The organism is Patiriisocius sp. 208BN25-11 (assembly GCF_058147145.1).
The window spans coordinates 1-57,671 of sequence record NZ_JBYVJY010000014.1 but is presented as its reverse complement, the minus strand read 5'-3'; the positions used below and the strand labels follow the sequence as shown (position 1 = coordinate 57,671).

The following is a 57,671-nucleotide window of genomic DNA, read 5'->3' as shown; positions in this document are numbered from 1 at the left end:
TGGAAACCTAGGCGTATCAACATTTATTACATGACTTACTTTGTCCAAATCTAATCCACGCGCCATAATATCTGTAGTCACTAAAATACGTGTTAGGTTGGCATTAAAGTTTTCAATAGAACGTATCCTGTAGTTTTGAGTTTTGTTAGAGTGTATTACAGCGACCGCATCTTTGAATTGCTCTTGTAGTAATTCGTATAATAAGTCGGCTCTTTTTTTATTAGGCACAAAAACAAGGGTTTTTGTAAATGTGTCTTTGTCTTTTAATAGGTGACCCACCAAATTGGCTTTGGTATAAAAATTAGGAACATCAAAGGCAATTTGTTTGATGTTGTCTAATGGTGTCCCGCTAACTGCAACAGAAATAGTAGTTGGGTTTTTAAAAAAGTCTTTGATAAATACTTCCACATCATCGGTCATGGTTGCCGAGTACATGATGTTTTGACGCTGCTCTTGTAATAGTTCAAAGATATTGGTGAGCTGAAATCGGAACCCTAAGTCTAGCATTACATCCACTTCATCGATCACCAGTTTTTTGATACTTTTTGTTTTTAGTGCTCTGCTTAGCACCAAGTCGTACAATCTTCCTGGAGTTGCCACTACAATATCTGCACCTTGCATTACGGCTTCTTTGTGGGTATTGATATTAATACCTCCATATACACCTACTACTCGAATAGAAGAGTATTTTCCAAACTTTTCTATTTCATCCACAACTTGCAAGACTAATTCACGTGTAGGGACCAATACCAAAATACGGGGGTCTGTTTGTTTGGAGAATTTGAGTCCGCTAATAAGCGGTAACATATATGCAAAAGTTTTTCCCGTACCCGTTTGTGCAATACCTACTACATCTTTTCCAGAACCAATAGGTGCAAACGACTTTTGTTGAATTTCGGTAGGTTTTGTAAACCCCAAATCCTCAATTGCATAATGCAGTTGTTTGTTAATTTTAAAATCGTGAAAAGAATCCATGTTGGGTATTTTTGGCAAAGCTACTATATTTTGCTTGAAGGGCGATCTAAAGGGGGAGAGATTAATGAAATCGATCCCGAAAGCTTTCGGGAGAAACTGAAATCGAAACTGAAATCGAAATCGAAGTCGAAACACTTTTTCCTCCCGAAGCTTCGGGACTAAAGGGTGGTGTTTCTAACGAAACCCTGCAAGGTGTTGCCGCAGGCCTCCTTATAGGTTTATGAGTTACAATGAAAAGATGTAGTCTGCCAACTGCCACTGAGCACTGCTTACTTATCTACCCCAGAGGTCCAAGTATAATGAAGTACTTCAATATCTTTTTCCCAGTCTAACCTTTCATACAAATGTTGCGCAGGGTTTGTGACTTCTGTTTCTAGGGTAATGCCTTTGGCATTTTTTGAGATTGCAATCTCTTTTGCTTTGCTCATTAATGCTTCTCCAACTCCTTTTTTTCTGAAATGTTCTGAAACGAATAAATCGTTTAATATAAAAGTACGTTGCATAGAAACGGAAGAGAAACTAGGATAAAGTTGCGTAAAACCCATGGGAGTATCATTTTCATCTAGCGCCAATAAAATGATGGAGTCTTTTTTATAGAACCGTGCCGATAAAAAATCTTCGGCAGCTGCTAGGTCACTTTTTTGTTTGTAGAAAACACGATAGCCATCAAATAAAGGAACCAATTGTTTAATGTTGTCTATGGTTGCTTGTATGATATGTACTTCGTTTTTGGTCATGTGATAAAGTTATAAGAATTATTCATATAGTTGAAATTCCCTCACCCCCTCCCGAAGCTTCGGGACCTCTCCCTCTCAGAGGGGAGGTTTTTCAATGCAAAAAGCCGCAAACGCAAGGTTTACGGCTTCTAATATTTCCGACCGCGTGTCGCAAAAGCTTTAGCGGTGGCGCAAGAAAAAATACTACTAATAGTACGTGAATCTTCTTACTTTGGCAATGTGCTTTGCCAATCTAATTACTTGGTGGCTGTATCCATATTCGTTATCGTACCAAACATAAATAACAGCGTTTTTTCCATCTTTAGTAACAATAGTAGCATTACTATCAAATATAGAAGGAGCCGAAGATCCAACAATATCACTAGATACTAACTCGTTGTTTAAAGAATATTTAATTTGCTCTACTAAGTTTCCTTCTAGCGCGTATTTTTTCATGGTTGCGTTTAAACCATCTACTGATGTTGGATTTTCAAGCTCTAAATTTAAAATAGCCAATGATCCGTTTGGTACAGGAACTCTAATAGCATTTGATGTTAGTTTTCCTTCAAATGATGGTAGGGCTTTAGAAACTGCTTTTCCAGCACCCGTTTCTGTAATCACCATATTCAAGGCAGCAGCACGACCACGACGGTGTTTTTTGTGCATGTTGTCTACCAAGTTTTGGTCATTAGTGTAGGCGTGAATGGTTTCTAAATGCCCTTGAACTACTCCAAAACTATCTTCAATAGCTTTTAATACAGGCGTAATTGCATTGGTAGTACACGATGCAGCAGAGAAAATATCCATTTCATCTGGATTGTTTTCAAAGTGATTTACACCATGTACAATGTTAGGAATACCAGCTCCAGGAGCTGTTAATAATACTTTACTTGCTCCATTAGGAACTAAGTGACGGCTCAATGCTTCTTTGTCTCTAAAAGCACCCGTATTATCAATTACCAAGGCATCGTTAATTCCATAGGCTGTGTAGTCTATTTCTTCTGGTCCGTTAGCCGAGATAATATGAACTGTAGTTCCGTTTATAATTAAGGCTTTGTTCTCTAGATCTACACGAACTGTACCTGGGAAATCTCCATGTACAGAATCGTATTGTAATAACGAAGCTCTTTTTTCTAATACTTTTTGGTCAATAGCACCACGTGTTACAATAGCACGAAGACGCATCTGACTTCCTTGACCGGTGCGTGTCATTAATTCGCGTGCTAACAAACGACCAATTCTACCAAAACCATACAACACAACATCTTTAGGAGTAATGTCGTCTTTGTCTTGAGCATCTTTTAATTTTTCAGAAACAAAAGCAAGCGCGTTTGTATCGTTCTCTTCTAAATGGTACTCATAGGTAAGTTTACCAATATCCAGTTTAGCTGGAGGAAGATCTAATGTTTTAATAGCTTGTGCGATTTCAACAGAGTCAAAGATCGAAATAGGCTTTTGTACAAATTCTCCTGCATACTCGTGAAGGTTTAAAATTTCACTGGCATTACGGTCAATTAATTGATTGCGAAATAATACCAATTCTATCGATTTGTCATACCACAAATCACTAATGATATTAATAAATGCTACTGTGGCCTTACGGCGGTCAGTTTGAAAAGACAGTTCTTTTTCATAAACGTCATCAAAACTCATAGGTTGTGCTTTTTAAGTGTTTTTGAATTGTCAAAAACGGTTGTTAAAATGTTGCGCAAAAGTAATTATTTTCTTGGGTTTTATGGTGTTAAACATTTAAAAAAAAGTTGGGTTTTTATCCCTTCGGAAATGTTAGAGGAAAAGACTATTTTCTTAGGTTCAATTTGCATAAACCTAAAAGTTTGTCGTGCCTCCTCATGCCTTGCAGGTTCAATTTATTCTTCGTTTTTGTCTTCAGCTTCAGTTTCGTCCCGAAAGCTTTCGGGATCGATTTCAAAAAAAAAACACCCCAGCAACGTCAATTGTGGGGTGTCATTTTTAGATAAAAATTTGTTACACTTCCTTCCTATCTAAAAATATAATTATGTGTTTCTCCTTTTTTGTTTACAAAAGTCAATTTTACTGGGTCTGCGTAATTTCTTTTGGTCATGATTTCTCTTACATCATTCACATTGGTAACAGGGATGTCATCAATTTTTGTGATGATATTTCCTTCTAAACCATATCGAGCTACATCTTTTCTTAGGGCTTTGGTTATAGAAACTCCTCCTTCAAGATTAAACCTGTCTAAAATGCCTGGGTTGGCTTTTCCTACTTCAATACCTAGATCTTTAATTTCAAAGAGCTCTAATTTGATTAAGGTAACTGGAATTCTTTTTTGAGTGCCATTACGTAACACGGTTACTTCAACTACATCGTTTGGTCTCTTAGCTCCTAAATAACCCGTTAAGTCAGAAAACTTAGAAACTTGTAAACCATCTAATTCTTTAATGATATCTCCTTTTTTAATACCTCCCTTATCAGCTCCTCCACCTTTTTCAACACCTCCAACATAAACTCCTTCTGTTTCATCAATGCCTAATTCGTCTGCTACCTTTGAGTTTAAATTTCCACCACTAATACCCAATATGGCTTGCTGTACATTTCCAAACTCCATGATGTCTTCAATCACTTTTCTAGCAATGTTACTTGGTACTGCAAAAGAGTAGCCTACATAAGACCCTGTTTCACTTGTAATGGCAGTATTAATACCAATAAGTTCTCCTCGAGTGTTTACAAGAGCACCGCCACTGTTTCCACGATTTACAGCTGCGTCTGTTTGAATAAAAGATTGATTTTGTCCATCACGTTCATCCAAGTCTCTTGCTTTTGCACTTACAATCCCTGCAGTTACAGTTGAAGTAAGTCTAAAAGGGTTTCCAACTGCCAATACCCATTCACCTACTTTTACAGTATTAGAATCACTAAAAGGTACAAATGGTAATGGTTCTTCGGTGTCTATTTTAATTAATGCAATATCTGTTTTAGGATCGGTACCAATTAACTCGGCTGGATAGGTTGCGTTGTTGTTTAAGGTTACCTCAAGTTCGGTTGCATTATCAATTACGTGATTGTTGGTAATAATATAACCATCTGGAGAAATAATAACACCGCTACCGCTACCTTCAAGTTTTCTAGGTTCTCCACCTCCACGAATATAATCCATCATGTTGGTAGGTACTCTGCTATAGGTGGTATTAATAACGTGTACTACAGCATTCACTGTTTTATCTGCTGCCACTGTAAAATCTATGGTGGTTGTAGGGGTATTTGCTGAAAAGTTTGTAGGTGTATAGTTAATCGGGGTTGTTGCTGTTTTAGTTGCAACTGGTGTTTTGTCAGTTTTTGTTTCAAGTAATTTGTAACCTCCAAGTGTAAGCGCTCCTGCTACAAGGGCTACAGCAAATAATTTCATAGTCTGTTTCATCTGTTTCATTTTTTTTGTTTTAAAGGTCAGATGCAATTCGCCATTAAATTTTTAGATAAACATCCAAGTTCATTCACATGGCTCATTTCATAGGTTTATACTTTAGTTATGTATTAGTAACAATTATTAGACGCTAAATATTTTGTTGTATTTCAAAATTTAACAATCCTTAACAATTATCTTTCGTTTTAGAAGCTGTTTCTATTTCATACCTTTGCGCAGATGCAATTACCCTTTTATAAATATCAAGGTACCGGAAATGACTTTGTCTTAATCGATAATCGTCAGCAAATATTCCCCAAAAATGATACCAAAATAATCGCTCAATTCTGTAATCGAAAATTTGGTGTGGGGGCAGACGGACTCATCCTTTTGGAGGATCATAAGAGTGCAGATTTTACCATGGTGTACTTCAATGCCGATGGAAATGAAAGTACCATGTGTGGTAATGGAGGTAGATGCATTGTACATTTTGCTGCTTATTTGGGTGTGATTACAAATCAAACTACATTCATGGCAATCGATGGGGCACATCAGGCTACTATTTCAAAGAATAGTGTTGCATTGCATATGACACCTGTTTCTGAAATTTTAACTACCGACACGCATTGCTTTTTAAACACAGGGTCTCCACATCATGTTGAATTGGTGGAAGCTATTGAAACCCTAGACGTTTTTGAAAAAGGACGCAACATACGAAATGATGTCTATGGGTTGGAGGGTGCTAATGTAAATTTTGTGTCTAAAATTTCCGAAGATACCTTTAGTGTGCGCACCTATGAACGTGGTGTTGAAGATGAAACTTTGTCATGTGGTACGGGAGTAACAGCTGTAGCTATTGCTATGTTTGAGACAGGTAAAACCAATGCGAATCAAGTACATTTACAAACTCCTGGCGGACGCTTGAATGTGTCTTTTGCAAAAGAAGGTAATACCTATATCGATGTTGTTTTGGAAGGACCCGCAACACAAGTCTTTAAAGGATTTTGGGAGCTATGATGTTACAAGGAGAGACTATACAATTACGTGCCTTAGAGCCTACAGATCTTGATTTTTTGTATGCTTTAGAAAATGATAAAGAACTTTGGAAGGTAAGTCATACCCTGACCCCGTTTTCGAAATATATATTGACACAATACCTAGAAAATAGCCATCGTGATATTTTTGATGTGAAGCAATTACGTTTAATTATTGAACACAAAGAAACAAAAGCACGATTAGGGTGTATCGATTTATTCGATTTTAACCCGCAGCATCATCGAGTAGGAGTAGGGCTTGTTATTTTTGAACCCTCAGCCCGTGGTAAAGGCTACGCAAAAGATAGTTTAAAAGTACTGTGTGATTATGCTGTACAACACTTGCAAGTGCATCAAGTATACGCGAACATTTCCGAAGAAAACAAAGCAAGTATTGCCTTATTTGAAGCTTCAGGTTTTGAAAAAGCAGGAGTGAAAAAAGATTGGAATTTTACTGGAGGAAGGTATCGAGACGAGTGGTTATACCAACTTCTTTCAAAATAAAAAATAGAATAATTTAGAGTATGTATTTAAAGAAAATTGTAACTGCTATTGCATTGTTAGGCCTTGTGGCTATGGCTGGTTTTGCCTATTATGTGTATACTAATATATTTACACCCAACACTGCGTTTAACAATGAAGAAGCGCATGTGTATATTCCCACTGGAGCCTCTTTTGCAGATGTTCAGGAAGAGTTGAGTCCGTTACTTAGTGACATGAAAACCTTTGTAACCGTTGCCAATAGAAAAGGCTATAGTTCTAACATAAAGCCAGGTCATTTTGTGATTAAAAAAGGGAGCAATAACAATGAGATTATCAATAGCATTCGTACGGGGAATATTCCTATTAAAATAAAATTCAATAATCAAGAGCGATTAGAGAATCTGGCAGGGCATATGGCAACACAGATGGAAGCAGATAGTATTGCTTTTTTAACAGCTATGAAAGATGCAGATTTTATCAAGAAATCTGGATTTACAGATGCTACAGCTTTAGGAATGTATATCCCAAATACTTATGAAGTTTATTGGAATAGTAGTCCGAGCGCTTTTTGTGAAAAGATGCTCAAAGAGTACAATGCTTTTTGGAATGCTTCTAGAAATGCCAAAGCCAAAGCTTTAGACATGACCAGAGATGAGGTGATGGCGCTAGCATCTATTGTTCAAAAAGAGACAGCCATGGTTGAGGAGCGACCTATAGTTGCGGGCTTGTACATTAATAGATTGAAAAAAGGAATGTTATTACAAGCAGATCCAACTGTTATCTACGCCAAGAAGAAAAGCGAAAATGATTTTAATCAGGTAATCAAAAGAGTCTTGTTTAAAGATTTAGAAAACATGTCGCCTTATAATACATATAAACACGCAGGAGTTCCACCAGGACCTATTACCATGCCAGATGTTTCTGCTATTGATGGGGTGTTGAATTATCAAAAGCATGACTACTATTATATGGTAGCAAATGTAGAGAAGTTTGGATACCATAAGTTCGCCAAAACCTTATCTGGACATAACCGAAATAGGCTTGCGTATGTAAATTGGATTAATAAGCAGGGGGTGAATAGGTAATTAAACCGTCTTCTGCACCACTTCAAACAATTGTCCTTCGTCACACTTTAAGGTCTTTGAAGGGTATTTTAATAACAAGGCATAATCATGTGTTGCCATTAAAATAGTGTTACCGTTGTTATTTATTTCTTGAAGTACTTGCATCACTTCTACACTAGTTTGTGGGTCCAAATTTCCAGTAGGCTCATCTGCTAAAATAAGTTCTGGATCATTTAACAAGGCTCTTGCAATAGCGATACGTTGCTGTTCTCCACCAGATAATTGATAGGGATATTTAAAGTTCTTGGTTTTCATACCCACTTTATCAAGCACCTCGTCAATTTTGAGGTTCATTGCTTTTTTGTCTTTCCAGCCTGTGGCAGTGAGTACAAATAGCAAGTTGTCTTTTACGGTGCGATCGTTTAATAGTTTAAAGTCTTGAAACACAACCCCTAATTTTCTGCGTAGAAACGGAATGTCTTTTTCTTTTAGTTTGGTTAAATCATGGCCTACAATATGTCCTTCCCCTTTGGTTAAAGGCAAGTCACCGTACAAGGTTTTCATGAAGCTACTTTTTCCTGCACCGGTTTTTCCAATAAGGTACACAAAGGCTCCTTTTTCTATACGAATAGACACATCGTCAAGAATGAGATTGTCTTTTTGAAAAATACTAGCATTGGTAAGTTCTAAAACTGCTTGGGACATCTAATCAATTTTTTTGCTAAGATAAATATACTATGGGTTACTTATCTTCTTTATACGAAAGATATTTTTTTGGAGGTGTTGGCTCGCACTCTTTAGGCATAATCGTAGGATCTATGGCTAATTTTACAAATCCGTTTTGGTTGGGTTTTAGTTGCGTACCAGGTTTTAAAACAATTTGATTTTTTGCTTTAAAATCTACAGTGGCATCTTCTCTAAAGGTTTGGTTTTTAATTTCTATATTTTTTTGAGCACTTGAAAGCGTAAAGTCAAATCTATAAAAATCTCTATTAGCGATATGTACCGTGGCATTTGGATCTTTCATTTCTTGGGACATTTTAACTGCCCTGTATGCATTTACCCTTCCAGCACCCATGAGGCCTTTGTAGGGTTCATTGCCGGTGAGGTTCTCAACACTTTCTGATGATAGTTTTAAGATGCTTTCAACTTCATAGGATGATAAGCAATAATTTACAGACCACATGAGGCCAATAATTCCAGTAACAACAGGTGCTGCATTAGAAGAAGCGCCTCCATAAACGGTTTCTTTACCGCAGAGCTCATGTCCTAATAAATAGCCTTCTCTAGGAGCAACTAGATCTACAGCTTTATTCATTTGGACACCTTTTTCAACCTCGTAAGGAATAAGGGTGCCATCATCTTCTAAATAAAAATAGCCTGCACGTCTGTCACGAACTTGTTTTGTGATTTTTCTTCCATCTTGCACAAAGTGATAATCTGTAGGTTCTCTATGTAATGTATAAACCCCAGAAACAGAGATCACTCTTTCAAAAGAAGCAGGATATAGAGAGTCACCAAGTTTTTTTCCATCTCTATTGCAGTCGGTGCCATTTCCAGCTCCGGCGACAATAATAATTCCGTCATCGTACATTTCTTTGATACGCTCTTGAATGTTTTCTTTGTATTTGCCACCCATTTTGCACATAGCCCAGCTAGCATTGATGACTTTGGCACCAGATGCAGCAAGCTCTTCAATTTTACTAAAATTTCCGTAGGTATTCACAACGACATCACATTCTCCGCAAATTCCAGCTCTTCCATGCCCGTTATCCATTGTGCCAATTGCCAATGCTGCAACGTTAGATCCATGGGCACAAGCCATGCCTTTAGTGGCTTTGTTGTAATGGATATATTCTCTCACTCTTCCTTTAAAATCGGGGTCTAAAGAATCTACTCTAGAGTCTGAGATACCTACCACCACTTTTTTGTTACCACGTGTAATGCCCCATGCTTCTGGAGCCATGATCATATCTAGGTCATGAGATGGGTGGGGAGCCCCTAAATTTTCTACCGGACTTGTAGTTCCGTAATCGTTTGGGTAGTACGCATTTTCTGTAGTAAAAAATTGACCCACACGTGTATATTTTTCGGGGAAATGATACTGCAATGATCCTAATAACTCTGGATTGTCTGTACTTATGGTGTATACTGTTTTTAAGAGATCACTTTTGGTATTAGGATATGCTTTTTCAAAGCGAAAGATCCTGTGCAATTTGTAGATTTCTGTTTCCTTATCACTCGTCTTACTAATAACACGAACAACAGTATTACTTTTGTTGATTTTCAGGGATGTTGCATCTGCAATATTTACATGAAAATAAAGGCGTTCATCAGTTTCTTGCTGTTGTGCCAGTATCAAGAAACAATGTAGTAGCAGAAGTATGTAAGTTGCCTTTTTCATTACTCCTTGGTTAGACTATTTACTTTCTCATTGAGTGCATCAATTTGTTGCTGTTGTTCTAAGGTATATAGCGTAAGCTCCTCAATTTTTTGAAGCAATAATAAGTTCATCTTTTTAAGTTCAAGTCCTTCCTCTTCTAAAGTAGCAGCACTTGGCACTTCTGGCAAATGATGATGTTCTTTTAGGTAGGTTTCAAGACTTTTTAAATCCAACATTTTGTAATTGTTATTCAATGAAGAGTAGCCTTTGTAGTAGCTTTCAAAAACATAATCTGGAGCCACAGCCCCGTTGAGGTCAACTAATACTTCTTGCGTATGAATTTTACCTTTCACCGTAAGTTTTTCATCCGGTACGTTGGTGCCAATACCAATGTTCCCATTTTTTTCTGAAATGTTAGTAAAACTTTGTTGCGCTGCGCATGAACTTGTAAAAATGAGGAGCATGATGCTTACTACTGAAATTTTCATATCGAGAATAAATTTGTTTGTTTAAAAGTACAAGTTTTTTCTTTACTTATTAAATGACTCAATTAACGTAATAAATAATATATTTGGCAATACCGATTTTAACCCTTTCCTGTGCTATTCAATACTGTTGACTTTGCCGTTTTTCTTCCCATAGTGCTTTTGTTGTACTGGACAGTTTTTAGGAAATCGTTGCGACTTCAAAATATCTTTATTGTTGTTGTTAGTTATTTCTTTTACGCTTGCTGGGATTGGCGCTTTTTAGGACTTATATTTCTAAGTTCTTTAGTTGATTTTACTGTTGGCTATCAATTTTTAAAACCGATATCAAATCGTTTAAAAAAGATGGTTCTCTTTGCTTCTGTTTTTTTTAATATCGGACTCCTATTTACATTCAAATACTTTAACTTTTTTATAGATACCTTCACTGAGGTCTTTTCTCTATTTGGAACACAATGGCAGCCCAGTAGTATCTCCTTGATACTCCCGGTAGGAATTAGTTTTTATACATTTCAGACCTTAAGTTATACAATCGATGTATACAGAGGTAAGATGAAGCCTACTAAAAATGTGGTGCAGTTTTTTGCTTTTGTGTCTTTTTTCCCTCAATTAGTAGCAGGTCCAATAGAGCGAGCTTCTCATTTATTACGTCAATTTGCAAAAAAGAGAACTTTTCAATACGCATTACAAGTAGATGGATTACGGCTTATTCTGGGTGGTTTGTTCAAGAAAATGGTCATTGCAGATAATTGCGCTTTGGTGGTAAATCAGATTTTCGAAAACTATGCTTCTCAATCTGGAAGCACTTTGTTTGTTGGAGCTGTTTTTTTTGCATTTCAAATTTATGGTGATTTTTCTGGCTATAGCGATATCGCTATTGGTAGTTCGAGGCTACTTGGGTTTGATTTAATGAAGAATTTTAATTTTCCATATCTATCTCAAAACATGTCAGAATTCTGGAAACGATGGCATATTTCCTTGTCTACTTGGTTTAGAGATTATGTGTATATTCCTTTAGGTGGAAGTAGAGTTTCAAAGAGCCGATTGGTATTAAATATTTTTATCGTGTTTTTAGTAAGTGGCTTGTGGCATGGAGCAAACTTGACCTTTGTTTTTTGGGGAGCCGTACATGCATTATTTGTGATTCCTGTAATTTTACTTCAAAAAAGAAGTACTGACAATCCTACACCTGAAAAGCAAACCCCACTTTGGCGACAATTTGCAAATATCCTTGCTACTTTTTCTATTGTGGTGTTGGCCTGGGTCTTTTTTCGGGCTCCAACTGTAGCAGATGCTTTTCAATATCTAGGCATTATATTTTCAAAAAGTTTCTTTACCATGCCTTGGGTCTCTAGAAGTATGTTGGTGTTTTTAGCATTGTATATGGGTGTAGAATGGTTCCAAAGAAAAAGAGATCATGTGCTAGATATTACACATCTTCCCAAAGGAATTCGCTATGTAATTTATTATGTAGTTATAATAGCTACGTTCTATTTTGCAGGAGATTTACAACCCTTTATATATTTTCAATTTTAATGCGTCGATTATATTTTAAAATAGCACTTTTCTTGCTTCCAGTATTTTTGGGTTGGCTTGCCTTAGAATTTTTTTATAGACAAGTTCCTAATAATTACTCTTATAAGAATAAACAAATCCAAAGTAACTATTCAGAAATCGAGACGCTAATTTTTGGAGATTCCCATTCTTTTTTTGGAATAGACCCTAACTATTTTGAAAGTAATACGTTTAATATTTCTAATATTAGTCAGAGTTTAGCAACAGATCAATTATTGTTAGAAAAGCATATTGACTCCCTGCCTGCATTAAAGACAGTGATTTTAAATATTAGTTATTTTACACTTTCTGCCAAAGAAGATGGTGTAGAGAACAATTGGCGAAAGTTCTTTTACCATCATCATATGGATGTTACTTCATCAAGTATCTCGTATTGGAATCCACAGCGCTATAGCATGGCCTTAATCCAGCGTTTTGATAAATCAATGGCTTTGGTGCACACCTATTTTGAAGAAAATACAATTGTTTCAACGACAGCATTAGGATATGGATTACAAGACGCCACTAACATTGTTAAAGATAAAGAAGCCATTTCTAAAGTGATTGCAAAGAAGCATGAGGATAACTCCTTAGATTTTGAAATAAATGAGAAGAGGCTTGTACAAATGATTGCCCTTTGTGCTGCCCATAATGTGAAGGTAGTGTTACTTGAAATGCCAGTATATCCTAAATATTATGAGCTTTTAAATGCTGAAAAGAAAAAGAAAATAAAAAAGGTTTTAAGCGATTTTTCAGTTACAAATGAAAACGTTGAATATTTAGATTTGAGCACCCATCCTATATTTGAAAAAGAAGATCTTAGAGATGCAGACCATCTTACAAACCAAGGCGCAAAAAAGTGTAGTGAATTATTAAATACCTACATTAAGAATATACAAACAAAGAAATAGCTTTAGAATAGTTTCTTTTTTACACAAACTTTAGTGTTTGTTTTCTGAAATTTTAAAACTTAAAATACGCATCTTAGATTTCATGCGTTATTGATGTAACAACCTCACGTAATTCCAGTCTGTTATATCGTTAACAACCTGTGAATACTTCGGGTTGCGATTTTAAAAAAGCGTATTCGTAAACGTATATCTTTGACAGTAGCCCAAAAAATCTATTTCATGTTAAGAAACCTCATTCTTGCAAGCTTTTGTTTTGTTTTTAGTACAACAGCTTTTTCACAACAAACCGCTGCCTATACCAACGATCTTGTTGCTTTTAACCAAGCAATCGAATTGTACAACAACAATCAGTATCTAGCAGCGCAACAACAGTTTTCAACCGTAAAAAAAACAACAGATCGCGAAAGTATCGAAAGCGACTGTGCATACTACATTGCTAATTGTGCGGTTCGGTTAAACCAACAAGATGCAGACCAACTTATGGAGTCGTTTGTGGCAAACTATCCTACCAGTGTAAAACGAAATTCGGCCTACATCGATGTAGCCAATTATTATTTTGAGAATGGTAAATATGCCTATGCTCAAAAATGGTATGGAAAAGTAGATGCGAGTAGTTTAAGTAGGGCAGAGACAGAACGATTTAACTTCAACAACGGTTATGCTTTTTTTAAAGCGAAGCAATTTACACAGGCAAAGAAGTACTTGAATAAAGTTGTTGATTCTAAAGAATACGGTGCGCAAGCCAAATACTATTTAGGGTTTATAGCCTATGAAGGCGACGATTATGAAGAAGCAAATGAATTGTTTGAGGAGGTAAAAGACAATGAGCGCTACAATAAAGACCTATCGTATTATCAAGCCGATATGAACTTTAAATTAGGGAAGTTTCAAAAAGCAATTGATATGGGGAAGGAACAATTTGATAGTTCCAGCCCAAAAGAAAAGAGTGAACTCTCAAAAATTATTGGAGAGAGTTATTTTAACCTAGAAAAGTATGCGGAAGCAATTCCTTACTTAACGCAATACAAAGGTAAAAGAGGTCGCTGGAACAATACAGATTACTATCAATTAGGCTACGCGTATTACAAGCAAGGAGATTATGCCAATGCCATTGGTGAGTTTAATAAAATTATCGATGGGCGTAATGCAGTAGCTCAAAATGCTTATTACCATTTAGCCGCTTCGTATCTTAAACAAGACAAACAACAAGAAGCATTAAACGCATTTAAAAATGCCAGTGAAATGGATTTTAGTGCAGAAATTCAAGAAGATGCTTTCTTAAATTACGCTAAGATCAGTTACGAAATTGGAAATAGTTACACCAGTGTACCTCAAGTATTATCTGCTTTTATCTCAAAATATCCTGAGAATAAGAACAATGACGAACTACAAGACTTATTAATCGACTCATATATTTCTTCAAGAAATTACAAAGAGGCTTTGAATTTACTCGAAAATAACAATGCATTCCAAAATAAAGTGGCGTATCAAAAAGTAGCCTTCTTTAGGGGAGTGGAGGTATTTAATGAAGGAGATTATGCAGCAGCAAAAACATACTTTGATAAATCACTTAGAGAGCCTCGTGATCCTAAATTTACCGCAAGAGCTACTTTTTGGAACGCAGAAAGCGATTTTCAACTTTCTAACTTCGAAGAAGCTGCGGTGGGATATAAACAATACATGCAATTACCAGATGCATCAAGTACTCCAGAGTATACCAATGCACCATACAATATTGGCTATACTTATTTCAAGCAGAAAGCCTATGAAACAGCCATTGCCAACTTTAAAAATTTTGTGGATACACAAGGTATTGATACGGCAAGAAAAAATGATGCTTTGGTACGTTTAGGAGATAGTTATTTTGTGACTAGCCAGTATTGGCCTGCTATGGAAAACTATAATGCTGCTATCGAAGGAGGAACTCCAGATCGTGATTATGCTACATTTCAAAAGGCAATTAGTTATGGTTTTGTAGATAGAACCGCTTCTAAAATAGAAGAACTCAGTGCGTTCGACAGGAAATTTCCGAAGTCATTTTACAGAGATGATGCCTTATATGAACTAGGAAATACCTATGTATCTCAAAACAATACCACGGCTGCGGTGGATGCTTACAACAAGTTAGTACAGCAACATCCAAAGAGTAGTTATATTTCAAAAACCTTATTGAAACAAGCGCTTTTATTAGACAATGATGGAAAGAGCAATGCTGCATTAGGACTATTTAAGAAAGTGGCCAATGAATATCCTTCTACTCCAGAAGCTTTGCAAGCAGTAACAAGTGCAAAAATTATTTACATAGACGAAGGACGTGTAGATGAGTATGCAGCTTGGGTAAAAACCTTAGATTTCGTGGATGTAGAAGATGCAGAGCTAGACGACGCTACCTATCTCGCTGCAGAACAACCGTATCTGGAAAATAAAGCTGCCTTAGCGATTAAACGCTTTGAAACCTATCTACAAGAATTTCCGAATGGTAAAAACGCAATGCAGGCTCATTTTTATTTGGGACAGTTGTATTTTGGTACTGCTGAAATGTTAAAAACCATCCCACATTACACATTTGTGGTAGCTCGTGAACGAAGCGAATTTACCGAGCAAGCCTTGGCACGTTTGTCTGAAGTATATCTAGGGGAGAAAGATTATGAAAATGCTGCGATCTATCTTACGCGATTAGAAACTGAAGCAGATTTCCCTCAAAACATCATTTTTGCCCAAACCAATACTATGAAGGCAAATTACGAGCTAGAGCAATATGCTGCAGCGGTAACCTATGCAGAAAAAGTATTACAGAACACCAAGATAGATAACAGCATTAAAAGTGATGCCCAGATTATCATTGCACGTTCTGCTATGAAGACGGGAGATGAAGCCAAGGCAAAAACTGCCTATGCAGAGGTTGCAAAAATTGCAACAGGGTCATTGGCCGCAGAGGCATTGTTTTATGATGCCTATTTTAAAAATAAGCAAGGTGACTTTGCAACTTCAAACGAAGTGGTGCAACGATTGGCAAAAGAATATTCTGGATATAAATTATACGGAGCCAAAGGCCTAGTCATCATGGCAAAAAACTTCTATGGTTTAAAAGACGCCTATCAAGCTACTTATATTCTGGAAAGTGTGATTAGTAATTTCACCGATTTCCCAGATGTTGTCGCAGAAGCACAAGCCGAACTCGATATCATTAAAACAGCCGAAGCAAAGACTAATTCTTCTGTAGAAAGCCCAGAAGGAAACTAAGCAGCCAAATCAATTATACTATAGTTCTTTAACTCAATCTATATGTTTGTAACAACCTTTTCAAACGCCTACAAAATGCACATCAATCGATCATTGCCTTTATTTTTATTCTTCTTACTTGCTGCCCCTTTTACTTTGTTAGCGCAAGAAAAAGAAGACGATTTAGGAACCGAAGTTGTCAATATTGTAAAACCATACACACCTACCATAAGTGATGCTTTTAAAGTAAAAGAAACACCTATTTTAAACGATTCTATAGACACCAAGAAGAAAGAGGTAGCCTATAGTATTTTTTCTGTGCCTGTGGCTTCCACTTTTACACCTGCCAAAGGGAATGCGGCAAAGGTAGAAAAGGCAAAAAAGATAAAACTGTATGAAAACTATGCAACCCTAGGTTTTGGAAATTATACCTCTATTCTAGGAGAGCTGTACAGCAACTTTCAATTGAGTAGAACCGATAATGCGGGTGTTTTTTTTAAGCATAATTCTTCTTTGGGAAGTATTGACGATGTGCGAACAGACAGTGATTATCTTGATACAGAATTGGCTATAGACTACACTAGTAGACAGCGAGATGCTTCGTATGGTTTGAATTTTGGCGTTCAACATCAAAAATTTAATTGGTATGGAATTAACGATGCCTTTAATTTTTTGCCAGATACTTTCTTTGACGACCTTGATGTGTCTCAAAACTATTTTTCAGCAAATCTAGGAGGTAGTATTGCGATAGAGGATTCTTATTTTGAAAAAGCAGCAGTAAACTTTCGCTATTTAGGAGATAGTTACAGCTCATCAGAATTTAATATTTCGGCTTTGCCAGAGTTTGCTTTTCCAGTGAGTGATTATAATTTTAGAATTGGTGTAGAGATCGATTACCTATCGGGAAGTTTTGCAGAGGATATCTTTGTTTCAAGTCAGAAAAAATACAGTCAGCTAAATGCTGGATTAAATCCATCACTATCCATCATTACCAACGATTTGTCATTAAATCTTGGGGTGTCTACCTATCTTGGTATCGATGGCCAAGAAGATGGTGTTGATTTCTTTATCTACCCAAACATTACCGCTAGCTACAGAGTAGTTGATGACTTGTTTATTGCTTATGGAGGAATCGAAGGAGATTTAACGCAAAATAGCTACTATGGAAGCAAAGAGGTAAATCCATTTGTGTCTCCAACTCTAGACTTAAACCCAACCAATAAAAACTATGACGCCTACGCTGGTGTTAAAGGAAAAGTAACCAATGCAATAGCCTATAATGTGAGAGCGGGGTATAGTGATGAAAGAGACAAAGCATTATTTAAATCAAATTTGTATAGCAATTTGCTGGATACAGAAGGCTACAAATTCGGAAATTCTTTTGGGTTGGTATATGATGATATCAAAACCCTACATGTCTTCGGGGAGCTAAAATCTGAGTTGTCTGCTAATCTATCTATTGGTGTAAATGCAACCTTTAATAGCTACAATACAGATAACCAAGTAGAGGCATGGAATTTACCATCTTTACAAGCATCACTATTTAGTACCTTTAACATCACTGAAGCCTTGTATGGAGGTGTTTCTGTTTTTTATGTTGGAGAGCGTAAAGATCAAGATGATAATGTCTTAGTAGATTCTGGAGATACAACTGTTACATTAGATGGGTATGTAGATGCCAATCTGCATTTAGGCTACCGACTCTCTGAGCGTTTGTCTATTTTTCTAAAAGGAAGTAACTTGTTAGCAGATAATTACGAAAAATGGTACAACTTCCCAGTACAAGGAATACAAGTTTTAGGAGGCGCTACCTATAAATTTGACTGGTAATTTTTTGGCAATACACTATAGGTAGTATGCTGTAAGCTAGAATGACTCATAAATAACTATTATGTTAAACCATAAAAAGAATCTATTATACATATTAGCAACTGCTGGAGGACTTTCTATTCTTGGCTTTATTCTAGATCTTCATGAGCGTGTTCCAAATGTTTGGATCAATATTTCTGAAATTTTCATCATGACACTCTTGCTATTTATTGTAATTGCGTTGGGGTATTTTATTTTTGTGGGCTGCTATCGAATTTTTAGTATTTCAAAATAGACATATGATACTTTTGTGAGTTGTTATTTCAGGTTTTTGATAGAATAATGATGATATTGCCCTAAAAGAATTCTATTGCAATGAAAAAACTACTGCATCTCCTTTTTATCTTTCCAATACTCAGCACATTTGCACAAACCCCTTGTGAAAATGGTATGGCTGGTCCTTATGAATGTGACGGATTTGATCTTCTTTTTGAAAGGACTGCCTCAGAATTTGGTTCTAGTAATGCAAACGACTCATGGGGTTGGACAGACCCAGAATCTGGCTCAGAGTATGCTTTGGTTGGATTGAATGATGGTACAGCCTTTTTAAATATTGACGATCCTGTGAATCCAATCTACTTAGGAAGATTAGACACGCACACGGGGTCAAGTGTATGGAGAGATATAAAAACCTATAATAATTATGCTTTTATTGTGAGTGAAGCCTTCGATCATGGAATGCAAGTTTTTGATCTTACTAGATTGCGCAATGTTTCTAATCCTCCAGTAAACTTTACAGAAGATGCTCATTATGATGGTTTTGGGAGTGCACATAATGTTGTAATTAATGAAGCGTCAGGATATGCTTATGGAGTAGGATCAAGCACTTTTAATGGGGGGCCGCATTTTGTAGATATTTCAGATCCTTTAAATCCTGTCGCTGCAGGTGGTTTTGCTACAGATGACTATAGTCACGATGGACAAGTAATTACGTACAGTGGTCCAGATGAAGACTATACAGATAGAGAAATTTATATTGGTAGTAATGAGGAGTTTATTTCTATTGTAGACATTACAGATAAATCAAATCCAGTAGCTATTTCGACAGCTACCTATCCAAGTACGGTATATACACACCAAGGATGGTTTACAGAAGATCATCGTTATTTTTTATTAGGAGACGAAATAGATGAAATTAATATTGGTTTCAATACCCGTACCATCGTATTTGATTTTCAAGATTTAGATAATCCAGAATTACATTTTCAATATGAGGGCCCCACTGCTGCAACAGACCATAATGGCTACGTCAAAGGCGATACCTATTATTTGGCAAACTATACTGCGGGTATTCGTACCATAGATATTAGTGATATTGAAAATGAAAACTTTGTAGAAACTGGTTTTTTTGATGTTGATCCTTCTGGAAATGGAGCAGGATATAGTGGTGCTTGGAATGTGTACCCTTATTTTGAAAGTGGTACCTTGTTAGTAACTACATTACGCTTTAATGATCCTAATTATGTGCCCGGTATGTTACTTATTAGAGATAGTAGTCTTGCTGTGCCTGAAGTAAATGCGCTATCAGTTTCCATATATCCTAATCCGGCTTCAGATAGGGTTACTATAAAAGTGCCTAATCAAGATGCTATTGCCATATCTGTGTATGATGTTTTTGGAAAGTTGCTTATAGAAAGGCAAGAAAATGAACAGCTAGTTTCATTAGATGTATCTGCTTTAACAAAAGGTGTTTACTTTATCACGGTTAATGAAACAACTACGCAGAAACTTATTGTAGAGTAGTTGTTTTGAAATGTTATTTAAAACCCAAAATTGTATTTCGATACTTTTTTGGGTTTTTGTTTTGATGTTCAAATAGTATTTTCACAAAACATTCCTATTTTTACTTCAAAGCTATATCTTCATGAAACTACTCTCATACATCACCTTATTTGTTTTTTTAACCGCTTGTGCACCCGATAAAATTTCAGCAGACTTATTGGTTAAAAATGCAACCATCTACACCGTAAACGAAACCTTTGATGTTGCCTCTGCTTTTGTGGTGAAAGACGGGAAGATTTTGGAGATAGGTAAAAAACCTGAGCTTGAACTAAAGTACAAGGTAGCCACTACTTTCGATGCACAAGGAAAAACAATTGTACCTGGACTCATCGATGCACATGCACATTTATACAATTTAGGAAGAACTATGCAGCAGGTTGATTTGGTAGGCACCACTAGTTTTGAAGATGTGGTGACCAAAACAGTAACATTTCAGAAAGAAAAAGACTTAGACTTTATTTTAGGTCGTGGTTGGGATCAAAACGATTGGGATGTACAAGAATTTCCTACCAATGAAATGCTAGATGCTTTGTTTCCTCAAACTCCGGTAGCACTTACTCGAGTAGATGGACATGCTATGGTGGCCAATAGCAAGGCACTTGAAATGGCCGGAATTACAACAGAAACCAAAATACCAGGAGGAGAGGTGGTCTTAGAAGATGGAAAAATGACGGGCGTTCTTATTGATACACCGATGAGTTTGGTTTACGCCACCGTTCCAGAACCTTCAATAGAAACTATAAAGAGTAATTTAAAAGAGGCAGAGCAAGTATGCTTGTCGTATGGTTTAACGACCTTAGACGATGCTGGATTATCTATAAAAGTAATCGAAGCCATTAAAGAATTACAGGAAGCGAATGAACTTTCATTGCGCGTGTATGCTATGGTAAGCAATACGCCAAAAGATTTAGACTACTTCTTACCTAAGGGGATTATTAAAACAGATAGGCTTCATGTACGTTCTGTAAAAGTCTATGCCGATGGAGCATTGGGGAGTAGAGGAGCGGCTTTACGAAGTCCGTATAGTGATAAGCATAACCATTTTGGTGCCATGATCACCGATGCCAATGCACTAGATGCTTTGGCAGCAAGAATCAAAGCAGCAGGATATCAAATGAACACTCATGCCATTGGAGATTCTGCAAACATTGCGACCATAAGAGCGTATTCAAAAGCACTGGAAGGTGAGAAAGATGCCCGTTGGAGAATTGAACATGCACAGGTGGTAACGCCTTCAGATTTTAAAAACTTTTCGAGGAATATCATTCCGTCTATACAACCTACTTATGCTACCAGCGATATGTACTGGGCAGAAGATCGTGTAGGCGAAGAACGTATCAAAGGTGCTTATGCTTACAAAACATTATTGAATAATGCTGGTATCATTGCTTTGGGAACCGATTTTCCAGTAGAACGCGTCAATCCGATGCATACTTTTTATGCGGCTGTAGCTAGAAAAGATCTAAAACAATACCCAGAAGGTGGTTATAGAATAGAAGAAGGTTTAAGCAGAGCTGAAACGTTAAAGGGTATGACACTTTGGGCAGCATACGCTAACTTCGAAGAGGTCGAAAAAGGAAGTATCGAAGTAGGTAAATTTGCGGACTTTACAGTCCTAGAAAAAGACATCATGGAAATACATGAGGACAGTATTCCAAATGTAAAAACAGTAGCTACATTTATCAATGGAGCGAAAGTGTTTGATCGCTCTAAAATTTCCGAAGAAAACTAAATAGGGTTTATTTCCCCCCTTTTGCCTGCAGATCTTGAATGCATAGATTAGCATCAAAACCAGGAACATCTGCCAATCTTGAAAGACGTTGCATATCTCTAGACAATCTTGATCTTGTAATGTTTTGAGCTTCAAAATACATCAAGCAGTCTTCTACAATACAATGCTTTGGGTGGTCAAGGTCTTCATGATCTGATCCAGGATGAATATCATCGTTTTGGATATTTACCAATCCAAAAATGTGTCCAAATTCATGGTGTAATGTAGTAGACTCTAGACGACTTAGTACATCTTGTACATTATTGGTAACCTCTTGTAAAGTACGTTCATAAATAACAATAGAAGTATTTTGATAAGCACTTCCTAGTGTAAGGGTTGTGCTGGTGTCGCTATTAGAGTTTCCACTAGCAAAGTAAACGTACACGGCAATATTATCGCCTTCTGTATACTGAGTTCTTTGCTCATTTTCTATGTTTCTAATCTGAGAAATAGAGAAAGGACCGTTTTGATCGGCAATCACTGTTTCGATAAATGAAATGCCGTCGGGTTTATTGACACGCTCATTAATAAAAACTCTAAAAGCATCTAATGCTTCTTGCGTGGGTTTGTATGCTGGAGAATATACAAGTTCTACCGTCATGCTTTTGTATGTGTCATCGCTCAATAAGTCTTCTGCAGATAGGCCCAATGCTTTTCTGTTTTCTGCTTTTGGGTCTTGACTATTGCCTCCGTCATCGTTTTTACAAGACATGGCAACGAAAACTAAAAGTAGAATAAGGGTTAATTTTTTATAAAAGCGAATCATGGTATTAAATTTGTATTTTAGCAAACATAACTTTTTAATCGCATTATGAAAATACGTTTCAACTTTTTAACGCTCTTTTTAACCATTTGTTTTTCTATGAACGCACAAAATGGTTTTCAACAAGAAGTCATTTCATATTTGACAACAAACGGAACAGTAACCCAGTACAATGGTGTTTATGATGAAATGATAGGTGTTCTTAAACAGCAATTTGCAAATGCAGATGTTCCGCAAACAGAGTGGGATGCGCTTAAAAATGACAAATCAAAATCTGTAGACCAAGTCATACGAATGTTTGCTTCTGTATATCGCAAGCATTTTACACAAGATGATATTACCCTATTAAATGATTTTTATAGTTCAGATGCGGGTGTTCAGATGCGTTTAGATCCTGAAGGATTGAATAGAGAACAGCGTCTTGCCGTTGGAGAGTTTTATAAATCTCCTGTTGCAACAAAGTTGGACGGTGTTAAAGTAGAGCTTACTACCGATATTTCTCAAGTTTCAGAATACTGGAGTAGAGATCTGTTTAATGCGGCTATGAATAACCTTATTGCTAAAGGCTATTCTCCGCAATAGTAAGTTTTGCTAAATAGTCGAAATTGTCTCCTCTGGTTATAACCTCAAAGTCGAATCCGTTGGCAATGGCTGCGGTTTCAAATAAAGTTTCGTCTAGGTACAACCAAGGAAAGGCCTCACTAGTTTCTCCTTTATAAGACATGGTGAAATCTAACTCGCCATAGTACCGATCTGCGGGCACCCAAATAGCGCTTTGTGTATCGGTTTTTGAAATTTTCTCTTGATCATACATATAGCGTAAGTCGCTTGAGTCTATTAAAATCTGACCCATAGGAGTCAATAGCGTTTTAATATGTTGCAGGTATAACCCTATATTTTGCAGGATGCCAAAAATACCCGTTCCGTTCATGAGGAGCAGCAGGGTGTCAAATTTTTCTCCCTCAAATGCCAGTAATTCAGTTTGCCTAACATTTTTCACGCCTCTTTGTTGGGTAACTTTAATAGCACCTTCGGAAATATCCATGGCAATAACCTCTAGTCCTTTTTCTTGTAAATATAAAGCGTGGCTCCCTGCGCCACAGCCAATATCTAACACCTTTCCACTTGCGAGCTGTAAAGCCCTTTGTTCAATCCCGGGCATTTCCTGAAAGCTCCGAAATAAATAGGGCAGCGGCATTTCATCTTCTTCACTAATATTGGTAGCAGTGATGATGTCTTCGGTATAGTTGTTATTGTGATAATCAAGTAAGGCGCTGCCTAAGATGTCTTTTTTCATTTTGAATATAACCTGAAGGTGAATGCTATAATTGAATATCTTCTTATTTAGAATTCAATTGCAATGGCTGCTTTTTTTATTTCGTACTTTTGCTGCTATGGAAATGGACGATATATTAAGAGAACTCCCTAAAAAGGCCAAAGATAAACATAAAGAGCATAAAAAGTTCTTTGCAAAAATTAAGAAGCGCACTCCAAAGCATCTTGACACCATCATGGCCGAACTTCATGAAGAGGAGTTTGAAAAAACTGATTGTCTTACTTGTGCCAACTGTTGTAAAACGACCAGTCCCATTTTTACGGAAAAGGACATCTTTAGGATTGCCAAACATTTCAGAATAAAAGAGCAGCGCTTTATAGAGACCTATTTAGAAGTAGATGAAGATAATTTTCATGTACTAAAATTTGCTCCTTGTACTTTCTTGGATGAAAATGATAATAGTTGTACTATTTATGACGTGCGCCCTAAAGCCTGCCAGGAATACCCACATACCAACCGAAGAAATTTCCATAAAATAAGCGAGATCACTTTAAAAAATACTGCCATTTGTCCTGCTGCTTTTAACATTGTAGAAGCCATGCAAAAGCGTATTGATGTTGGAACAAACCCAAAAGGGAAGAAGTATAAGTTTAATGGTAGAGATTAGCTAAAAAAAGATTTTTTATTATGAAGCAAATATTAAAAGATGTAATACCGGTAATTCTAGGAATTTTAATTGCATTGCTAATTAATAACTGGAATGAAGAACGAAAAGACAAAAAGTATCTAAATCAAATCTATAAATCTATTCAAAAAGAGCTAAAGGAAAGTGATTTAGATTTCAAAGAAAACATTCCAAAACAACAAAAACTTTTAGACAGTTTAAATTTCTATTTAAATAATGAAAATGTATCAATATTTGAAATTATTAGAAAGGTTGGAGGTATTTATTCACCTAAAATAAAAAACATTTCATGGAAGGCTGTTGCAAATTCTAGGATAGAACTCATTGAATTTGATAAGTTGTATTTATATTCAGAATTAGATGAATCAAAAAAAAATCTAGAGTACAAACAAGATAAAATTTCTGATTACCTTTATCAAAATATTAAAAGTACAAGTGGTGAGAAAAAAGAAATTCTTATGTTAATGGTTTCAGAAATAATTGCAACTGAAAAGTATACGCAATCAGAAATCGAAAAATTGATTCAAAAATAAAATCGTTTATTTGAATTTTACTCATAGATAAGATACGGCTGTCTCATGGCATCAAATTTTTGAAGTCCTTTTTGCCAACTTGCTTTAATATCTTCCTCACTCATTCCTTGTTCGATTTGTTTTTGAAGTGTATCGGTCCCAGCCAAGGTAGCGAAGAATGGGATGAAGAATGATTTTTTATCTTCTACAGTGTTATAGGCATCTAAAAGCCAACTTAGGTTAATACTGTTTTGGGCTTTTGCCTTGCTGAGGTCTAATCCATTGCATTGTTCCCCTTTAAATTTAGGATATTTGGCACCCTCATTGGCTTGCGGCGTAAAGCTATATGAATATTTGTCTGATGGTAAACTCGGAGCGCCAAATATTTGGAATTGCTGCTCTGTACCGCGACCCGCACTAATAAAAGTACCTTCAAAGAAACAAAGGCTAGGGTAGAGGTTAATCGCTACATCATTGGGTAAATTGGGGGAGGGTTTTATAGGAAGCGAATAAGGTGTTTTGTGCGTGTAATTTTTCATGGCAATTACTGTAAGGTCACATTGCACTTTGTTGTCGAGCCAGCCTTCTCCATTAATCATTTGTGCATATTCGCCAATGGTCATTCCATGCACCACAGGGATGGTGTGCTTCCCAACAAAGCTAGTGTGCTTGGTTTCTAAAATAGGTCCGTCGATGTAATGTCCGTTGGGATTGGGTCTGTCTAGTACAATCAGCGGAATATTGTTTTCTGCACAAGCCTCCATCACATAATGCAACGAAGAGATATAGGTGTAAAAGCGAGCTCCCACATCTTGAATGTCAAATACCATGACATCAATATCTTTTAAATGCTCAACAGAAGGTTTTTTATGTTTCCCGTGTAATGAAATAATAGGGATTCCCGTTTTTAAATCTACGCCATCTTTAATCATTTCGCCTGCATCTGCCTTCCCTCTAAAACCGTGCTCTGGGGCGAATACTTTGGTGACATTAGTTTCACGAGAAATTAAAAAATCTACTAGATGGATATCTTCTACAATAACTCCTTCAGCAGGATTTATTGGGTTATAAATAGAGCCTGTTAATGTATCGTTTACTATTGAAGTCTGATTTGCTACAATTCCTACTTTTTTGTTTAGAAGTAACTTATAATACTTTGAAATTTGATTGGCTCCTATCTTAATACCTGTTTCATTAAGGCTATCAATAGTTCGTCCCATTTCATTTTCTTTTTTCTTTTCTCTTTTTTCTTTTCTCTTTTTTGCTTCTGAAATGTTAAGGGTATCATTTATAACAATGCTATCTGCAAAACCTTGATTTTTACTTGTACTCGGACTTCCACAAGAAAAGAATCCGATAATCGTTATAAATACTATATTTTTGAAAAAAGATACGCCCATAGGTCCAATGAATTTTGAATATTTTATCGCTCGCCGTATTGCTGCCAATAAAGACTATAAAAGTAGTATTTCGGCACCAATAATAAAAATTGCTATCGTAGCAATTGCGCTAGGGATTATTACCATGTTAATAGCCATTGCGACGAGTGTTGGACTCCAAAAAAAGATCAAAGAAAAAGTCTCTGCCTTTAATGGAGATTTAATTATCACCAATTTCGACACCAATAACTCAGATGACTCCCAGGTTCCTATTTCGATGGAACAGGACTTCTATCCAGATTTTAATCTTTCAGAAAATGTAAGTCACATACAAATAACGGCATCTAAGGGTGCCGTGTTGCGTACCGAAATAGATTTTGAAGGAATTATAGTAAAAGGCGTCGGGCAAGATTATAACTGGACCTATTTTGAAGATTTCTTAACACAAGGCGTGCTGCCAGATTATGGTGCAAAAGCAATGAGTAATGAGGTGCTTATTTCAGAATACCTCGCAAACAGACTAGGCCTGCAATTAGGAGATACTGCCTTGGCATATTTCTTTAATGAAAACAGCAGTAAACCACCACGTATTCGTAAATTTTTTATTGTTGGCTTGTACAATAGCGGTTTTCAACAATTTGATGCGCAGTTTATTATTAGTGATATTAGACACATACAACGCCTCAACAAATGGGAGCCTGATGAGATTGGTGCTTTTGAATTATTTGTAAACGATTTTGACGCCATCGATGCAACCAATAATGAAGTGTATGAAAATATTGGGAGCATGCTCGATACCCAAACCATTCGCGGACGCTTTTACTCTATTTTTGAGTGGTTGGATTTATTCGATTTTAATGTGGCGCTTATTATTGTGATGATGATTGTCGTGGCTGGATTTAACATGATTACAGCTTTATTGGTTTTAATTCTTGAACGCACCAAGATGATTGGAATTTTAAAGGCCATGGGGAGTAACGATTGGAGTGTGCGTAAAATTTTTATTTACAACGCTATGTATTTGGTGGCGGTTGGACTGTTTTGGGGAAATTTGATTGGTATTGGTTTGCTGGTGGCACAAGATCAGTTTAATCTATTTCCACTAGACCCAGATACCTATTATGTAGACCAAGCGCCAGTATATTTGCATTGGACTTATATTCTAGCCCTAAACATTGGGACCTTGGTCTTGTGTTTTTTGATTTTATTAATTCCCAGTTATATCATTTCTAAGATCTCTCCTGTGAAGGCGATTCGGTTTGAATAAAACCTAAGAATAGCACTTCTCAAATCCATAAGAAGGATGTACCTTTGCATTCTGAAATTTTACACATTTACAACACGTTATGGACTACGCAGAAAATATATTGGGTACTATTGGAAATACCCCTATGGTAAAGATCAACAAACTAGCTGAGGATATTCCAGGATTGGTGCTTGCCAAATATGAAACGTTTAACCCAGGCAACTCGGTAAAAGATCGTATGGCCTTGCAAATGATTGAAGATGCCGAAGCCGACGGACGTCTGCAGCCTGGTGGGACCATTATAGAGGGAACTTCTGGAAACACTGGAATGGGCTTAGCGCTTGCGGCCATTGTTAAAGGGTATAAAATGGTCTGCGTGATAAGTGATAAACAAAGTAAGGAGAAAATTGATATTCTACGTGCGGTAGGAAGTGAAGTTGTGGTATGTCCAACAGATGTAGCACCAGACGATCCAAGATCGTATTACTCTACTTCAAAACGCTTAGCAGAAGAAACAGACAATAGCTGGTATGTTAACCAGTATGACAATCCGAGTAACGCCAAAGCGCATTACCAAAGCACCGGACCAGAAATCTGGAAACAAACCGATGGCAAAGTAACACACTTTGTAGTAGGTGTAGGAACTGGTGGTACCATTAGTGGTGTTGGAAAATACTTAAAAGAACAAAACCCAAATGTAAAAGTATGGGGAATTGACACCTACGGTAGTGTCTTTAAAAAATACCATGAAACAGGTATCTTTGATGAGAAGGAAATCTATCCCTACGTTACTGAAGGAATAGGAGAAGACATCTTGCCAGAAAATGTTGACTTTAGTATCATCGATGGTTTTACCAAAGTAACCGATAAAGACGCAGCCGTTTGGACCCAAAAATTATCGAAAACAGAAGGGATGTTCCTAGGAAACTCAGCTGGAGCAGCCATGAAAGGATTGCACCAATTAAAAGAACATTTTAACGAAGATGATGTTGTTGTTGTATTATTCCACGATCACGGAAGTAGGTACGTAGGTAAAATGTACAACGATGAGTGGATGAAAGAAATGGGGTATTTGGACTAGACCGCCTTCGGCTGATAGATCGTTCGCGTTGCTTACTTATAGAGGTTAGACCGCTTACTCCTTCGCTAAAGCTTCGAAGTACGAGTCGCTGATAGACTGGGGTTGTTATTTGGTTTTTTTAAATTTCGATATTCGTTATTCGATATTGAGTTACTAAGGTCTTCGAAAGGCTCAAAATAACAACATTGGTTCATCTCTTTTTTATGAATTCTCATTGTCACCCTGTCCCGAAGCTTCGGGAGTCGAAGCGTAGTTTTTGAAAAGAGTTGATATGTTTAAAAGCTTAGGCGTTTAGAAGTATCTTTTTAAATTTTCGACATTCGACATTCGACTTCGGTCACCCGTCATCGGTCACCCGTCACCCTTTTTACACTTAACAAAAAAATCACTACTTTTAAACTTCTCTCCAGTTATCGCGCATCACCATCTTAGATGAACGAAGATTTTTTACACTATGTGTGGAAGTTTCAAAAGCTACATACACAACAATTAACTACAAGCACAGGAGTTCCCATTCAAGTACTACAAGTAGGTCAGCATAATTACAATGCGGGCCCAGATTTCTTTAACGGGCAGCTCATTATTGGAAATCAGAAATGGGCTGGGACCATAGAAATTCATGTAAACGCGAGCGATTGGTATATCCACAACCACGAAAAAGACAAAGCCTATGACAATGTAATTTTACATATAGTATGGCAACACGATGCCGAGATTTACAGAGCAAATGGGGTTCAGATCCCTACCTTAGTATTGCGGGATTTTATTGCATCGGAAATGTTAGAAAACTACCAGGCGTTAGTAGCTCAAAAATCCAAATGGATACCCTGCGAGGATTATTTTCCTCAAGTGTCTTCCATGACGCTCACAAGCTGGTTAGAACGATTGTATATTGAACGTTTAGAACAAAAGAGCACTCACATTTCAGAAAGATTAAAAGCATTGCAAAATGACTGGGAAGCAGTGTTTTTTGAAATGCTCGCCAAAAGTTTTGGACTTGCCGTAAATGGAGCTTCCTTTTTAAGCATTGCGCAATCTGTTCCTTTTACTTTGGTTCAAAAATACAGATGTGATCCAGAACAGCTAGAGGCTTTGTTGTTAGGTCAGGCAGGGTTTCTAGACAAGGAAGCAAAAGATGTTTACCAATTACAACAACAGCAAAATTATACCTATTTAATTCAAAAGCATGGTGTAACAAATGATGGTGTGATTGCACCAAAATATTTTAGATTGCGACCTCATAATTTTCCAACAATACGTTTATCACAATTAGCAAATTTGTATTCAGAACGAAGGCATTTGTTTTCGAGCGTGATGGAAGTAACTTCTGTAACGCAATTATATGATTTGTTTAAAATTTCGGCGCTGCCTTATTGGGAAACGCATTATAGCTTTGGCGTTACTGCAGCCTCATACAAAAGAACCTTAAGCAAAGCCTTTGTTGATTTGTTGCTTATCAATACTATCATACCCATGAAGTTTTTATATGCACGATATATGCAAGAAGATACAACAGAGCAACTCATTACAATGGCTCGTTCTTTAGCCAAAGAAAATAATACCATTATCAAAAAATTTAATACCCTCAAAAAAGTTGCGTCAAATGCTTTTGAAAGTCAAGCTTTGTTGCAACTCAATAAAAACTATTGTGCTACATTAAAGTGCATGCAATGTGCTATTGGAAATGATTTTTTAAGAAGATAATTAGTAGAGAAATGAATGTAAATAGCACCTAAAGTTTCAGTAAAAAAATTCCTAACTTGCAGGTATGTTACAATGGGTCTATAACGTACGGCATTATTTTGAACGACACGGGTATTATGTGTGTTCAAGACTAGCAGACCGCTTAGGAATGCGCGCCAAAAGTGTGCGCTTGTTTTTTATTTATGTTTCGTTTGCTACATTGGGTGTTTGGTTTGCCATCTACCTAACCTTAGCTTTTTGGCTACGACTTAAAGATTTAGTGTACAGTAAAAGATCTTCGGTATTCGATTTATGAGAAAGCTTTTTCAGTCTAAAATATATGTAGCTGTGTTGCTCTTGCTTGCTGTTTTTATGGCAGGTGTATTGGGCTATAAGTTTATTTCAGACTATTCCTGGGTAGATGCTTTTTATATGACGGTAATTACCATTACTACCGTTGGGTATGGAGAAGTAATGCCACTAGATGATGGTGATAAATTTTTCACCTCTATTTTAATATTGTCTAGTATTTTTATAGTAGCCTATGCTATTTCTGTCATTACAGAATATATGTTGAGTAAAAACAATATTGGAAATTTAAGAGAAAAGAGAATTCATAAAATAATTGATAGTATGAAAGAGCATGTTATTGTTTGTGGCTACGGTAGAAACGGAAAACAAGCCGTCGAGAAATTAGTAGATTATAACAAGCCTTTTGTGGTCATAGAAAAAGATCATGAAGTGGTCGATAAATACATCGAAGATATTTTGTTTGTAGAAGGTAATGCAAGTGATGATGAGGTATTGCAAGAAGCGGGTGTAGAAAGAGCAAGTACCTTGATTTGTGCGCTGCCTAGCGATGCAGATAATTTGTTTATCGTACTTACCGCTAGGCAAATGAATCCAAATCTTAAGATTATTAGCCGCGCCACAGAAGAGACAAGCTATAAGAAACTAAAGTTAGCAGGAGCAGATAATGTCATACTCCCAGAAAAAATAGGGGGCGATCACATGGCCTCTTTAGTCGTTGTGCCAGATTTGGTTGAGTTTTTAGATAATTTATCGGTTTCTGGTGAGAAAGATAGTATTAATGTAGAGCAAATTCCGTTTGAGAAAGTGTGTCCGTCGGGTCAAGAACAAGCTATTATTGATTTAGATATCCGACAAAAAACAGGCTGTTCTGTTATTGGTTATAAATCGCCTTCGGGAGAATATATCGTGAATCCTGAGGCAACAATGACCTTAGAAAAAGATTCTAAATTAATACTTATAGGTCGCCCTACACAGATAGAAAGCCTTAAGAAGTTGTATGGTGTTTAATACTTCGTTTACAATTTAACGTTCATTTTCTTGACTTTCGGGTAATTTTTTAGCATCTTGCTTTGCTGAAAATGTAAACTAATCTTAACAACTATTATGAAGAAATTTCTTCTCTCACTATTTACAGTACTATCTCCCATTTTATTATTTGCTCAAGAAGCCCAAGAACAAGGGATTGATGAGGTGATTAATGAAAAATTTGGAAATGCCACAGGATGGTTTGTTCAAGCCATTTTTGCACAAATACCAATTACAGATGAAGTAGGAATTCCTTGGGTAGTAATCATGCTACTTGGTTTTGCAACCTTCTTTACCATTTATTTTAAGTTTATAAATATAAGAGGTTTTGCGACTGCTATAAATGTAGTTAGAGGAAAGTATGATGATATAGATCACGTAGAAGCAGGCGCTTTAAAAGGTGATCTAACACCAGGAGATGATATCCCAGAAACTATTAGAATTGAGGGTGAAGAAGGAGAAGTGTCTCACTTTCAAGCATTAACAGCGGCACTTTCTGGAACAGTAGGTCTTGGAAACATTGCCGGTGTTGCTATTGCAATCACCATTGGTGGACCAGGTGCAACCTTATGGATGATCATTGCTGGATTGTTAGGGATGACTTCAAAATTTGCTGAGTGTACCCTAGGGGTAAAGTACAGAGATGTAGATGCAGACGGAACTGTATTTGGTGGTCCGATGTATTATTTAAAGAAAGGATTGAGTGAAAAAGGAGCTGCAGGATTAGGAAAAGTGCTAGCGGTTTTATTTGCCATCTTCTGTATTGGTGGTTCTTTTGGTGGTGGAAACATGTTCCAATCTAACCAAGCGGCAATCATCTTTAATGATACTGCAGGATTCACAGGAGGTTCTTCAGGATTAATTTTTGGTATTATCATGGCCTTATTTGTAGGGTTTGTAATTATTGGAGGATTAAAACGTATTGCTTCTGTAACAGAAAAAGTAGTGCCATTTATGGTAGGGATTTACCTATTAGCTGCATTTGTAGTGATAGGAATGAACTTCTCAGAAATAGGGCCAGCCTTCGGTAAAATCTGGAACGGTGCTTTTGCTCCTATGGGAGTTGCCGGTGGATTTGTTGGTGTTTTGGTACAAGGATTTAGACGTGCAGCGTTTTCTAACGAAGCAGGTGTTGGTTCGGCTGCCATTGCACACTCTGCTGTAAAAACAAAGTATCCTGCTAGTGAAGGTATTGTAGCCTTGCTAGAGCCATTTATCGATACGGTAGTAGTATGTACTATCACAGCTTTAGTAATTGTAATTACAGGTAATTACCTAGATGCTGGTGCTGCAAATGGAGTACAACTTACGAGTGATGCATTTGCTTCTGCAATTCCATGGTTCCCGTATGTACTTACTGGTGCGGTGATTTTATTTGCATTCTCAACCATGATTTCTTGGTCTTACTATGGACTACAATCGTGGTTATTCCTTTTCGGAAGATCTGAAAGAAATGTAATTACGTACAAAATCGTTTTCTGCTTGTTTACAGTGTTAGGAGCTTCTATCAGCCTAGGAGCTGTAACAGATTTCTCAGATGCGATGATCTTTGCCATGGCGGTACCTAACTTAATTGGTGTGTCGTTATTATTACCAAGAGTAAAAGAAGAAGTTGTAAAATACAGAGAGGCTATCAAGGCTAACAAAAGCTAGATAATAGCAAATATATATGTATAACTCCCCAGTTTTTAATACTGGATTGTTATGCGAAATTTTAAATCCCATTTCGAGTTTGACAACCAACAGCGAAGTGGGATTTTGCTTTTATGCATCCTGCTTGTTGGTTTATTGTTTTTTCTGAAATTTTATAAACCCAAACCCATTAGGGTGTTTGATATTTCTTCTTCGGAAATTTTAGCACATCAGTCTGTGTTAGATTCCTTACGCCGTATCGAAATCGAAAAGAAGAAACCAAAAGTATATCCTTTTAATCCTAATTTTATTACCGATTACAAAGCTTACACGCTTGGGATGTCTCCTAGAGAATATGACAGGCTCTCCAATTTCCGAAGCAAAAATCAATGGATTAATAGTGCTGCAGATTTTAAACGTGTCACTCAAGTTTCAGATAGTTTATTAGCAATCATACAACCTTTGTTTAAGTTTCCAGAGTGGGTTACGAAGTCGACACCGAAAGCTTTCGGGGCGAAAAGAACATTTCGGGATAAAAAGGAAGTAGCATTATCCTACGATAAAAAAACAGATTTAAACCTAGCAACCGAACTAGAATTACAAAAAATCTACGGCATTGGTCCTGCGCTAAGTAAAAGGATTGTGGCGTATAGGGATAAGCTAGGAGGATTTACAGCCGACAAGCAACTGTTGAGCATTTGGGGTTTAAACGACTCGGTAGTGCAAAGAGTACTGCATCGATTTACTGTAAAAACCCCAAAGCAAATTGATAAGATTGCAATAAATCAAGCTTCTGCATCAGACATAGCCACCATCCCAGGAGTGTCATTTGATTTAGCCAAAGAGATATGGGAATTTAGAGTCTTGCACGATACAATTTCATCACTAACATCGCTCCAAAAAATAGAAGGAATGACCGCGAGTAGATATGCTCAAATTGAGTTATATTTGTATATAGATTAAAAATCATTAAAAATTAGGACTTCTAATTTTATTTTTGATAATTTAACCCTGCAATAATTAATATTTCGCAATACAGATGAATTTATACTTTACAGAAGAGCACGAGTTTTTTAGAAAGAGTTTTCAAGATTTCTTGAAAAAAGAAGTCGTTCCACATATAGAAAAATGGGAAGAAACTGGAAGGATAGATCGTTTTATCTGGGAGAAGTTTGGAGAGATGGGCTATTTTGGTTTAGCAACCCCAGAAGCCTATGGCGGGATGGATCTAGATATTTTCTATACCATCATCTTTATTGAAGAATTACAAAAAATAAATAGTGGAGGTTTTGCTGCTGCTATGTGGGCGCATGAATATTTAGCCATGACCCACCTTAACAAAGAAGCAAATGAAGCCCAAAAACAAAAATACTTAGTCCCAAGTGTAACCGGTGAGAAAATTGGTTGTCTTTGTATCACAGAACCTTTTGGTGGAAGTGATGTAGGAGGGATGCGTACCACTGCTGTTAAAGATGGAGATAATTACATTATTAATGGTTCTAAGACCTTCATTACCAATGGGGTGTATAGTGATTATTTAGTAGTTGCGGCGAAAACAGCTCCTGAATTAGGAAATAAAGGAATTAGCATTTTTGTGATGGATAGAGATGTTCCTGGGATTACTGCTACCAAATTAGACAAATTAGGATGGAGAGCAAGCGATACTGCAGAGATTGCTTTTGATAATGTAACCATACCTGCAGATAGTTTAATGGGTGAAGAAAATATGGGCTTCCCGTATATCATGCAGCATTTTGCATTAGAGCGATTGATCATGGGGGTTAACGCGCATGCAAGGAGCGAATGGGCATTAGAATACGCTATCGCCTACATGAAAGAACGAACTGCTTTTGGAAAGCCTATTTCAAAATTTCAGGCCCTGCGTCACAAAGTTGCAGATTTGTCTAGTGAAGTTGAAATGGCAAAAACATTTAACTATGTAACCGCAAAAAGACTAGACGATGGAGAGTATGTAGTAAAAGAAGCAACCATGTCTAAATTGCTATCTACCAAAATTGCAGATCAAGTTGCATACGACTGCGTACAACTTTTAGGAGGCTATGGTTATATGGAAGAATATCCGTTGGCACGAAACTTGCGCGATAGCAGACTAGGACCTATAGGAGGCGGAACCTCAGAGATCCTTAGAGAAATAATTTCTAAGATGGTGATTGATGGTGTGAATTACAAACCAGCCACCTAACATAAGAAATATAATGAACTTGAAATCTTGGCGTTACTATAGAAATGCCAAGATTTTTTGTTTTACAGAGAATGCCTATTTTTATTCGAAATATGAATGCTTCAGGGTAAGCCCCTGAATTTAATAATAACAGATTCCAAATCATATGAACCTACGTAACTTTTCCTTTATAATCTTTTTGTGCTTGTTTGCCGCAAGTGCATCTGCTCAAATAGAAATTAAAAACAAGATTGTAGATTTTGGCACTTTTGCGCCCATAGAAAGTGCAAGTGTGTATATAGCTAATACTACTATTGGTACCATCTCTAACAAAGACGGAAGGTTTTTGCTAAGTGTACCTCAAAAACATGCCAAAGATACCTTAGTAGTTTCGTCTATTGGGTACAAGAGTTTTAAGTCGGTAGTAGATGAATTTGATGGGAGTATGGATATCTTTCTGGAGGAGGACATTGCTTCTTTAGATGAAATATTATTGGTGGCAGAAACAAGGCCAAAAACGGGTAATGATATTGTACTTCGTGCTATTGAAGAATTGCCAGAAACACTGCCCGATAGTGCCTACATTCAAAAAGGATTTTTGAGACATAAAGAACGAAACTCCACAGAGTATAAATGGTTAGTTGAAAGTGCTATTACTTTATATGATGGAAGTTATGATGCTGGTTCTAAGAAAACCCTTAAAATTAATGTAGATGAAACCCGTAAAAGTTACGATTTAAGAGATGTGGATAGTTTGTTTGCCTACACTTCATATCTTAAGAAAAGAACACGTAATAAAAAATTGCGTAAAAACAATTTACGTAGAGATACTATTTCTACAGCTTCCTTAATAAAAGCCATTCGCTGGAATGATGAGCGTGTCAACGGATTGGATAATCTATTTAGAGGAAAAATTAATTTGGTGAGAAATGCCAATGCTAGTAATGCCTTGTTTGGAAAAGATGTGTTAGAAGGCCATCAGTTTAAACTTGACACCGTACTAGTTGAAAATGAAAAAAAATTATACAAAGTTGAAATTTTAAAGGGTTCAGACTTTGTTGGCTTAAATACACCAGATATCTATAACGAAGGTTTTGAAGCCAAAGGTTGGATCTATATAGATTGGGATTCTTGGGCGATAAAAAAGGTGGAGTATCAACTCGTTGCGGCAGCAGACAATCAGAAGAAGCGAAGCAAAAGTTTGTTTGGTACTTTGTTGAATCATAAATTGGTGATGACCTATATGGAGTATGAAGGAAGAATGTATCCAAAGTATATTTACTATGAAACACCAAAGTTAGTAAATGCAGGAGACCGTTCTTCAGACCAAGTAGACAAAGAAGGGAATCCAACACAGGACAAATCAGAGTTTTATTACAATACGGTGCAAGAAATTGTTTTTACGGAGATTATTAGAGACAAAGAGATCATTGCTGAAGAACGTTCCAAACAATGGAGTGAAGATATCTTTTCTCCAAGACCTTATAACCCTGAGTTCTGGGAAAACTATAATGTACTATTAGAGAGTAAAGAAGAAGACAAGCTTATTCGTGACTTGAGTAGAAGAGCAGGTTTGTTTAAGCAATAGGTAACGGTTTTTAATATTTCAGAATAAAATTTCAAAATAATATTTTGTAATAAAAAAAACTGCGTATCTTTGCAGCCCAATAGAGAGGAGGTTATGGAACTATGTTAATTATACCAGTAAAAGACGGAGAAAATATAGACAGAGCGCTAAAGCGTTTCAAGCGTAAGTTTGATCGTACAGGAACTATGCGTCAGTTACGTTCTCGTCAGGCATTCTCAAAGCCATCGGTTGTGAGAAGAAAAGAGATTCAAAAAGCTCAATACATTCAAGGACTTAGAGATGCAGAAGAAATTTAGTATTGTGTTCTGATAGATATTCAAAACCGCTAGCATATTTGTTAGCGGTTTTTTTATTGCTTATTTTTAAAAAGCCTTTGCAAGTTGATGTTGTTTTTTATAAACCTCACCCAATAACCCAATAAACCCAATAACATATAACGAATGCCCTTCAAACCTTTTACAGATTACCTCTTGCTTGAGAAAAAATATTCTCAGCATACAGTGACTGCTTATACCAAAGACTTAGAGCGTTTCTTCGAATTTGTAGCCAATGAGTATGAGCTCAAATCTTTAGCAGCTGTTAATTATAGCATGGTGCGTAGTTGGATTGTAAGTTTGGTAGATACTAAGATTTCAAACAATAGTATAAATAGAAAAGTTTCTTCGCTAAAGACCTATTATAAGTTTTTGCTAAAAACAGGACAAATTACCGAAACACCTTTGGCAAAGCATAAGGCATTAAAGACGGCTAAAAAAGTGCAGATTCCTTTTTCAGAAACAGAGGTTGAAGATGTGCTCGAGCTGTTTCAGGATGCAAACGATTTTGAAAGTGTGCGCAACAAGCTCATTGTCGAGTTGTTTTACAGCACAGGCATGCGTAGGGCAGAGCTTATAGGATTAAAGATTTCGGATATTTCTGAAATACAAAAAACCATTAAGGTCTTAGGGAAACGAAATAAAGAAAGAATCATTCCTTTATTACCCTCGGTGCTTGTAACGATTTTGAGATACAAACATTTCCGAAGTGAACTTACTGCCATACATGCTTCGGAAATTTTATTACTCACCAAAAAAGGGAAACCTATATATGAAACCTTGGTCTATAGAGTGATTACGCAGTATTTTTCTGAAACTTCTTTAAAAGTAAAAAAGAGTCCGCACATTCTAAGGCACTCCTTTGCGACACATTTGTTAAACCAAGGAGCAGAACTCAATGCTGTGAAAGAATTATTGGGGCATGCCAGCCTGGCTTCTACACAGGTGTATACTCATAATAATATTGCAACATTAAAAGAAGTATATAAAAATTCACACCCAAGAAATTCAAAATAAGCCACTTATACCGGGCTTTGTAAACTTCTCGAATTTTTTTTCAAAAAAGCTTTGCGCATATGTATGATTTGAATATTTTTGCGCCCGGAATTATTGCGAATAATTAAATAATTTTTTTAGCAATTTGTTTTGTAGAAAAAATTAAATCTATACATTTGCAATCCGTTAGAAATAGCGGGCTTTTTTGTGGGGATTTTTTCAACATAAAAAAACACAAAAGCCGATGTAGCTCAGCTGGCTAGAGCAGCTGATTTGTAATCAGCAGGTCGTGGGTTCGAGTCCCTCCATCGGCTCTTAAATTTTGAAAAGTTTAGTTTCTATGTTGTAGGTAGAAACACTTGAAGAAGGTCTTTTTGAAACTAGTTCTTTAAAATATTGAATTTCAAATTTTGAACATTGTTCAAAGTATTAAACTTTAGGGGAGATACTCAAGCGGCCAACGAGGGCAGACTGTAAATCTGCTGACTATGTCTTCGCAGGTTCGAATCCTGCTCTCCCCACAATTTTTAATACTGTAAAACTTTAGTATATTTGCACGAAAATTACCAAAAGCATTTATATTTTTTTAGAATTTGAAGGCTTGAGAAATCCTAGTATTTCTCTTTAAAAGCGGGAGTAGCTCAGTTGGTAGAGCGTCAGCCTTCCAAGCTGAATGTCGCCAGTTCGAACCTGGTCTCCCGCTCTATTTTCATCCTTGCAGTTATGTGAGGATATTGTTGTTTAAAGGCGTTTCATCTTAAAATAACAAGAAAATCTTTTGAGTTTTGTTTGGCTTTTAACGGTCAGTCGTAAAACCAGCAATTAAAAGCCGGTGTAGCTCAGGGGTAGAGCGTTTCCTTGGTAAGGAAGAGGTCACGAGTTCAATTCTCGTCATTGGCTCAAAGAAATTGAAATAATGAGTAATTTGAGCAAGGTTGTATATTTCTTGTTCGTTTTATTTCCGTTGAGATCGGTGAGTTCATCCCGATAACTATCGGGACTCGTCATTGGCTCAAAGAATACAGAATTACAATTGAACACTAATATATAACTAAGTTTAAATAAATACAAAATGGCAAAGGCAACATATGATCGTTCGAAACCACACTTAAATGTAGGTACTATTGGACACGTAGATCACGGTAAAACAACATTAACAGCTGCTATTACAAAGGTATTAGCTGACGCTGGATATTCTGAAGCTTCGGCTTTTGATCAAATTGATAACGCTCCTGAAGAAAAAGAGCGTGGTATCACAATTAACTCTTCACACGTTGAGTACGCGACGGCTAACCGTCACTACGCACACGTTGACTGTCCAGGTCACGCCGATTATGTAAAGAACATGGTAACGGGTGCTGCACAGATGGACGGAGCTATCTTAGTTGTTGCTGCAACAGATGGTCCAATGCCACAAACACGTGAGCACATCCTTTTAGGACGTCAGGTAGGTATTCCACGTATTGTTGTATTTATGAATAAAGTAGATATGGTTGATGATGAGGAATTACTTGAATTAGTTGAGATGGAGATCAGAGATCTTTTGTCTTTCTACGAGTATGACGGTGATAACGGACCTGTAATCGCTGGTTCTGCATTAGGAGCATTAAACGGTGAGCAAAAATGGGTTGATACAGTATTATCTTTAATGGAAGCTGTTGATACTTGGATTGAGGAGCCATTAAGAGAAGTTGATAAAGACTTCCTAATGCCAATCGAGGATGTATTCTCTATTACTGGTCGTGGAACTGTAGCAACAGGTCGTATCGAAACTGGTATCGCTAACACTGGAGATCCTGTTGAGATCATTGGTATGGGAGCTGAGAAATTAACTTCTACAATTACTGGTATTGAAATGTTCCGTCAGATCCTTGATAGAGGTGAGGCTGGAGATAACGCTGGTATCTTATTAAGAGGTATTGAGAAAACTCAAATCTCTAGAGGTATGGTAATCGTTAAGCCAGGATCAGTAACCCCACACGCTAAGTTCAAAGCTGAGGTGTATGTATTGAAAAAAGAAGAAGGTGGACGTCACACTCCATTCCACAATAACTACCGTCCACAGTTCTACGTACGTACAACTGATGTAACAGGAAACATTTCTCTTCCTGATGGAGTTGAAATGGTAATGCCTGGTGATAACTTGACAATCCACGTTGATTTGATCTCTCCAATTGCAATGAGCGTTGGTCTACGTTTCGCTATCCGTGAAGGTGGTAGAACTGTAGGTGCAGGTCAGGTAACTGAAATTTTAGACTAAACACTAGTCAATAATAAATAAAGGTAAAGGTGTTCCGTTTTTCGGGACGCCTTGACTTTTATAACGGGTTTAGCTCTTTTGGAGCAATATCCTACGGGTTTAGCTCAGTTGGTAGAGCACTGGTCTCCAAAACCAGGTGTCGTGAGTTCGAGTCTCTCAACCCGTGCAATTTAATATAACTGTGTATCTCGATACGAGAAGTTTATGCTGAGCGTTGCGCTGTTAAGTGCAGAGTCGAAGTAAGTCTCTCAACCCGTGCATAGGCTCTGAAATTTTAAAATTTCAGAAAAAGAAAACATAAATACCCACAACGATGGTAAACTATATAAAAGAGTCGTATAACGAATTAAAGAATCACGTAACGTGGACACCTTGGAACGAGGCACAACGTCTTACAGTTATTGTTGCTGCATTTTCTGTAGTATTAGCTTTAGCGGTTTGGGGTGTTGATAGTGTGTTTAGTAAAGTTATATCTTATTACTTTGAGTTAATTAAATAATAAGCATGACCGATACAAAAAGTACAAAAAAGTGGTATGTTGTTCGTTCAGTAAGTGGACAAGAAAACAAAATTAAGGCCTATATCGAGTCTGAGATTACTCGTTTAAATCTTCAAGATTACATAGAACAAGTTTTGGTTCCAACTGAGAAAGTGATACAAATCCGTAATGGAAAGAAAACAAACAAAGAACGTGTTTATTTTCCTGGTTATATCATGGTGCAAGCAAGTCTTGCTGGAGAAATACCACATATTATAAGATCAATTAATGGTGTTATTGGTTTCTTAGGTGAAGTTAAAGGAGGAGATCCAGTACCATTAAGACAAAGTGAAGTGAATAGAATGCTAGGGAAAGTCGATGAGCTTTCTGTGAAAGATGAAAATGTAAATATTCCTTACACTATCGGTGAAACAGTAAAGGTTGTTGATGGTCCTTTCAACGGGTTCAATGGAACTGTTGAGAAAATCAATGAAGAAAAGCGTAAGCTAGAAGTGATGGTTAAAATTTTCGGAAGAAAAACGCCACTAGAACTAAGCTATATGCAAGTAGAGAAAATATAATTGTTACACGCTATATTATAGATTTTATCTCAGGCTTCCACTTAAGGTAAAATCGACAAATTTTAAATTTAAAAAATGGCAAAAGAAGTCAGTAAAGTAGTAAAATTGCAAGTTCGTGGAGGTGCGGCTAACCCGTCACCACCAGTTGGACCCGCTTTAGGTGCTGCCGGTGTGAACATCATGGAGTTCTGTAAGCAGTTTAATGCTAGAACACAAGATAAGCAAGGAAAAGTATTGCCAGTTGCGATTACAGTTTATAAGGACAAGTCTTTCGACTTTGTAATTAAAACTCCTCCAGCTGCAGTACAAATTCTTGAAGCTATCAAGGTCAAAAAAGGATCTGGAGAGCCTCACGTTAAGAAGGTAGGAACTATTACTTGGGATCAAATTCGAGTGATTGCAGAAGACAAAATGCCCGATTTAAATGCGTTTACTGTAGAGTCTGCTATGAAAATGGTAGCTGGTACAGCGCGTTCAATGGGAATTAAAACAAAAGGTGCTGCACCTTTTTAATAAAAAAGAATCTATAAAATGGCAAGATTAACTAAAAAGCAAAAAGTGAATACTGCGAAAGTGGAGGCTAAAACCTACTCTGTTGCAGAAGCTTCAGCTTTAATAAAAGAAATCTCCAACACAAACTTCGACCCATCTGTGGACTTAGCTGTGCGTCTTAATGTAGACCCACGTAAAGCTAACCAAATGGTAAGAGGTGTTGTAACCTTACCACACGGTACAGGTAAGAATGTGAAGGTATTAGCCTTGGTTACTCCAGATAAGGAAGCTGAAGCTACAGCTGCCGGAGCAGACTTTGTTGGATTAGATGAGTACCTCGATAAAATTAAAGGAGGTTGGACAGATGTTGACGTAATTGTAACGATGCCAAGTGTAATGGGTAAGTTAGGACCTTTAGGTCGTGTGTTAGGACCTCGTGGTCTTATGCCAAACCCAAAAACTGGTACAGTAACAATGGACGTTGCTAAAGCGGTTCAAGATGTGAAAGGTGGTAAGATTGACTTTAAAGTTGAGAAGACTGGTATTATTCACGCAGCAATAGGGAAAGCATCTTTTGATGCAGAAAAAATTGCAGGAAACGCAAGAGAATTATTAACTACGTTGGTAAAACTGAAGCCTCAAGCGGCTAAGGGAGTGTATATTAAAAGTATATTCATGTCCAGCACAATGAGTCCAAGTATCGAAATCGATACTAAAAACTTCGCAGAGTAGCAAAACACAGACTTATGACAAGACAAGAAAAATCACAAGTAATTGAAACGTTAACTGCTCAGCTTACAGAGAATACTACTATTTATTTAGCAGATATTTCTGGATTGGACGCAGGATCAACGTCAAACCTTCGTCGTGCTTGCTTTAAAGCAGGTGTGAAGTTGGCTGTAGTTAAAAACACATTGCTTGCAAAAGCAATGGAGAGTTCTGATAAAGATTTTGGTGAATTACCATCAACTTTAAAAGGAAACACATCTTTATTATTTTCAGAAACAGGAAATGCACCTGCTAAAGTAATTAAGGAATTCAGAAAAAAATCTGAAAAGCCTGTACTTAAAGGAGCATATATCGAAGAAGCTGTCTACATTGGAGACGATCAACTAGATAACCTAGTGAACATCAAATCTAAAGAAGAAGTTATCGGTGATATCATCGGGTTATTACAATCTCCTGCTAAGAATGTTATCTCTGCTCTTAAGAGTGGTGGAAACACACTTTCAGGCCTTGTTAAAACACTTTCTGAAAGAGAAGGATAAGCAACATATTGCACTAATTAAATTACAAATAATAAATTACAATTTTTAAAAACGATAGAAAATGGCAGATTTAAAAGAATTCGCAGAACAATTAGTTAACTTAACCGTAAAAGAGGTTAATGAATTAGCTACTATATTAAAAGATGAGTACGGTATCGAGCCTGCTGCTGCAGCTGTAGCTGTTGCTGCTGGTGGTGCTGCTGCTGGTGGAGACGCTGGTGAGGAAAAAACAGAATTTGATGTTATCCTTACTGCTGCAGGTGGTTCTAAATTAGCAGTTGTAAAACTGGTAAAAGAATTAACTGGTGCTGGTCTTAAAGATGCAAAAGAGTTAGTTGATAACGCTCCATCTCCAATTAAAGAAGGTGTTGCTAAAGACGAAGCTGAGGCTCTTAAAGCTCAATTAGAAGAAGCTGGAGCAGAGGTTGAGCTTAAGTAAGCTTTCCTAAACTCCAAACCTTAAGGTTTAGGTCTTCCGTTTAACGCGGAAAGACCTAAACCATTTTGTGTATATAAAGGTTCCTATATTTTCGAGTATACACTACATAACTTGTTTAACTAAATTCCGTCCATAGATGTCAGCAATGTTAACTGAAAGATTGAATTTTTCTTCTGTTCAAAATAAGCCGGATTACCCGGACTTTTTGGATATCCAAATTAAATCCTTCCAGGATTTTTTCCAGTTGGAAACCAAATCAGAAGAAAGAGGCCAAGAAGGATTGTACAAAACCTTCTTAGAGAATTTCCCAATTACAGATACTCGTAACCAGTTCGTGTTAGAGTTTTTAGATTATTTCGTAGATCCACCAAGATATTCAATTCAAGAATGTATCGAAAGAGGTCTTACCTACAGTGTGCCATTAAAAGCACGTTTGAAACTGTATTGTACAGATCCAGAGCATGAAGATTTTGAAACCATCGTCCAGGATGTATACCTAGGTACAATACCTTACATGACACCATCTGGTACGTTTTGTATCAACGGTGCAGAGCGTGTAGTAGTTTCTCAATTACACCGTTCTCCAGGGGTATTCTTCGGACAATCATTCCATGCCAATGGAACCAAATTATATTCAGCCAGAGTAATTCCTTTTAAAGGATCTTGGATTGAATTTGCTACCGATATCAATAGCGTTATGTACGCATATATCGATAGAAAGAAAAAATTACCAGTTACAACACTTTTCCGTGCTATCGGATTTGAAAGAGATAAAGATATTCTTGAAATATTTGATCTTGCCGAAGAAGTGAAAGCATCTAAAACTGGATTAAAGAAGTATTTAGGACGCAAGTTAGCAGCACGTGTATTGAAAACATGGCACGAAGATTTCGTGGATGAAGATACAGGTGAAGTAGTATCTATTGAGCGTAATGAAATTATCTTAGATCGTGATACTATTCTTGAAAAAGAGCATATCGATGAGATTTTAGATTCAGGTTCAAAAACGATCTTATTACACAAAGAGGATAATCATTTAGCAGATTATGCGATTATCCATAATACACTTCAAAAAGATCCTACCAACTCTGAAAAAGAAGCGGTAGAACATATCTATAGACAACTTCGTAACGCTGAGCCGCCAGATGAGGAAACCGCTCGTGGTATTATCAACAAGTTATTTTTCTCGGACCAGAGATATAACTTAGGTGAGGTAGGACGTTACAGAATGAACAAAAAATTAGGTCTTGATATCGCAATGGACAAGCAAGTGCTTACCAAAGAAGATATCATTACTATTGTAAAATACTTAATCGAGCTTATTAACAGTAAAGCAGAGATTGATGATATTGATCACTTATCTAACCGTCGTGTACGTACCGTTGGTGAACAATTGTCTTCTCAGTTTGGAGTTGGTTTGGCTCGTATGGCACGTACCATCCGTGAACGTATGAATGTTCGTGACAACGAAGTATTTACACCTATCGATTTAATTAATGCCAAGACATTATCATCTGTGATTAACTCGTTCTTCGGAACAAACCAGTTATCACAGTTTATGGATCAAACCAACCCGCTTGCTGAAATTACGCACAAACGTAGATTATCTGCGTTAGGGCCAGGAGGTTTGTCAAGAGAGAGAGCAGGATTTGAGGTTCGTGATGTTCACTATACACATTATGGAAGATTATGTCCTATTGAAACTCCTGAAGGACCAAACATTGGTTTGATATCATCTTTGGCAGTATATGCAAAAGTAAACAACTTAGGATTTATTGAAACACCATACCGTAAGGTAACTGATGGGAAAATAGATCTTAAAACAACACCACAATATCTTTCTGCTGAAGAAGAAGAAGGACAAATGATTGCGCAAGCAAACATTCCTTTAAAAGATAGTGGCTTGATTAATGCGGACAGAGTAATTGCTCGTGAAGAAGGAGATTTCCCAGTAGTGGAACCTACTCAGATCAATTATGCCGATGTTGCACCAAACCAGATAGCATCAATTTCTGCATCGTTAATTCCTTTCTTGGAACATGATGATGCCAACCGTGCATTGATGGGATCTAACATGATGCGTCAGGCGGTACCTTTATTGATTGCAGATTCTCCTATTGTTGGTACAGGTCTTGAAAGACAAGTAGCTTCAGATTCGCGTGTTTTAATTAATGCAGAAGGAGATGGAACTGTTGAGTATGTAGATGCAAATGAAGTAACTATTAAGTACGACCGTTCTGATAAAGAAGGAATGGTAAGCTTTGATAGTGATAGCAAAACATACCAACTTATTAAGTTTAGAAAAACAAACCAAGGAACATCTATCAACCTAAAGCCTATTGTAAAGCAGGGAGATAGAGTGTTAAAAGGACAAGTATTATGTCAAGGGTACGCTACCGAAAAAGGAGAGCTTGCATTGGGTCGTAATATGAAAGTAGCCTTCATGCCTTGGAAAGGATATAACTTTGAGGATGCGATTGTAATTTCTGAAAGAGTAGTACGTGAAGATATCTTTACTTCGATACACATCGATGAATACTCACTTGAAGTAAGAGATACAAAATTAGGAAACGAAGAACTAACTAATGATATCCCTAATGTTTCAGAAGAGGCTACAAAAGACCTTGATGAAAATGGTATGATTAGAATTGGTGCTGAAGTAAAACCTGGCGATATTCTTATTGGTAAGATTACTCCAAAAGGAGAAAGTGATCCTACTCCAGAAGAGAAATTATTACGTGCCATTTTTGGTGACAAAGCAGGTGATGTAAAAGATGCTTCATTAAAAGCGTCTCCATCATTACACGGAGTTGTTATCAACAAGAAATTATTTGCACGTGCAATTAAAGATAAGCGCAAGAGAGCAAAAGATAAAGAAGACATCGCTGCTTTAGAAGTAAAATATGATGCTAAGTTTGATGCGCTTAAAGAAGTATTGGTAGATAAGTTATTTGCTATCGTTGGTGGTAAAACTGCACAAGGTGTTACAAACGATCTTGGTGAAGTAGTATTCCCTAAAGGTAAAAAATACACGCTTAAAATGTTAAATGCTGTAGATGATTACACGCATTTAGTAGGAGGCGTTTGGGCTACAGACGATGAAACCAATGAAATGGTTGCAGATCTAATGCACAACTACCGTATCAAAGAAAATGACTTGCAAGGTAACTTGCGTCGTGAGAAGTTTACCATCTCTGTAGGAGATGAGCTTCCAGCGGGAATCTTAAAACTTGCTAAAATTTATGTTGCAAAAAAACGTAAATTAAAAGTAGGAGATAAGATGGCAGGACGTCACGGTAACAAAGGTATTGTGGCTCGTATTGTAAGAGAAGAAGATATGCCATTCTTAGAAGATGGATCTCCAGTAGATATCGTATTGAATCCACTAGGGGTACCATCTCGTATGAACATCGGTCAGATTTACGAGACCGTTCTAGGTTGGGCAGGTCAAAAATTAGGTCGCAAGTACGCAACTCCAATTTTTGATGGTGCAACACTAGATCAAATCAACGAATTGACAGACGAAGCTGGCATTCCAAGATTTGGACATACGTATCTATATGACGGTGGTACTGGACAACGTTTTGATCAACCAGCAACTGTTGGTGTGATTTACATGTTGAAACTGGGTCACATGGTAGATGACAAAATGCACGCACGTTCTATAGGACCATACTCATTAATTACACAACAACCATTGGGTGGTAAAGCTCAGTTTGGTGGTCAGCGTTTTGGAGAGATGGAAGTATGGGCACTTGAAGCATATGGTGCTTCAAGCACATTGCGTGAAATATTGACGGTAAAGTCTGATGACGTTATTGGTAGAGCTAAAACCTACGAGAGTATCGTAAAAGGAGAAGCAATGCCAGAACCAGGTCTTCCAGAATCTTTCAACGTACTTATGCACGAATTGAAAGGTCTTGGACTAGACATCAGGCTAGAAGAATAAAAAATACGCCCTGTTTCGGTGGGGCTATTTTCAATTTTTCTTCGGAAACATTAGTTTCCAAATCAATAGTTTTAAATTTTATTTTACAGCATTATGGCAAGGAATAATAAAGAACAAGCAGCACCAAAATTCAATAAGATTTCTATTGGATTGGCTTCACCTGAAGCAATCTTAGCAGAATCAAGAGGTGAGGTGTTGAAACCAGAAACAATTAATTACCGTACGCACAAGCCAGAGCGTGACGGTTTGTTCTGTGAGCGAATTTTTGGACCTGTAAAGGACTATGAGTGTGCTTGTGGAAAATATAAAAGAATTCGCTACAAAGGAATCGTATGTGACCGATGTGGTGTAGAGGTAACAGAAAAGAAAGTACGTCGTGATAGAGTAGGACACATCAATTTGGTAGTGCCTGTTGCTCATATCTGGTACTTCCGTAGTTTACCAAACAAAATTGGATACCTTCTTGGATTACCATCAAAGAAGTTGGATATGATTATCTACTACGAGCGTTACGTAGTAATCCAACCAGGTATTGCCAAAAACGAAGAAGGAGAAGAAGTTAAAAAGTTAGATTTCTTAACAGAAGAAGAGTACCTAAATATATTAGATGCACTTCCGCAAGAAAATCAATACTTAGAAGATTCAGATCCAAACAAGTTCATCGCTAAGATGGGTGCAGAATGTTTGATCGACTTATTAGATCGTATCGATCTTGATGCATTGTCGTTCGAATTACGTCACAAAGCAAATAACGAAACGTCTAAACAACGTAAAACGGAAGCTCTAAAGAGACTTCAAGTTGTAGAGGCGCTACGTGATGCAAACAAGAAACGTGAGAACAGAGCGTCTTGGATGATTATGAAAGTAATTCCAATCATCCCGCCAGAATTACGTCCACTAGTACCACTAGATGGAGGTCGTTTTGCAACGTCAGATTTAAATGATCTCTACCGTCGTGTGATTATCCGTAACAACCGTTTAAAGCGTTTGATGGAGATAAAAGCACCAGAGGTAATCTTACGTAATGAAAAGCGTATGTTGCAAGAATCTGTTGATTCATTATTTGACAACACACGTAAGTCTTCAGCAGTAAAAACTGATAGCAACCGTCCATTGAAGTCGCTTTCAGATTCATTGAAAGGAAAGCAAGGACGTTTCCGTCAAAACTTGCTTGGTAAGCGTGTTGATTATTCTGCACGTTCTGTAATTGTTGTTGGACCAGAATTAAAATTATTCGAATGTGGATTGCCAAAAGGAATGGCAGCAGAATTATACAAGCCTTTCGTAATACGTAAGTTGATTGAAAGAGGTATTGTAAAAACTGTAAAATCTGCAAAGAAAATTATAGACAAAAAAGAACCTGTGGTTTGGGATATCTTGGAAAACGTTCTTAAAGGACATCCAGTATTACTAAACCGTGCCCCTACACTTCACCGTCTAGGTATACAAGCGTTTCAACCTAAGTTAATCGAAGGAAAAGCAATCCAATTACACCCATTGGTATGTACGGCCTTTAATGCCGATTTTGATGGGGATCAAATGGCGGTGCACCTTCCATTAGGACCAGAAGCTATTTTAGAAGCACAATTATTAATGTTGGCTTCTCACAATATCTTGAATCCTGCAAATGGTGCTCCAGTAGCAGTACCTTCTCAGGATATGGTATTGGGTCTGTATTACATGACCAAGCTTAAGTTGTCTACAAAAGACATGAAAGTAAAAGGTGAAGGTTTAACATTTTACTCGGCAGAAGAAGCAGTAATTGCTTACAACGAGAAGATGGTAGATCTAAACGCTCAAATTAAAATTAGAACAAAAGATTTTAATGATGCAGGTGAATTAGTGTACCAAATCATTGAGACTACTTTGGGTAGAGTTATCTTTAACCAAAATGTTCCTGAAGAAGCTGGATACATCAATGAAGTATTAACTAAGAAATCTCTTAGAGATATTATTGGTGGTATTCTAGCAAAAACAAGCGTACCTAAAACGGCAGCGTTCCTAGATGCAATTAAAACTTTAGGATATAAGTTTGCATTTGAAGGTGGATTATCATTCTCATTAGGAGATATTATTATTCCATCAGAGAAGTACACCATGATTGATGAGGCCAATGAAAAAGTAGATGCTATTAGAGCAAACTACAACATGGGTCTTATTACTCAAAACGAACGTTACAACCAAGTAATTGATATTTGGACGGCTACCAATGCAGGACTAACCGAGTTATCTATGAAGCGTATTCGCGAAGACCAACAAGGATTTAACTCTGTATATATGATGCTTGATTCTGGAGCTCGTGGATCTAAAGAACAGATTCGCCAGTTAACCGGTATGCGTGGATTAATGGCAAAGCCTAAGAAATCGAACAGTGGAGGAGGAGAAATTATTGAAAACCCTATTCTTTCTAACTTTAAAGAAGGACTTTCAATTTTAGAATACTTTATCTCTACGCACGGTGCCCGTAAAGGACTTGCAGATACGGCCTTGAAAACGGCAGATGCAGGATACCTAACACGTAGATTAGTAGATGTTTCTCAAGATGTAATTATCAACACAGAAGACTGTGGTACTTTAAGAGGTATTGAAGTAAAAGCGTTGAAAAAGAATGAAGAAGTTGTTGAGAAATTAAGTGCACGTATCGTTGGTAGAACGGCTTTAAATGATGTGGTAAATCCATTGACAAAAGAAGTTCTTGTAGAAAGCGGTCAACACATTAATGAAGTAATTGCAGAGACTATTGAAGATTCTCCAATCGAGACTGTAGAAGTGCGTTCTGCATTAACTTGTGAAGCTAAAAGAGGAATTTGTGCACAATGTTACGGTAGAAACCTTGCCACCAATAAAATGGTACAAAGAGGTGAAGCAGTAGGAGTTGTGGCAGCACAGTCTATTGGTGAACCAGGTACACAGCTTACATTACGTACCTTCCACGTAGGTGGTATTGCTGGTAACATTTCAGAAGAAAACAAACTCAAAGTAAAATTTGATGGTATAGCTGAAATTGAAGACTTGAAAACTGTGAAAGGACAAGACAATGAAGGAAACGACATTGATATTGTAATCTCTCGTACATCTGAGTTGAAATTAATCGACAAGAAAACGGGTATAACGTTAAGTACTAACAATATTCAGTATGGTTCAACAATCTATATAAAAGATGGTGATACCTTAAAAAATGGAGATGTAGTGTCGTCTTGGGATCCATATAACGGTGTGATTATTTCAGAATTTGCAGGTAAAATCAAGTACGAGAATATCGAACAAGGTATTACATATGCAGTTGAAATTGATGAGCAAACAGGTTTCCAAGAAAAAGTAATTACAGAATCTAGAGACAAGAAGAAGATCCCAACATTACAGATATTAGGTAAAGGTGATGAAGTAATTCGTAGCTACAACCTTCCTGTTGGTGCCTTGATTCAGGTGGATGATAACGAGAAGATTAAGATTGGTAAAATCTTAGTGAAGATACCACGTAAATCTGCGAAAGCGGGTGATATTACAGGGGGTCTTCCACGTGTAACTGAATTATTCGAAGCACGTAACCCTTCAAATCCTGCTGTTGTAAGTGAGATTGATGGTGTTGTTTCTTTCGGAAAAATTAAGCGTGGTAACCGTGAAATCATTGTAGAGTCTAAGTTAGGTGAAGTAATGAAATACTTGGTGAAATTAAGTAACCAAATTCTAGTACAAGAGAACGATTACGTAAGAGCAGGAATGCCATTAAGTGATGGTTCTACAACACCAGAAGATATTCTTAGAATTAAAGGCCCATCTGCGGTACAGCAATACCTAGTGAACGAGGTTCAAGAAGTATACCGTCTGCAAGGGGTGAAGATTAATGATAAGCACTTCGAGGTGGTGGTACGCCAAATGATGCGTAAAGTAAGAATTGTAGATAGTGGAGACACTACCTTCCTAGAAAATCAATTAGTTCATAAAGACGACTTTATCGAAGAAAACGATAAGATCTTTGGAATGAAAGTAGTTGAAAACGCTGGAGATTCTGAAACATTGAAAGAAGGACAGATTGTTACCGTACGTCAGTTACGTGATGAGAACTCTATCTTAAGAAGAGCAGACAAAACACTAGTAGAAGGTCGTGATGCAGTAAATGCAACAGCAACGCCAATTCTACAAGGTATTACGAGAGCGTCGTTACAGACTAAATCGTTTATCTCTGCGGCATCATTCCAGGAAACAACAAAAGTGTTAAACGAGGCTGCAGTAGCAGGTAAGGTAGATACATTAGAAGGTCTTAAAGAGAATGTAATTGTAGGACATAAAATACCAGCCGGTACCGGTATGCGTAATTATGATACTATTATTGTAGGATCTAAAGAAGAACTGGAAGAAATGACAAAAGAAAAGCAGGAAGTTAATTTTAATTAACCCATAGCTTTACTATATACAAAATCCCGTGACAGCTGTTTCGGGATTTTGTTTTTTAAATCTATTTATAATTGTACATTTATGAATACTACAATAGGTAGTACTTCGGAAATTTTAAAATATAATACAATGGCAGATCAACATAATAACGGTCCTAAAAAACCAAGTATAAATATTGAGTTAGATGCAGATACGGCAGAAGGAATCTATAGTAATTTGGCAATCATTAATCATTCACAATCTGAATTTGTGGTAGATTTTGTGACTATTATGCCAGGTGTTCCAAAGAGTAAAGTGAAATCTAGAATAGTCCTTACCCCTCAACATGCTAAACGTTTTTTAAAAGCACTAAACGAAAATGTAGCTCGATTCGAAAAGCAACATGGCCCAATTAAAGATAATAACCAACCTCAAGTGCCCATTAGTTTTGGTCCTACGGGGCAGGCTTAGAATTAGTTTACAGTATTCAGTTGCAGTTTGCAGAAAAAAATCCCAATAGTTAAAGTTCACTATTGGGATTTTTAATTTTGCCTAATGCCTAATGCCTAATGCCTAATGCCTAATGCCTAATGCCTAATGCCTAATGCTTAATGCCTAATTGTTATTGCTTTTCAAACTCACTCACAAAATGTAATTTCACGTTTGGATATTTGCTTTGTGTCATTTGTAACGTAAAGGCACTGTCGGCAAAGAATACTAGTTGCCCTCTTTTGTCTTTCGCTAAGAACTTAGATTTTACACGCTTAAAGTCTTTAAACTCGTCACTTTTTTCATCGGCAGGATCTACCCAACATGCTTTGTGAACATTTAAGTTCTCATACCTACAGCTAGCACCGTATTCGTGTTCTAACCTGTATTGTATTACTTCAAATTGTAGGGCGCCAACGGTACCAATTACTTTACGACCGTTTAATTCTAAGATAAATAACTGTGCAACTCCTTCATCCATAAGTTGGTCAATCCCTTTTTCTAGTTGTTTGCTTTTTAAAGGGTCTGCGTTATTAATATACTTAAAGAATTCTGGTGAGAAACTCGGAATTCCTTTATAGTTCATTTGTTCTCCTTCAGTAAGAGTATCTCCAATTTTGAAACTCCCTGTGTCATGCAAACCAACAATATCTCCAGGGTATGAAATATCAACTATTTGTTTCTTTTCGGCAAAAAAAGCATTCGGACTCGAAAACTTCATTTTCTTTTTATTTCGAACGTGCATGTAGCTTTTGTTACGTTCAAAAACTCCAGAAACAATTTTTATAAATGCCAAACGGTCTCTGTGTTTTGGATCCATGTTGGCGTGGATTTTAAATACGAATCCAGAAAAAGCATCTTCTTCAGGTTTTACAATTCTAGTGTCACTAGATTTTGGTTGGGGTTTTGGGGCAATTTCAACAAAACAGTCTAACAATTCACGAACACCAAAATTGTTTAAGGCAGATCCAAAAAATACGGGTTGTAACTCACCCTTCAGATAGGCTTCTCTGTCGAAGTCTGGGTATACTTCATACACTAACTCTAATTCGTCCCTTAAAGTTTCAGCAGCATCACTACCAATAAGGTCATCTAAAGTTTCCGAAGCTATGTTAGCTACCTCAATAGTTTCTTCTATATTTTTTCTGCTATCTCCACTAAATAGGTTTACGTTTTTTTCCCAAATGTTATAAATACCTTTAAAGTCATATCCCATCCCAATTGGAAAAGAGAGCGGAGTGACTTTAAGTTGCAGTTTTTGTTCTACTTCATCAAGCAATTCGAAAGCATCTTTCCCTTCTCGGTCTAATTTATTAATAAAGACAATCATGGGGATGTTACGCATACGGCAAACTTCAACGAGTTTCTCGGTTTGCTCCTCAACCCCTTTTGCAACATCAATCACAACAATAACACTATCTACAGCAGTAAGTGTTCTAAATGTATCCTCTGCAAAATCTTTGTGACCTGGTGTGTCAAGAATGTTTATTTTGGTTCCTTCATACTCAAATGCCAATACAGAAGTAGCTACAGAGATTCCACGTTGACGTTCAATTTCCATGAAGTCACTAGTGGCACCTTTCTTTATTTTATTACTTTTTACAGCACCCGCTTCTTGAATAGCCCCTCCAAATAATAGTAATTTTTCGGTAAGGGTAGTTTTTCCTGCATCTGGATGCGAAATAATACCAAATGTTTTTCTTCTATCTATTTCTTTCTGTAAAGACATTTCATGAAATTTTTGATTGCAAAGATACGTCTAGTTTTTAGTTTTTTACTGCCATATTATTGTGTTGTATTGTATTTTATCGAAACTTCATTAGGAAAAATCTTACATTTAAATACGTATTTAAACGGAAGTATATGTATTTTATCGATTAAATTAGCGCATTATCTATTATGTGTTACCTATTTTTTCTTGAAAAGTATATGACGACGACAAGAAAAAGAGTTTTTAATCACTTAAATATTAAGTGGTAGGATAATAGATATTGATGGTTTTTTATTAAATACGTAGAAATATTATAAGTGTTAACAAATTAGTAGTTAGTGTGTTGTGATTGATATTTTTCAATAAAACTGCAACGAATTTTCGTAAGGTACTGACTGTTAGGTGCTAGCAGGCTTTTGTAGGAATTTCTATGATTGAATAGTTTAAAAATCAGCGGTTTAAGGTATTTCATCGACCAAATTAGCAGATTAACTAAAATAATGATTGAAATAATAAAAATTGTAGTAATTGGTGTTACATTCGCCCACTAGAGCCTATACAATATAGTTATTTTAAATAATTACCTATGGAATTAAATAACAATGTTTCCCCTGCACGTAATCTTCTGCGCGCTTTTTTGAATGTTTTCGTTTTATTGTTCTCAATTGTTGCGTTTTCTCAAATAGGAGTGCAATCGCCTTCAATTAGAGGGGTCGTTGGTCAACCTCCAGAAAATCAGCCAGTTTCTTTTCAATGGTCAGACATTCAAGATGTAAATAATAACGGTGATATCGATGCTACCGAAAATAATCGTGCAGCTACGATAGAGTCTATCACAGTTGATGGAGTAATTTTTAACACTTTTGCTGTTCCATCTGCATATCAATTAACCCGTCTTGGAGGTAATGGTAGTTTAGATGCAAGGCACAACCGAAATGGAATTGTATTAAATAGAACCACACCTCCTTTTAGTGGCGAAGTTGTTGGGACTAGTATTACTGCAACTCTTGATATTAATGATAATACAACTTGGGATGATGCTGCAAAAGCAGCTTTTCAAGATCCAAATTTAAATCATTACTTTTCTTCTAATGGTAATGGAGATAATATATGTTTAGATTTTGATGCAGCAAACGGAATTAATGGAGCGACAGAAACTGATGCACAATTACAGACATTATTTTATGATCCTGCAATTCCTTCAAATGCTGGTGGTTTATTAGCGGTTACGGAACGTGGTGGAAATAATTGTTACTATGTTAGAATGGTTGGTTTTATGCCAGGATCTATTACAGAGACTGTTCTTGGAGATACCTTCGTTAGAAATGAAGGAGATCTTCGAGATGGTGATGGTCCAAATCCGCCTACAGATAATTCTGATTATTGGGAATCTGATAGAGAGATTGATAATGGACAATCTATTGCAATAGCCTTGTTTGAGTTAAATAGTGTAGCTCCTACGGGATCCCTTATTACTAGAATCGAATTTGTTTCTGCGACCACTGATGATGGTGATGGGAAATTTTTTATTTTACAGAAATATGCGTTACCTCAAGAAATTCCTGGATGTGAGAATGGAATGATTAATGGAGATGTGGATGATATGAACAATGTTCCAGTGGGTTCTACCTATTCTGTTTTGAGCCAGCCAGTTCCTGCTGGTCAATCTTTTACTTTTAATCCAGATGGTACGTACTCATATATGCCAACCACAGGATATTCTGGAAATGTTGTATTTGAATATGAAGTTTGTTTACCTGCTCCAAATACAGGTATTTGTGATAGTTCAACTGTTACTTTAATTTTTAATCCAAAGCCTCTTAACCCAGAACTTGAAGTTAATTGTAATGCCAATGGAACGTATAATGTTTCAATTACATCACCAATAGGTGCTAATTTTGAATACAGTATTAATAACCAACCTTACCAAATCTCTCCAGATTTCAATAATCTAGGATCTGGAACATATGAGTTTGCTGTGAGGGATATCTCTACTGGATGTGATAACTTACCTGGTGCTACTTCAGTAACTTTGGAGACTCTTATTGCAACTATTGAAGCTGCCTCTGATGTGGATTGCTTCGGAAATGCTAGTGGAAATATAGATGTTTCTGTTTCTGGCGGTTTTCCTCCGTATACCTATACTTGGTCTAATGGAGCAACTACTCAGGATTTAGAAAATGTTCCTGCTGGAAATTATAGCGTAATGATTTCTGATACTACTGGGTGTCTTTTTGAGTTTGCATCTGCTATTATTATTGATGGTCCTGCAGCTGGATTAGCTATAGATCCAGTACTTACAAATGTTGACTGTTTTGGGACTGCCTCAGGTGGTATAGATATTTCAGTAACTGGAGGAACTCCTGGGTATACTTATAGTTGGAGTAATGGAGCAACCTCTCAAGATTTAATAAACGTTGTTGCTGGTGATTACACGGTAACCGTTACAGATGTAAATGGTTGTACCATTTCAGATACATACACAATAACACAACCTATTGCAGCATTGTCTCAAACTAATACAGTTACCAATGTTTTATGTTTTGGAGAAGTAACAGGAGCCATTGACTTAGAAGTTGCTGGTGGAACGCCAGGATATACTTATGCTTGGAATACTGGTGCTACAACACAAGATATTTCAGGACTAGCTGCTGGAAATTATGATGTTACTATTACTGATGCTAACGGATGTACTTTATCAGCTTCCTTTACTATCGATGAGCCATTAGTTGGTTTAAGTCAAACCAATACCATTACAAATGTTGCATGTTTTGATGAATTAACTGGAGCGATTGATTTAGAAGTTGCTGGTGGAACGCCAGGATATACGTATGTATGGAATACAGGCGCAACGACACAAGATATTTCATCATTGGCAGCAGGAGATTACCAAGTAACCATTACCGACGCTAATGGATGTAGACTTGTAGAGAGCTTTACCATTACCGAGCCAACAGAAGGATTAGGAATTAGTGCTACGCAAGTAGATATTCTATGTTTTGGCGATAGTACAGGATCAATAGATGTTACGGTAACAGGAGGAACAGCTCCTTACACGTACATGTGGACCAACGGAGCTACGACACAAGATCTAAGCAATGTTCCAGCAGACACCTACAATGTAGTAGTTACGGATGCCAATGGATGTACAATTAACCTGCCAAATGGTGGAATTACCTTATCACAGCCAGAACCTATTAGTATTGTAATCACCAAAGAAAATGCAACAACCGCACAAGGCTGCGCTGATGGAGAGGCAACTGCTACTCCAGGAGGTGGTGTAGCACCTTATACGTATTTATGGAGTGCTAGTGCTGGTGGTCA

General features: G+C 36.9%; 46 protein-coding genes and 5 tRNA genes (1 of these 51 running past the window's edge). 40 read left to right on the top strand and 11 right to left on the bottom strand.

The genetic code is table 11. The annotated features are described in order from the left end of the window. The 4 genes from ACY2RS_RS13880 to ACY2RS_RS13865 form a co-directional block, all read right to left on the bottom strand. A protein-coding gene (locus ACY2RS_RS13880; RefSeq protein WP_490099266.1) for a DEAD/DEAH box helicase crosses the window boundary here: on the bottom strand, positions 1–975 show its 5' portion. The gene continues 393 nt to the left of window position 1, outside the view; only the first 975 of its 1,368 coding nucleotides appear in the window; its start codon is at positions 973–975; its stop codon lies off the left edge, out of view. A 269-nt stretch (positions 976–1,244) separates the two neighbouring features. Further along, a complete protein-coding gene (locus ACY2RS_RS13875) occupies positions 1,245–1,712 on the bottom strand; it encodes a GNAT family N-acetyltransferase (RefSeq protein ID WP_490099265.1) in 468 nt (155 codons plus the stop codon). A 186-nt stretch (positions 1,713–1,898) separates the two neighbouring features. Beyond that, a complete protein-coding gene (locus ACY2RS_RS13870; protein WP_490099264.1) occupies positions 1,899–3,344 on the bottom strand; it encodes a glyceraldehyde-3-phosphate dehydrogenase in 1,446 nt (481 codons plus the stop codon). A gap of 346 nt (positions 3,345–3,690) precedes the next feature. Continuing rightward, positions 3,691–5,091, bottom strand: a complete 1,401-nt coding sequence (locus tag ACY2RS_RS13865) for a trypsin-like peptidase domain-containing protein (protein ID WP_490099263.1) — start codon at positions 5,089–5,091, stop codon at positions 3,691–3,693. Positions 5,092–5,313: 222 nt separating this feature from the next. Here ACY2RS_RS13865 and dapF point away from each other — a divergent pair, with 222 nt between their 5' ends. Genes dapF through mltG form a run of 3 tightly spaced genes read left to right on the top strand, consistent with a single transcriptional unit; the run spans position 5,314 to position 7,675 of the window. Then, the gene (dapF, locus tag ACY2RS_RS13860) at positions 5,314–6,090 is read left to right on the top strand and encodes a diaminopimelate epimerase (RefSeq protein ID WP_490099262.1); all 777 of its coding nucleotides are present in this window, start codon (positions 5,314–5,316) and stop codon (positions 6,088–6,090) included. Beyond that, positions 6,087–6,611, top strand: a complete 525-nt coding sequence (locus tag ACY2RS_RS13855; RefSeq protein ID WP_490099261.1) for a GNAT family N-acetyltransferase — start codon at positions 6,087–6,089, stop codon at positions 6,609–6,611. The genes dapF and ACY2RS_RS13855 overlap by 4 nt, the downstream gene beginning before the upstream one ends. Before the next feature lie 20 nt (positions 6,612–6,631). After that, positions 6,632–7,675 carry an endolytic transglycosylase MltG gene (gene mltG / locus ACY2RS_RS13850; RefSeq protein WP_490099260.1) on the top strand — a complete coding sequence of 348 codons (1,044 nt, stop codon included), beginning with the start codon at positions 6,632–6,634 and terminating at the stop codon, positions 7,673–7,675. Here mltG and ACY2RS_RS13845 read toward each other — a convergent pair whose 3' ends face one another. Genes ACY2RS_RS13845 through ACY2RS_RS13835 form a run of 3 tightly spaced genes read right to left on the bottom strand, consistent with a single transcriptional unit; the run spans position 7,676 to position 10,525 of the window. Beyond that, a complete protein-coding gene (locus tag ACY2RS_RS13845) occupies positions 7,676–8,359 on the bottom strand; it encodes a cell division ATP-binding protein FtsE (RefSeq protein ID WP_490099259.1) in 684 nt (227 codons plus the stop codon). Positions 8,360–8,396: 37 nt separating this feature from the next. Further along, positions 8,397–10,058, bottom strand: a complete 1,662-nt coding sequence (locus tag ACY2RS_RS13840; RefSeq protein ID WP_490099258.1) for a S8 family peptidase — start codon at positions 10,056–10,058, stop codon at positions 8,397–8,399. Continuing rightward, positions 10,058–10,525, bottom strand: a complete 468-nt coding sequence (locus tag ACY2RS_RS13835; RefSeq protein ID WP_490099257.1) for a hypothetical protein — start codon at positions 10,523–10,525, stop codon at positions 10,058–10,060. The genes ACY2RS_RS13840 and ACY2RS_RS13835 overlap by 1 nt, the downstream gene beginning before the upstream one ends. A 342-nt stretch (positions 10,526–10,867) precedes the next feature. On the opposite strand from ACY2RS_RS13835, the gene ACY2RS_RS13830 reads away from it, so the two are divergent. From ACY2RS_RS13830 to ACY2RS_RS13800, 7 genes are all read left to right on the top strand, one after another. Beyond that, positions 10,868–12,058 (top strand): MBOAT family O-acyltransferase, encoded by a 1,191-nt coding sequence (locus tag ACY2RS_RS13830; protein ID WP_490099256.1) that lies wholly within the window; start codon positions 10,868–10,870, stop codon positions 12,056–12,058. 32 nt (positions 12,059–12,090) lie between these two features. After that, complete coding sequence (locus ACY2RS_RS13825; protein WP_490099255.1) at positions 12,091–12,987, top strand: hypothetical protein; 897 nt, start codon at positions 12,091–12,093, stop codon at positions 12,985–12,987. Between the two features lie 219 nt (positions 12,988–13,206). Next, positions 13,207–16,230: a tetratricopeptide repeat protein gene (locus ACY2RS_RS13820; protein ID WP_490099254.1), complete on the top strand. Its 3,024-nt coding sequence runs from the start codon at positions 13,207–13,209 to the stop codon at positions 16,228–16,230. Positions 16,231–16,272: 42 nt separating this feature from the next. Next, positions 16,273–18,039 (top strand): TonB-dependent receptor, encoded by a 1,767-nt coding sequence (locus ACY2RS_RS13815; RefSeq protein WP_490099253.1) that lies wholly within the window; start codon positions 16,273–16,275, stop codon positions 18,037–18,039. Between the two features lie 61 nt (positions 18,040–18,100). Next, positions 18,101–18,313: a hypothetical protein gene (locus ACY2RS_RS13810; protein WP_490099252.1), complete on the top strand. Its 213-nt coding sequence runs from the start codon at positions 18,101–18,103 to the stop codon at positions 18,311–18,313. A gap of 80 nt (positions 18,314–18,393) precedes the next feature. Continuing rightward, on the top strand, positions 18,394–19,821 hold the full coding sequence (locus ACY2RS_RS13805; RefSeq protein ID WP_490099251.1) for a choice-of-anchor B family protein: 1,428 nt from the start codon (positions 18,394–18,396) through the stop codon (positions 19,819–19,821). 121 nt (positions 19,822–19,942) lie between these two features. Then, complete coding sequence (locus tag ACY2RS_RS13800; RefSeq protein WP_490099250.1) at positions 19,943–21,592, top strand: amidohydrolase; 1,650 nt, start codon at positions 19,943–19,945, stop codon at positions 21,590–21,592. Positions 21,593–21,599: 7 nt separating this feature from the next. On the opposite strand, the gene ACY2RS_RS13795 is transcribed toward ACY2RS_RS13800, so the two are convergent. Next, complete coding sequence (locus ACY2RS_RS13795; RefSeq protein ID WP_490099249.1) at positions 21,600–22,421, bottom strand: hypothetical protein; 822 nt, start codon at positions 22,419–22,421, stop codon at positions 21,600–21,602. Between the two features lie 21 nt (positions 22,422–22,442). Between ACY2RS_RS13795 and ACY2RS_RS13790 the strand changes: the two genes are divergently transcribed. Beyond that, positions 22,443–22,976, top strand: a complete 534-nt coding sequence (locus ACY2RS_RS13790; protein WP_490099248.1) for a DUF2059 domain-containing protein — start codon at positions 22,443–22,445, stop codon at positions 22,974–22,976. Here the strand turns inward: ACY2RS_RS13790 and ACY2RS_RS13785 are convergent. Continuing rightward, positions 22,954–23,691 (bottom strand): class I SAM-dependent methyltransferase, encoded by a 738-nt coding sequence (locus tag ACY2RS_RS13785; RefSeq protein ID WP_490099247.1) that lies wholly within the window; start codon positions 23,689–23,691, stop codon positions 22,954–22,956. The genes ACY2RS_RS13790 and ACY2RS_RS13785 overlap by 23 nt on opposite strands. A gap of 103 nt (positions 23,692–23,794) precedes the next feature. Here ACY2RS_RS13785 and ACY2RS_RS13780 point away from each other — a divergent pair, with 103 nt between their 5' ends. Both ACY2RS_RS13780 and ACY2RS_RS13775 read left to right on the top strand, forming a co-directional pair. Further along, positions 23,795–24,337, top strand: a complete 543-nt coding sequence (locus tag ACY2RS_RS13780) for a YkgJ family cysteine cluster protein (RefSeq protein ID WP_490099281.1) — start codon at positions 23,795–23,797, stop codon at positions 24,335–24,337. Positions 24,338–24,357: 20 nt separating this feature from the next. After that, the gene (locus tag ACY2RS_RS13775; RefSeq protein WP_490099246.1) at positions 24,358–24,888 is read left to right on the top strand and encodes a hypothetical protein; all 531 of its coding nucleotides are present in this window, start codon (positions 24,358–24,360) and stop codon (positions 24,886–24,888) included. 17 nt (positions 24,889–24,905) lie between these two features. On the opposite strand, the gene ACY2RS_RS13770 is transcribed toward ACY2RS_RS13775, so the two are convergent. After that, on the bottom strand, positions 24,906–26,267 hold the full coding sequence (locus tag ACY2RS_RS13770; RefSeq protein WP_490099245.1) for an exo-beta-N-acetylmuramidase NamZ family protein: 1,362 nt from the start codon (positions 26,265–26,267) through the stop codon (positions 24,906–24,908). A gap of 7 nt (positions 26,268–26,274) precedes the next feature. Here ACY2RS_RS13770 and ACY2RS_RS13765 point away from each other — a divergent pair, with 7 nt between their 5' ends. The 26 genes from ACY2RS_RS13765 (at position 26,275) to ACY2RS_RS13640 (ending at position 52,618) form a co-directional block, all read left to right on the top strand. Beyond that, a complete protein-coding gene (locus tag ACY2RS_RS13765) occupies positions 26,275–27,513 on the top strand; it encodes an ABC transporter permease (protein ID WP_490099280.1) in 1,239 nt (412 codons plus the stop codon). Positions 27,514–27,592: 79 nt separating this feature from the next. Next, entirely contained in the window at positions 27,593–28,573 is a 981-nt protein-coding gene (locus ACY2RS_RS13760) for a PLP-dependent cysteine synthase family protein (protein ID WP_490099244.1), read from the top strand. A 432-nt stretch (positions 28,574–29,005) separates the two neighbouring features. After that, the gene (locus ACY2RS_RS13755) at positions 29,006–30,277 is read left to right on the top strand and encodes a DUF2851 family protein (RefSeq protein WP_490099243.1); all 1,272 of its coding nucleotides are present in this window, start codon (positions 29,006–29,008) and stop codon (positions 30,275–30,277) included. A gap of 64 nt (positions 30,278–30,341) precedes the next feature. After that, a complete protein-coding gene (locus ACY2RS_RS13750) occupies positions 30,342–30,572 on the top strand; it encodes a PspC domain-containing protein (RefSeq protein WP_490099242.1) in 231 nt (76 codons plus the stop codon). Then, positions 30,569–31,576, top strand: a complete 1,008-nt coding sequence (locus ACY2RS_RS13745) for a potassium channel family protein (protein WP_490099241.1) — start codon at positions 30,569–30,571, stop codon at positions 31,574–31,576. The genes ACY2RS_RS13750 and ACY2RS_RS13745 overlap by 4 nt, the downstream gene beginning before the upstream one ends. Positions 31,577–31,672: 96 nt before the next feature. Beyond that, positions 31,673–33,247, top strand: coding sequence for an alanine/glycine:cation symporter family protein (locus ACY2RS_RS13740; RefSeq protein WP_490099240.1), 1,575 nt, complete (start codon positions 31,673–31,675; stop codon positions 33,245–33,247). Between the two features lie 174 nt (positions 33,248–33,421). Beyond that, the gene (locus ACY2RS_RS13735; protein ID WP_490099239.1) at positions 33,422–34,189 is read left to right on the top strand and encodes a ComEA family DNA-binding protein; all 768 of its coding nucleotides are present in this window, start codon (positions 33,422–33,424) and stop codon (positions 34,187–34,189) included. A 76-nt stretch (positions 34,190–34,265) separates the two neighbouring features. Then, on the top strand, positions 34,266–35,429 hold the full coding sequence (locus ACY2RS_RS13730; RefSeq protein ID WP_490099238.1) for an acyl-CoA dehydrogenase family protein: 1,164 nt from the start codon (positions 34,266–34,268) through the stop codon (positions 35,427–35,429). 145 nt (positions 35,430–35,574) lie between these two features. Then, positions 35,575–36,996, top strand: a complete 1,422-nt coding sequence (locus ACY2RS_RS13725) for a carboxypeptidase-like regulatory domain-containing protein (RefSeq protein ID WP_490099237.1) — start codon at positions 35,575–35,577, stop codon at positions 36,994–36,996. 101 nt (positions 36,997–37,097) lie between these two features. Continuing rightward, positions 37,098–37,292: a 30S ribosomal protein S21 gene (gene rpsU, locus ACY2RS_RS13720; protein ID WP_490099236.1), complete on the top strand. Its 195-nt coding sequence runs from the start codon at positions 37,098–37,100 to the stop codon at positions 37,290–37,292. A gap of 144 nt (positions 37,293–37,436) precedes the next feature. After that, positions 37,437–38,327, top strand: a complete 891-nt coding sequence (locus ACY2RS_RS13715; protein WP_490099235.1) for a tyrosine-type recombinase/integrase — start codon at positions 37,437–37,439, stop codon at positions 38,325–38,327. A 219-nt stretch (positions 38,328–38,546) separates the two neighbouring features. Beyond that, positions 38,547–38,620: transfer RNA gene (locus ACY2RS_RS13710), tRNA-Thr, on the top strand. A gap of 125 nt (positions 38,621–38,745) precedes the next feature. Then, positions 38,746–38,827: transfer RNA gene (locus tag ACY2RS_RS13705), tRNA-Tyr, on the top strand. A gap of 109 nt (positions 38,828–38,936) precedes the next feature. Beyond that, positions 38,937–39,009, top strand: a tRNA-Gly gene (locus ACY2RS_RS13700). A 125-nt stretch (positions 39,010–39,134) separates the two neighbouring features. Next, positions 39,135–39,206, top strand: a tRNA-Thr gene (locus tag ACY2RS_RS13695). Between the two features lie 172 nt (positions 39,207–39,378). After that, positions 39,379–40,566, top strand: a complete 1,188-nt coding sequence (tuf, locus tag ACY2RS_RS13690; protein ID WP_490099234.1) for an elongation factor Tu — start codon at positions 39,379–39,381, stop codon at positions 40,564–40,566. A gap of 93 nt (positions 40,567–40,659) precedes the next feature. Then, positions 40,660–40,732, top strand: a tRNA-Trp gene (locus ACY2RS_RS13685). Positions 40,733–40,879: 147 nt separating this feature from the next. Next, positions 40,880–41,065, top strand: a complete 186-nt coding sequence (gene secE / locus ACY2RS_RS13680) for a preprotein translocase subunit SecE (protein WP_490099233.1) — start codon at positions 40,880–40,882, stop codon at positions 41,063–41,065. A gap of 5 nt (positions 41,066–41,070) precedes the next feature. After that, on the top strand, positions 41,071–41,625 hold the full coding sequence (nusG, locus tag ACY2RS_RS13675) for a transcription termination/antitermination protein NusG (protein ID WP_490099232.1): 555 nt from the start codon (positions 41,071–41,073) through the stop codon (positions 41,623–41,625). Positions 41,626–41,700: 75 nt separating this feature from the next. Further along, a complete protein-coding gene (gene rplK, locus ACY2RS_RS13670; protein ID WP_490099231.1) occupies positions 41,701–42,138 on the top strand; it encodes a 50S ribosomal protein L11 in 438 nt (145 codons plus the stop codon). An 18-nt stretch (positions 42,139–42,156) separates the two neighbouring features. Continuing rightward, a complete protein-coding gene (gene rplA, locus ACY2RS_RS13665) occupies positions 42,157–42,849 on the top strand; it encodes a 50S ribosomal protein L1 (RefSeq protein WP_490099230.1) in 693 nt (230 codons plus the stop codon). A gap of 14 nt (positions 42,850–42,863) precedes the next feature. Next, entirely contained in the window at positions 42,864–43,385 is a 522-nt protein-coding gene (rplJ, locus tag ACY2RS_RS13660) for a 50S ribosomal protein L10 (protein ID WP_490099229.1), read from the top strand. Positions 43,386–43,446: 61 nt separating this feature from the next. Then, positions 43,447–43,824: a 50S ribosomal protein L7/L12 gene (gene rplL / locus ACY2RS_RS13655; RefSeq protein ID WP_490099228.1), complete on the top strand. Its 378-nt coding sequence runs from the start codon at positions 43,447–43,449 to the stop codon at positions 43,822–43,824. Positions 43,825–43,960: 136 nt separating this feature from the next. Further along, positions 43,961–47,773 (top strand): DNA-directed RNA polymerase subunit beta, encoded by a 3,813-nt coding sequence (gene rpoB / locus ACY2RS_RS13650; RefSeq protein WP_490099227.1) that lies wholly within the window; start codon positions 43,961–43,963, stop codon positions 47,771–47,773. A 93-nt stretch (positions 47,774–47,866) separates the two neighbouring features. Next, positions 47,867–52,168 carry a DNA-directed RNA polymerase subunit beta' gene (gene rpoC, locus ACY2RS_RS13645; RefSeq protein ID WP_490099226.1) on the top strand — a complete coding sequence of 1,434 codons (4,302 nt, stop codon included), beginning with the start codon at positions 47,867–47,869 and terminating at the stop codon, positions 52,166–52,168. Between the two features lie 129 nt (positions 52,169–52,297). Next, complete coding sequence (locus tag ACY2RS_RS13640) at positions 52,298–52,618, top strand: DUF3467 domain-containing protein (protein ID WP_490099279.1); 321 nt, start codon at positions 52,298–52,300, stop codon at positions 52,616–52,618. Positions 52,619–52,769: 151 nt separating this feature from the next. Here the strand turns inward: ACY2RS_RS13640 and ACY2RS_RS13635 are convergent, their stop codons facing one another. After that, on the bottom strand, positions 52,770–54,365 hold the full coding sequence (locus ACY2RS_RS13635; protein WP_490099225.1) for a peptide chain release factor 3: 1,596 nt from the start codon (positions 54,363–54,365) through the stop codon (positions 52,770–52,772). Between the two features lie 568 nt (positions 54,366–54,933). Here ACY2RS_RS13635 and ACY2RS_RS13630 point away from each other — a divergent pair. Continuing rightward, positions 54,934–57,671, top strand: a 2,738-nt coding sequence (locus ACY2RS_RS13630; protein WP_490099224.1) for an Ig-like domain-containing protein, incomplete at its 3' end; no start/stop codon positions are given.

Coding starts and splice junctions, on each gene's coding strand:
- ACY2RS_RS13875 (WP_490099265.1), bottom strand. CDS start 1,712: ATGACCAAAAACGAAGTACATATCATACAAGCAACCATAGACAACATT.
- ACY2RS_RS13870 (WP_490099264.1), bottom strand. CDS start 3,344: ATGAGTTTTGATGACGTTTATGAAAAAGAACTGTCTTTTCAAACTGAC.
- ACY2RS_RS13865 (WP_490099263.1), bottom strand. CDS start 5,091: ATGAAACAGACTATGAAATTATTTGCTGTAGCCCTTGTAGCAGGAGCG.
- dapF (WP_490099262.1), top strand. CDS start 5,314: ATGCAATTACCCTTTTATAAATATCAAGGTACCGGAAATGACTTTGTC.
- ACY2RS_RS13855 (WP_490099261.1), top strand. CDS start 6,087: ATGATGTTACAAGGAGAGACTATACAATTACGTGCCTTAGAGCCTACA.
- mltG (WP_490099260.1), top strand. CDS start 6,632: ATGTATTTAAAGAAAATTGTAACTGCTATTGCATTGTTAGGCCTTGTG.
- ACY2RS_RS13845 (WP_490099259.1), bottom strand. CDS start 8,359: ATGTCCCAAGCAGTTTTAGAACTTACCAATGCTAGTATTTTTCAAAAA.
- ACY2RS_RS13840 (WP_490099258.1), bottom strand. CDS start 10,058: ATGAAAAAGGCAACTTACATACTTCTGCTACTACATTGTTTCTTGATA.
- ACY2RS_RS13835 (WP_490099257.1), bottom strand. CDS start 10,525: ATGAAAATTTCAGTAGTAAGCATCATGCTCCTCATTTTTACAAGTTCA.
- ACY2RS_RS13830 (WP_490099256.1), top strand. CDS start 10,868: ATGGTTCTCTTTGCTTCTGTTTTTTTTAATATCGGACTCCTATTTACA.
- ACY2RS_RS13820 (WP_490099254.1), top strand. CDS start 13,207: ATGTTAAGAAACCTCATTCTTGCAAGCTTTTGTTTTGTTTTTAGTACA.
- ACY2RS_RS13815 (WP_490099253.1), top strand. CDS start 16,273: ATGTTTGTAACAACCTTTTCAAACGCCTACAAAATGCACATCAATCGA.
- ACY2RS_RS13810 (WP_490099252.1), top strand. CDS start 18,101: ATGTTAAACCATAAAAAGAATCTATTATACATATTAGCAACTGCTGGA.
- ACY2RS_RS13805 (WP_490099251.1), top strand. CDS start 18,394: ATGAAAAAACTACTGCATCTCCTTTTTATCTTTCCAATACTCAGCACA.
- ACY2RS_RS13800 (WP_490099250.1), top strand. CDS start 19,943: ATGAAACTACTCTCATACATCACCTTATTTGTTTTTTTAACCGCTTGT.
- ACY2RS_RS13790 (WP_490099248.1), top strand. CDS start 22,443: ATGAAAATACGTTTCAACTTTTTAACGCTCTTTTTAACCATTTGTTTT.
- ACY2RS_RS13785 (WP_490099247.1), bottom strand. CDS start 23,691: ATGAAAAAAGACATCTTAGGCAGCGCCTTACTTGATTATCACAATAAC.
- ACY2RS_RS13780 (WP_490099281.1), top strand. CDS start 23,795: ATGGACGATATATTAAGAGAACTCCCTAAAAAGGCCAAAGATAAACAT.
- ACY2RS_RS13775 (WP_490099246.1), top strand. CDS start 24,358: ATGAAGCAAATATTAAAAGATGTAATACCGGTAATTCTAGGAATTTTA.
- ACY2RS_RS13770 (WP_490099245.1), bottom strand. CDS start 26,267: ATGGGCGTATCTTTTTTCAAAAATATAGTATTTATAACGATTATCGGA.
- ACY2RS_RS13765 (WP_490099280.1), top strand. CDS start 26,275: ATGAATTTTGAATATTTTATCGCTCGCCGTATTGCTGCCAATAAAGAC.
- ACY2RS_RS13760 (WP_490099244.1), top strand. CDS start 27,593: ATGGACTACGCAGAAAATATATTGGGTACTATTGGAAATACCCCTATG.
- ACY2RS_RS13755 (WP_490099243.1), top strand. CDS start 29,006: ATGAACGAAGATTTTTTACACTATGTGTGGAAGTTTCAAAAGCTACAT.
- ACY2RS_RS13750 (WP_490099242.1), top strand. CDS start 30,342: ATGTTACAATGGGTCTATAACGTACGGCATTATTTTGAACGACACGGG.
- ACY2RS_RS13745 (WP_490099241.1), top strand. CDS start 30,569: ATGAGAAAGCTTTTTCAGTCTAAAATATATGTAGCTGTGTTGCTCTTG.
- ACY2RS_RS13740 (WP_490099240.1), top strand. CDS start 31,673: ATGAAGAAATTTCTTCTCTCACTATTTACAGTACTATCTCCCATTTTA.
- ACY2RS_RS13730 (WP_490099238.1), top strand. CDS start 34,266: ATGAATTTATACTTTACAGAAGAGCACGAGTTTTTTAGAAAGAGTTTT.
- ACY2RS_RS13725 (WP_490099237.1), top strand. CDS start 35,575: ATGAACCTACGTAACTTTTCCTTTATAATCTTTTTGTGCTTGTTTGCC.
- rpsU (WP_490099236.1), top strand. CDS start 37,098: ATGTTAATTATACCAGTAAAAGACGGAGAAAATATAGACAGAGCGCTA.
- ACY2RS_RS13715 (WP_490099235.1), top strand. CDS start 37,437: ATGCCCTTCAAACCTTTTACAGATTACCTCTTGCTTGAGAAAAAATAT.
- tuf (WP_490099234.1), top strand. CDS start 39,379: ATGGCAAAGGCAACATATGATCGTTCGAAACCACACTTAAATGTAGGT.
- secE (WP_490099233.1), top strand. CDS start 40,880: ATGGTAAACTATATAAAAGAGTCGTATAACGAATTAAAGAATCACGTA.
- nusG (WP_490099232.1), top strand. CDS start 41,071: ATGACCGATACAAAAAGTACAAAAAAGTGGTATGTTGTTCGTTCAGTA.
- rplK (WP_490099231.1), top strand. CDS start 41,701: ATGGCAAAAGAAGTCAGTAAAGTAGTAAAATTGCAAGTTCGTGGAGGT.
- rplA (WP_490099230.1), top strand. CDS start 42,157: ATGGCAAGATTAACTAAAAAGCAAAAAGTGAATACTGCGAAAGTGGAG.
- rplJ (WP_490099229.1), top strand. CDS start 42,864: ATGACAAGACAAGAAAAATCACAAGTAATTGAAACGTTAACTGCTCAG.
- rplL (WP_490099228.1), top strand. CDS start 43,447: ATGGCAGATTTAAAAGAATTCGCAGAACAATTAGTTAACTTAACCGTA.
- rpoB (WP_490099227.1), top strand. CDS start 43,961: ATGTCAGCAATGTTAACTGAAAGATTGAATTTTTCTTCTGTTCAAAAT.
- rpoC (WP_490099226.1), top strand. CDS start 47,867: ATGGCAAGGAATAATAAAGAACAAGCAGCACCAAAATTCAATAAGATT.
- ACY2RS_RS13640 (WP_490099279.1), top strand. CDS start 52,298: ATGGCAGATCAACATAATAACGGTCCTAAAAAACCAAGTATAAATATT.
- ACY2RS_RS13635 (WP_490099225.1), bottom strand. CDS start 54,365: ATGTCTTTACAGAAAGAAATAGATAGAAGAAAAACATTTGGTATTATT.